The organism is Variovorax sp. NFACC27, assembly GCF_048301545.1.
Lineage (GTDB): Bacteria > Pseudomonadota > Gammaproteobacteria > Burkholderiales > Burkholderiaceae_C > Variovorax > Variovorax gossypii.
The window spans coordinates 5,224,665-5,279,454 of record NZ_CP157613.1 but is presented as its reverse complement, the minus strand read 5'-3'; the positions used below and the strand labels follow the sequence as shown (position 1 = coordinate 5,279,454).

Annotated in this window: 55 protein-coding genes (2 of these 55 only partly in view); 22 read left to right on the top strand and 33 right to left on the bottom strand. The window is 68.9% G+C overall.

The window, feature by feature from the left end; translation table 11 throughout:
- Positions 1–218: the 3' portion of an NAD-dependent formate dehydrogenase gene (locus ABL840_RS24685; protein ID WP_093306545.1), read on the top strand. Its footprint begins 985 nt before the window's first position; only the last 218 of its 1,203 coding nucleotides appear in the window; its start codon lies off the left edge, out of view; the stop codon is at positions 216–218.
- Positions 219–236: 18 nt separating this feature from the next.
- Entirely contained in the window at positions 237–725 is a 489-nt protein-coding gene (locus ABL840_RS24680; protein WP_093306544.1) for an HPP family protein, read from the top strand.
- Between the two features lie 4 nt (positions 726–729).
- Here the strand turns inward: ABL840_RS24680 and ABL840_RS24675 are convergent, their stop codons facing one another.
- A complete protein-coding gene (locus tag ABL840_RS24675) occupies positions 730–1,644 on the bottom strand; it encodes a LysR family transcriptional regulator (RefSeq protein WP_093306542.1) in 915 nt (304 codons plus the stop codon).
- Positions 1,645–1,793: 149 nt separating this feature from the next.
- On the opposite strand from ABL840_RS24675, the gene ABL840_RS24670 reads away from it, so the two are divergent.
- Complete coding sequence (locus tag ABL840_RS24670) at positions 1,794–2,300, top strand: hypothetical protein (RefSeq protein ID WP_093306540.1); 507 nt, start codon at positions 1,794–1,796, stop codon at positions 2,298–2,300.
- A 15-nt stretch (positions 2,301–2,315) separates the two neighbouring features.
- On the opposite strand, the gene ABL840_RS24665 is transcribed toward ABL840_RS24670, so the two are convergent.
- From ABL840_RS24665 to ABL840_RS24650, 4 genes are all read right to left on the bottom strand, one after another.
- Positions 2,316–3,233, bottom strand: a complete 918-nt coding sequence (locus ABL840_RS24665) for a bestrophin family protein (protein ID WP_093306539.1) — start codon at positions 3,231–3,233, stop codon at positions 2,316–2,318.
- A 36-nt stretch (positions 3,234–3,269) separates the two neighbouring features.
- Entirely contained in the window at positions 3,270–3,893 is a 624-nt protein-coding gene (trhA, locus tag ABL840_RS24660) for a PAQR family membrane homeostasis protein TrhA (protein WP_093200824.1), read from the bottom strand.
- 31 nt (positions 3,894–3,924) lie between these two features.
- Complete coding sequence (locus ABL840_RS24655) at positions 3,925–5,361, bottom strand: glycerophosphodiester phosphodiesterase family protein (protein WP_093306537.1); 1,437 nt, start codon at positions 5,359–5,361, stop codon at positions 3,925–3,927.
- Positions 5,362–5,472: 111 nt separating this feature from the next.
- Positions 5,473–6,426, bottom strand: coding sequence for an AraC family transcriptional regulator (locus ABL840_RS24650; RefSeq protein ID WP_093306535.1), 954 nt, complete (start codon positions 6,424–6,426; stop codon positions 5,473–5,475).
- A gap of 75 nt (positions 6,427–6,501) precedes the next feature.
- On the opposite strand from ABL840_RS24650, the gene ABL840_RS24645 reads away from it, so the two are divergent.
- A complete protein-coding gene (locus ABL840_RS24645) occupies positions 6,502–7,320 on the top strand; it encodes an SDR family oxidoreductase (RefSeq protein ID WP_093306534.1) in 819 nt (272 codons plus the stop codon).
- 15 nt (positions 7,321–7,335) lie between these two features.
- Here the strand turns inward: ABL840_RS24645 and ABL840_RS24640 are convergent, their stop codons facing one another.
- Genes ABL840_RS24640 through ABL840_RS24620 form a run of 5 tightly spaced genes read right to left on the bottom strand, consistent with a single transcriptional unit; the run spans position 7,336 to position 11,553 of the window.
- Entirely contained in the window at positions 7,336–8,106 is a 771-nt protein-coding gene (locus tag ABL840_RS24640; protein WP_093306532.1) for a class I SAM-dependent methyltransferase, read from the bottom strand.
- An 18-nt stretch (positions 8,107–8,124) separates the two neighbouring features.
- Positions 8,125–9,879: an IlvD/Edd family dehydratase gene (locus ABL840_RS24635; protein ID WP_093306530.1), complete on the bottom strand. Its 1,755-nt coding sequence runs from the start codon at positions 9,877–9,879 to the stop codon at positions 8,125–8,127.
- Positions 9,880–9,927: 48 nt separating this feature from the next.
- A complete protein-coding gene (locus tag ABL840_RS24630; protein WP_093306528.1) occupies positions 9,928–10,434 on the bottom strand; it encodes an O-acetyl-ADP-ribose deacetylase in 507 nt (168 codons plus the stop codon).
- Positions 10,431–11,024, bottom strand: coding sequence for a hypothetical protein (locus ABL840_RS24625; protein WP_093306526.1), 594 nt, complete (start codon positions 11,022–11,024; stop codon positions 10,431–10,433). Before ABL840_RS24625 ends, ABL840_RS24630 begins: the two co-directional genes overlap by 4 nt.
- Before the next feature lie 19 nt (positions 11,025–11,043).
- Positions 11,044–11,553 carry a DUF1772 domain-containing protein gene (locus tag ABL840_RS24620; protein WP_093306525.1) on the bottom strand — a complete coding sequence of 170 codons (510 nt, stop codon included), beginning with the start codon at positions 11,551–11,553 and terminating at the stop codon, positions 11,044–11,046.
- Between the two features lie 238 nt (positions 11,554–11,791).
- On the opposite strand from ABL840_RS24620, the gene ABL840_RS24615 reads away from it, so the two are divergent.
- The gene (locus tag ABL840_RS24615; RefSeq protein WP_418115997.1) at positions 11,792–12,733 is read left to right on the top strand and encodes a sialic acid TRAP transporter substrate-binding protein SiaP; all 942 of its coding nucleotides are present in this window, start codon (positions 11,792–11,794) and stop codon (positions 12,731–12,733) included.
- On the opposite strand, the gene ABL840_RS24610 is transcribed toward ABL840_RS24615, so the two are convergent.
- The 3 genes from ABL840_RS24610 to ABL840_RS24600 form a co-directional block, all read right to left on the bottom strand.
- Positions 12,730–14,154, bottom strand: a complete 1,425-nt coding sequence (locus tag ABL840_RS24610; protein WP_093306521.1) for a GTPase/DUF3482 domain-containing protein — start codon at positions 14,152–14,154, stop codon at positions 12,730–12,732. The genes ABL840_RS24615 and ABL840_RS24610 overlap by 4 nt on opposite strands.
- Positions 14,151–15,527 (bottom strand): DUF2868 domain-containing protein, encoded by a 1,377-nt coding sequence (locus ABL840_RS24605; RefSeq protein WP_093306519.1) that lies wholly within the window; start codon positions 15,525–15,527, stop codon positions 14,151–14,153. The genes ABL840_RS24610 and ABL840_RS24605 overlap by 4 nt, the downstream gene beginning before the upstream one ends.
- Before the next feature lie 347 nt (positions 15,528–15,874).
- Positions 15,875–16,480, bottom strand: a complete 606-nt coding sequence (locus ABL840_RS24600; RefSeq protein WP_093306517.1) for a TetR/AcrR family transcriptional regulator — start codon at positions 16,478–16,480, stop codon at positions 15,875–15,877.
- Positions 16,481–16,535: 55 nt separating this feature from the next.
- Here ABL840_RS24600 and ABL840_RS24595 point away from each other — a divergent pair, with 55 nt between their 5' ends.
- Complete coding sequence (locus ABL840_RS24595; RefSeq protein ID WP_418115996.1) at positions 16,536–16,979, top strand: VOC family protein; 444 nt, start codon at positions 16,536–16,538, stop codon at positions 16,977–16,979.
- A 13-nt stretch (positions 16,980–16,992) separates the two neighbouring features.
- Here the strand turns inward: ABL840_RS24595 and ABL840_RS24590 are convergent, their stop codons facing one another.
- Positions 16,993–18,849 (bottom strand): ABC transporter ATP-binding protein, encoded by a 1,857-nt coding sequence (locus ABL840_RS24590; protein WP_093306515.1) that lies wholly within the window; start codon positions 18,847–18,849, stop codon positions 16,993–16,995.
- Positions 18,850–18,870: 21 nt separating this feature from the next.
- Complete coding sequence (locus tag ABL840_RS24585; RefSeq protein ID WP_093306513.1) at positions 18,871–19,830, bottom strand: LysR family transcriptional regulator; 960 nt, start codon at positions 19,828–19,830, stop codon at positions 18,871–18,873.
- A 116-nt stretch (positions 19,831–19,946) separates the two neighbouring features.
- Here ABL840_RS24585 and ABL840_RS24580 point away from each other — a divergent pair, with 116 nt between their 5' ends.
- Complete coding sequence (locus tag ABL840_RS24580) at positions 19,947–20,786, top strand: DODA-type extradiol aromatic ring-opening family dioxygenase (protein ID WP_093306511.1); 840 nt, start codon at positions 19,947–19,949, stop codon at positions 20,784–20,786.
- A gap of 4 nt (positions 20,787–20,790) precedes the next feature.
- On the opposite strand, the gene ABL840_RS24575 is transcribed toward ABL840_RS24580, so the two are convergent.
- Positions 20,791–22,254: a glycosyltransferase family 2 protein gene (locus tag ABL840_RS24575; protein ID WP_093306509.1), complete on the bottom strand. Its 1,464-nt coding sequence runs from the start codon at positions 22,252–22,254 to the stop codon at positions 20,791–20,793.
- Positions 22,255–22,393: 139 nt separating this feature from the next.
- Here ABL840_RS24575 and ABL840_RS24570 point away from each other — a divergent pair, with 139 nt between their 5' ends.
- Positions 22,394–22,954 carry a cytochrome b gene (locus ABL840_RS24570; RefSeq protein ID WP_093306507.1) on the top strand — a complete coding sequence of 187 codons (561 nt, stop codon included), beginning with the start codon at positions 22,394–22,396 and terminating at the stop codon, positions 22,952–22,954.
- Entirely contained in the window at positions 22,951–23,790 is an 840-nt protein-coding gene (locus ABL840_RS24565) for an alpha/beta fold hydrolase (protein ID WP_093306505.1), read from the top strand. The genes ABL840_RS24570 and ABL840_RS24565 overlap by 4 nt, the downstream gene beginning before the upstream one ends.
- 3 nt (positions 23,791–23,793) lie before the next feature.
- Here the strand turns inward: ABL840_RS24565 and ABL840_RS24560 are convergent, their stop codons facing one another.
- Positions 23,794–24,807: a tripartite tricarboxylate transporter substrate binding protein gene (locus ABL840_RS24560; RefSeq protein ID WP_093306754.1), complete on the bottom strand. Its 1,014-nt coding sequence runs from the start codon at positions 24,805–24,807 to the stop codon at positions 23,794–23,796.
- A gap of 5 nt (positions 24,808–24,812) precedes the next feature.
- Positions 24,813–25,808, bottom strand: coding sequence for a Bug family tripartite tricarboxylate transporter substrate binding protein (locus ABL840_RS24555; protein ID WP_093306503.1), 996 nt, complete (start codon positions 25,806–25,808; stop codon positions 24,813–24,815).
- A 155-nt stretch (positions 25,809–25,963) separates the two neighbouring features.
- Here ABL840_RS24555 and ABL840_RS24550 point away from each other — a divergent pair, with 155 nt between their 5' ends.
- From ABL840_RS24550 to ABL840_RS24520, 7 genes are all read left to right on the top strand, one after another.
- The gene (locus ABL840_RS24550) at positions 25,964–27,415 is read left to right on the top strand and encodes an FAD-dependent oxidoreductase (RefSeq protein WP_093306501.1); all 1,452 of its coding nucleotides are present in this window, start codon (positions 25,964–25,966) and stop codon (positions 27,413–27,415) included.
- 75 nt (positions 27,416–27,490) lie between these two features.
- A complete protein-coding gene (locus tag ABL840_RS24545) occupies positions 27,491–28,339 on the top strand; it encodes an IclR family transcriptional regulator (protein ID WP_093306499.1) in 849 nt (282 codons plus the stop codon).
- A gap of 52 nt (positions 28,340–28,391) precedes the next feature.
- Positions 28,392–29,687 carry an aconitase X gene (locus tag ABL840_RS24540; protein WP_093306497.1) on the top strand — a complete coding sequence of 432 codons (1,296 nt, stop codon included), beginning with the start codon at positions 28,392–28,394 and terminating at the stop codon, positions 29,685–29,687.
- Positions 29,684–30,136, top strand: coding sequence for an aconitase X swivel domain-containing protein (locus tag ABL840_RS24535; RefSeq protein WP_093306496.1), 453 nt, complete (start codon positions 29,684–29,686; stop codon positions 30,134–30,136). The genes ABL840_RS24540 and ABL840_RS24535 overlap by 4 nt, the downstream gene beginning before the upstream one ends.
- A complete protein-coding gene (locus ABL840_RS24530) occupies positions 30,133–31,833 on the top strand; it encodes a dihydroxy-acid dehydratase (protein ID WP_093306494.1) in 1,701 nt (566 codons plus the stop codon). The genes ABL840_RS24535 and ABL840_RS24530 overlap by 4 nt, the downstream gene beginning before the upstream one ends.
- Before the next feature lie 119 nt (positions 31,834–31,952).
- Complete coding sequence (locus tag ABL840_RS24525) at positions 31,953–33,086, top strand: porin (protein ID WP_093306492.1); 1,134 nt, start codon at positions 31,953–31,955, stop codon at positions 33,084–33,086.
- A 14-nt stretch (positions 33,087–33,100) separates the two neighbouring features.
- Complete coding sequence (locus tag ABL840_RS24520; protein WP_093306490.1) at positions 33,101–34,063, top strand: Bug family tripartite tricarboxylate transporter substrate binding protein; 963 nt, start codon at positions 33,101–33,103, stop codon at positions 34,061–34,063.
- Here the strand turns inward: ABL840_RS24520 and ABL840_RS24515 are convergent.
- A complete protein-coding gene (locus tag ABL840_RS24515) occupies positions 34,050–34,991 on the bottom strand; it encodes an aldo/keto reductase (protein ID WP_176947599.1) in 942 nt (313 codons plus the stop codon). The genes ABL840_RS24520 and ABL840_RS24515 overlap by 14 nt on opposite strands.
- Positions 34,992–35,082: 91 nt before the next feature.
- Between ABL840_RS24515 and ABL840_RS24510 the strand changes: the two genes are divergently transcribed.
- The gene (locus tag ABL840_RS24510; RefSeq protein ID WP_093306486.1) at positions 35,083–36,000 is read left to right on the top strand and encodes a LysR substrate-binding domain-containing protein; all 918 of its coding nucleotides are present in this window, start codon (positions 35,083–35,085) and stop codon (positions 35,998–36,000) included.
- Here ABL840_RS24510 and ABL840_RS24505 read toward each other — a convergent pair.
- Both ABL840_RS24505 and ABL840_RS24500 read right to left on the bottom strand, forming a co-directional pair.
- The gene (locus tag ABL840_RS24505) at positions 35,989–36,597 is read right to left on the bottom strand and encodes a 2-hydroxychromene-2-carboxylate isomerase (RefSeq protein ID WP_093306484.1); all 609 of its coding nucleotides are present in this window, start codon (positions 36,595–36,597) and stop codon (positions 35,989–35,991) included. The genes ABL840_RS24510 and ABL840_RS24505 overlap by 12 nt on opposite strands.
- Positions 36,594–37,430, bottom strand: a complete 837-nt coding sequence (locus ABL840_RS24500) for a CmcJ/NvfI family oxidoreductase (protein ID WP_093306482.1) — start codon at positions 37,428–37,430, stop codon at positions 36,594–36,596. The genes ABL840_RS24505 and ABL840_RS24500 overlap by 4 nt, the downstream gene beginning before the upstream one ends.
- A 184-nt stretch (positions 37,431–37,614) precedes the next feature.
- Between ABL840_RS24500 and imuA the strand changes: the two genes are divergently transcribed.
- The 4 genes from imuA to ABL840_RS24480 all read left to right on the top strand — a co-directional run bounded on the left by imuA (position 37,615) and on the right by ABL840_RS24480 (position 44,113).
- Entirely contained in the window at positions 37,615–38,430 is an 816-nt protein-coding gene (imuA, locus tag ABL840_RS24495; RefSeq protein WP_093306480.1) for a translesion DNA synthesis-associated protein ImuA, read from the top strand.
- Positions 38,399–39,766, top strand: a complete 1,368-nt coding sequence (locus ABL840_RS24490; RefSeq protein ID WP_093306478.1) for a Y-family DNA polymerase — start codon at positions 38,399–38,401, stop codon at positions 39,764–39,766. Before imuA ends, ABL840_RS24490 begins: the two co-directional genes overlap by 32 nt.
- Positions 39,759–43,115 carry an error-prone DNA polymerase gene (locus ABL840_RS24485; RefSeq protein ID WP_093306476.1) on the top strand — a complete coding sequence of 1,119 codons (3,357 nt, stop codon included), beginning with the start codon at positions 39,759–39,761 and terminating at the stop codon, positions 43,113–43,115. The genes ABL840_RS24490 and ABL840_RS24485 overlap by 8 nt, the downstream gene beginning before the upstream one ends.
- 80 nt (positions 43,116–43,195) lie before the next feature.
- Positions 43,196–44,113, top strand: a complete 918-nt coding sequence (locus tag ABL840_RS24480) for a hypothetical protein (RefSeq protein WP_093306475.1) — start codon at positions 43,196–43,198, stop codon at positions 44,111–44,113.
- A 43-nt stretch (positions 44,114–44,156) separates the two neighbouring features.
- On the opposite strand, the gene ABL840_RS24475 is transcribed toward ABL840_RS24480, so the two are convergent.
- The 4 genes from ABL840_RS24475 to ABL840_RS24460 form a co-directional block, all read right to left on the bottom strand.
- The gene (locus tag ABL840_RS24475) at positions 44,157–45,170 is read right to left on the bottom strand and encodes a phosphotransferase enzyme family protein (RefSeq protein ID WP_093306473.1); all 1,014 of its coding nucleotides are present in this window, start codon (positions 45,168–45,170) and stop codon (positions 44,157–44,159) included.
- Between the two features lie 33 nt (positions 45,171–45,203).
- The gene (locus ABL840_RS24470) at positions 45,204–45,725 is read right to left on the bottom strand and encodes a 2'-5' RNA ligase family protein (protein ID WP_093200724.1); all 522 of its coding nucleotides are present in this window, start codon (positions 45,723–45,725) and stop codon (positions 45,204–45,206) included.
- 11 nt (positions 45,726–45,736) lie between these two features.
- Entirely contained in the window at positions 45,737–45,961 is a 225-nt protein-coding gene (locus tag ABL840_RS24465) for a hypothetical protein (protein WP_093200722.1), read from the bottom strand.
- Between the two features lie 103 nt (positions 45,962–46,064).
- Positions 46,065–47,342, bottom strand: coding sequence for an SGNH/GDSL hydrolase family protein (locus ABL840_RS24460; protein WP_093306471.1), 1,278 nt, complete (start codon positions 47,340–47,342; stop codon positions 46,065–46,067).
- Positions 47,343–47,451: 109 nt separating this feature from the next.
- Here ABL840_RS24460 and ABL840_RS24455 point away from each other — a divergent pair, with 109 nt between their 5' ends.
- Positions 47,452–48,381, top strand: coding sequence for a LysR family transcriptional regulator (locus ABL840_RS24455; protein WP_093306470.1), 930 nt, complete (start codon positions 47,452–47,454; stop codon positions 48,379–48,381).
- Here ABL840_RS24455 and ABL840_RS24450 read toward each other — a convergent pair.
- The 8 genes from ABL840_RS24450 to ABL840_RS24415 all read right to left on the bottom strand — a co-directional run.
- A complete protein-coding gene (locus tag ABL840_RS24450; RefSeq protein ID WP_093306468.1) occupies positions 48,367–48,990 on the bottom strand; it encodes a hypothetical protein in 624 nt (207 codons plus the stop codon). The two genes, ABL840_RS24455 and ABL840_RS24450, sit on opposite strands and share 15 nt — an antisense overlap.
- Positions 48,991–49,119: 129 nt before the next feature.
- Positions 49,120–50,052: an SMP-30/gluconolactonase/LRE family protein gene (locus tag ABL840_RS24445; protein ID WP_093200709.1), complete on the bottom strand. Its 933-nt coding sequence runs from the start codon at positions 50,050–50,052 to the stop codon at positions 49,120–49,122.
- A gap of 47 nt (positions 50,053–50,099) precedes the next feature.
- Positions 50,100–50,996: an amidohydrolase family protein gene (locus ABL840_RS24440; RefSeq protein ID WP_093306466.1), complete on the bottom strand. Its 897-nt coding sequence runs from the start codon at positions 50,994–50,996 to the stop codon at positions 50,100–50,102.
- A 13-nt stretch (positions 50,997–51,009) separates the two neighbouring features.
- Positions 51,010–51,993, bottom strand: coding sequence for a Bug family tripartite tricarboxylate transporter substrate binding protein (locus ABL840_RS24435; RefSeq protein WP_093201343.1), 984 nt, complete (start codon positions 51,991–51,993; stop codon positions 51,010–51,012).
- Between the two features lie 44 nt (positions 51,994–52,037).
- A complete protein-coding gene (locus ABL840_RS24430) occupies positions 52,038–53,030 on the bottom strand; it encodes a Bug family tripartite tricarboxylate transporter substrate binding protein (RefSeq protein WP_093306464.1) in 993 nt (330 codons plus the stop codon).
- Between the two features lie 75 nt (positions 53,031–53,105).
- Positions 53,106–54,047 carry an NAD(P)-dependent oxidoreductase gene (locus ABL840_RS24425; protein ID WP_093306463.1) on the bottom strand — a complete coding sequence of 314 codons (942 nt, stop codon included), beginning with the start codon at positions 54,045–54,047 and terminating at the stop codon, positions 53,106–53,108.
- Entirely contained in the window at positions 54,044–54,733 is a 690-nt protein-coding gene (locus ABL840_RS24420) for an RraA family protein (protein WP_093200700.1), read from the bottom strand. Before ABL840_RS24420 ends, ABL840_RS24425 begins: the two co-directional genes overlap by 4 nt.
- A gap of 41 nt (positions 54,734–54,774) precedes the next feature.
- A protein-coding gene (locus ABL840_RS24415; RefSeq protein WP_093306461.1) for a Bug family tripartite tricarboxylate transporter substrate binding protein crosses the window boundary here: on the bottom strand, positions 54,775–54,790 show its final stretch. It continues 971 nt past the right edge of the window; only the last 16 of its 987 coding nucleotides appear in the window; its start codon lies beyond the right edge, outside the window — the gene reads right to left on this strand; it ends in the stop codon at positions 54,775–54,777.

Genomic DNA, 54,790 nt, shown 5'->3' with positions numbered 1-54,790 from the left:
GCATGACGCCGCACATCTCGGGCACCAGCCTGTCGGCGCAGGCCCGCTACGCGGCGGGCACGCGCGAGATCCTGGAGTGCTATTTCGAGAACCGGCCTATCCGCAACGAATATCTGATCGTGCAGGGCGGCAAGCTGGCCGGCGTGGGGGCGCATTCGTACAGCGCGGGCAACGCGACCAAGGGCTCGGAAGAGGCCGCGCGCTTCGCGAAGAAGTAGGCAGGGAAGGACGCCCGCGTGCCTCTTTTCTCCTCTGCGAGCACGGCGAAGGCCGCGGGCGTGTCGCGGCGCGGCCGGGTCGCCGGCATCCTGCTGGCCGGCCTGGGCGCGTTCGCGGCGCTGGCCACCGTGGGCGCGCTGGCAGCGACCACGGGCCATGCGTGGGTACTCGGCTCCTTCGGCGCATCGTGCGTGCTGCTGTTCGGCTTTCCGGATGCGGCGTTCTCGAGGCCGAGGAGCGTCATCGGCGGGCACCTGCTGTCGTCGACGATCGGCCTGCTCTTCCTCCACTGGCTGGGGCCGGGTTGGATGGCGATGGCTGCGGCGGGGGCTTGCGCAGCCATGCTCATGATGGCGACCGACACGGTGCATCCGCCTGCCGGCAGCAACCCCGTCATTGTCTTCCTGTCGCAGCCGGGGTGGGACTTCCTGGTGCTGCCGACGCTGGCCGGCGCATGCCTGCTGGTCGTGATCGGCAGGCTGTACGGCAGGGCCGTGCGAAGGTGAGCGTTCAGGGCTGAGGCAGGAAGCCGTCCACCCAGCCCTGCAGGTCGAGCTCGCGGAACTGGCGCATCGCCGCATCCAGCAGCGGTGCGCGCGGCAGCTGTCCCGAGAACACCAGTCCGATGTCGCGCTGGAGCTGCGGCACCATCGGCACCGAGAAGAGCTGCTGCGCCAGCTCCGTCAGGCACAGCACGCTGTGCGGCAGGATGCTGTAGAGCCCGGCCCGGCGCACGTGCGCCCACAGCGCGGTCATGGAGTCGGTCTCGACCTGCGGCACGGCCTCCACGCCCGCGGCCGCGAAGGCCGCGTCCATGCCGCGCCGGCACTGCATGTTGGTGGTGAAGAGGCAAAGCGGAAAGCCTGCGGCTTCCGACCACGACATCGATGCGACGCCTTCGAGCATCGACTTCTCGGCCGCGACGAACACATAGCGCTCGCGGAAGACAGGCAGCGTCGCGAAGGCGTCGAGCCGTTCGTCGTCGAGGTAGCTGAGCCCCAGGTCGAGCTCGAAGCCGCCGATCTTGCGCAGGATCTCCGTGGCCGACAGCGTGTAGATCTCGTGCCGCATGCGCGAGTAGCGCTGCAGGCAGCACTGGGTGAGCATCGGCACCAGCGGCAGGGAGGCAGGAATCACGCCCATGCGCAGCGTGCCGACCGGGTCGTCCTCGCTGGCGCGGGCGTCCTGGCGCAGGTTCTCGCAATCCGCCAGCACACGGCGCGCCCATGCGAGCACGCGTTCTCCGTCCTTGGTGAAGCCCTCGAAGCGCCGGCCGCGCTGGACGATGACGACACCCAGCTCCTGCTCGATGCCGCGGATCGCGCCCGAAAGCGCGGGCTGCGACACGTTGCATGCCGCGGCGGCGCGGCCGAAGTGCTTTTCCTGCGCGAGCGCGACGACGTAACTCAGCTGTCGGATGAACATAAGTCGGGCAAGGCTGCCATCACTGTATTCTTATGAATATAACGAAACGAGAATATCCGGATGCGCGCGATATGTGAAAGTGGATCGCGCCTACCGGGTTCCTGCCGAAAGATCCCGCCCATCCGTCAACCGAACACATGGAAGCGACGATGAACACAGATGCCGTTGCAAGCCCCGCACTCCGCGAATCGCCTGTGGGTTCATCGTTCCTCACGGGGAACAGCGTGCTGGAAGTCCTGGGCTTGATTCCGCGGCCGGGCTCCTTCGCGCTCGAAGCACTCGAAGGGCTGCCGAGGCACGACCTGGGTCCCACGCAGGTGCTGTGCTATTCGGGCCGGCCCGTGGCGCAGGTGGACAGTTATGCCGGCGCGCGTCTCATCGACCTGCTCGATGCCTGCGGGCTCTCGGAGAGGCCGCGCTCGGAGCTCAAGCGCTGCGTGGTGGTCGCGCGCGGCGACGACGGCTACCAGGCCATCTTCAGCTGGAACGAGCTCTACAACAGCGCCATCGGCGAGAAGGTGCTGGTGCTCTACGAGAAGAACGGCGAGGCGCTGGATGCGCACCTTGGCACGATCTGCCTGATCTCCGCCGGCGATTCGCGCCTGGGGCCGCGCCACTTGCGGGGGCTGCGGCAGGTGGCGGTGAAGATGCTCTGAGCCGGGCAGGCCCGTTCAGGTCTGCAGGTAGTCGGCGGGTTCGGCCCCGGCCGACGGCTCCGGCTGGTGCTCGCCCAGCATCTCGCGCAGGGTCGACTCGATGGTGCGCGACATCGCATCCAGCGCCAGGTCGTTGGGCTGCGTGCCGAAGGGCTCCTCGATCTCCGCGCCCAATGCTTCCAGCGCGAAGAAGGTGTAGGCGATGAAGGCGACCACCACCGGCGTCATCGGGCCGATGGCATCCACCAGCCCGAAGGGCAGCAGCATGCAATACAGGTAGATGGTGCGGTGGATGATGACGGAGTAGGTGAACGGTATCGGCGTGCCCGCGATGCGCTCGCAGCCGCCAAGCGCTTCGGTCAGGCGCCCCAGCGGGAGCTCCATGGCCTGCACCAGTGACGGGTCGAGCCGGCCTTGCCTGCGCTGGTCGCGTATCCATTCGCCCACCATCAGCAGCAGCATCGCCGGCTTGAAGCGCGCGGTGCGCAGTCGGGCGCAGTCCTCGTCGGGCAGCAGGCGGGTCAGGTCGGCCGCCGGATCGGTGCCGCGCAACTGGTGGCGAAGCGCATGGACGAAGGCTATGAGGCGCATCGCGGCCGTACGGGCTTCGGAAGGGCCTTCCGTGAGGGTCAGTGCCTGCCGGACCAGCGCACGGGTTTCGTTCAGCAGCGTGCCCCACAGCGTGCGGGCCTCCCAGAAGCGTGAATAGCTCGTGCTGTTGCGAAAGCCCAGGAAGATGGCCAGCGTCAGGCCGATGAGCGAGAAGGGCACGAAGTTGAGCGGCACCTTCCACTGGAACAGGCGGCCGTGCAGCACCGTCACCAGCACCGCGAAGGCGGTGGTCCACAACAGCTGTGGCGCGATGTCCGACAGGACGGAGCCGCGCCATACGAAGAGCATGCGCAGCCAGTGGGGGCGGGGTCGGACGATCATCGGTCGGCGATTATCTCCGCGACCGGCAGCGGGGAGCTAAAGCACGAACCAGCCCACCGCCACGTAGTGGCTCGTCGTTCCCGCGAGCACGAACAGGTGCCACGCCCCGTGCGCATGCCTGAAGCCCGACCGGTTGCGATAGAACACCGTGCCCGTCGTGTAGAAGGCTCCGCCGATCAGGAGCCACATCAGGCCCTCCGAGTCGAGCCGCGCGGCCAGCGGCGCGGCGGCCAGCACGACGAGCCAGCCAAGGCCGATGTACAGCGGCAGCGAAGGTTTCTTCGGCATGCCGTTCCTCGCCGGCATCAGCTCGCGCCGGATGCCGAAGAGCGCCACGCCCCAGATCGCCGCCAGCAGCAGGCAGCCCCAGAGACCTTCCATCGTGACCAGCGCGAAGGGCGTGTAGGTGCCCGCGATCAGCAGGTAGATGGCGCAGTGGTCGGCGCGCTCCCAAACGCCCTTGAGGCGCCCTCGCGTGCTGTGGAAGAGGGTGGAGGCCGCGTAGAGCGCCACGGCCGAGAGCGAGAACACCAGCGCCCCCGCGATGCGCGCGGGGTCGCCGGTGGGCACGGTCTTCACGAGCAGCAATGCCATGGCCGGCAGCGCGAGCACCAGGCCCAGCAGATGGCTGTATCCGTTGAGCCGTTCGCCTGGGTACATCGCCGTGCTTTGCCTTGCCCGCCGCGGCGCCTCAGCGGCCCGTTTCCTTCAGGTAGGTCTTGCGTGCCGCGAACGCCGTGTTCGCGAAGTCCGAAAACACGCCGTCGATGCCGGCGCGGAAGTAGGCAAGGTACTCGGCCGTCGGGTCGCCCTTGTACACGCCCGCCAGGTACTTCGCCTCGTTGCGGAAGGTGTAGCTGTGCACGAAGAGGCCTGCCTTGTGCGCGTCGGCGATCAGGCTGGTGGGCTTGATGGTGTTCACGTCGGCCAGGCCCTTGCCCGCGACGAAGGGCACGATGGTGTGCGCCATTACCTGCGGCTTCCAGGGGCCGATTCCGTCGGCATAGGTCTTGACCTCGGCCAGGCCGGCGGGCGTGAGCATCTCGCCGAACCACTTCGGGTTGCCCGCCAGCGTCCAGCTGTAGGGGCGGCCGTCGACGAAGGTGTAGACGTCCTTGGTGACGTAGATCATCTCGCCGGTCTGGTAGTTGACGTCGTTGCCGTCCACCAGCTGCACCGCGCGGGCCTTCATGCCGGCCGAGCGCAGGTACTTCAGGCTCTCGGGCTCGAAGCTCTGCACGAAGATCGGCGCGTCCTTGCGGTTGAGGTCGTTGAAGTTCATGACCTTCAGCAGCGCGTCTTCCAGCGGATGGCTGCCCGCCGGGCCGCAGCCGTTGGCGATGGCCTGCGCGTTGTTCCAGATCGGGTTCTTCGTTTCCGGATACACGGTGAGCGTGCGGCCGGTGGCGGCGCTCTTGGCCTTGGCGATGTCGATCAGTTCCTGGAAGCTGATGATCGGCAGCTTGCCGTTGAGGTCGGTGGGGCGCTGGTCCTTGGCGTCGTAGGTGGTGCCACGGATCCACTGGCGCAGCTCGTCCATCGTGAAGTCGGTGATGGACCAGTCGTTGGTGTGATCCTCTCCGTCGACGATGAGCGACTTGAGCACCGACTTCGGATCGTTGGGGTCGGTCAGGTCGCTCAGGTACTGGGCCGGGCCGTTGGCCTCGATGGGCGGGTACTTCACGTTGACCAGCACGCCGGGCACGGTGCGCTTGCGGCCCGCGACCGTTGCGTTGGTCTGGGCGACGTCGGCGATGTTGGTGTTGTCGCTCAACCAGGGGTTGTGGCGCGCGACGAGCACGCAGTCCTTGGTTAGATGCAGGTCGGTCTCGAGCGAATCGGCGCCGGCATCGGCCGCGGCTTCATAAGCAACCTTGGTTTCCTCGGGGTACAGGCCCGGCAGGCCGCGGTGGCCGATGACCAGGGGCACGGAGCCGTCGAGCGTGCCCAGCGGCGCGGGAGCGGGGGGAGCCGGCGTTGGGGCGGGGGCCGGTGCGGGCGGAAGGACCGGAAGCGAGATGCCTCCTCCGTTGCCGCCACCGCAGGCGGCTATCACCAGGCTGCCGCCGATGGCTGCGATGGTGGCGAGAACGGGACGGGGCGCGGGCGCAGGAACGCTCTTTTTCATATGTGGTTTTCAGATGTTGTTGAAAGAGAAACGAAGGCGGCCGGATGCTAGGTTTGCCCCGTGACGGGACAGTGACCAGCCAGAGGGGCCGCTGCGCCGGAGCGAGCCCGCTCAGGCGCCGCTGCTGCCGCCCACGCGGCCGGTGCGCGCGAACGAGCTCGGAGACTGCCCCACCGAACGGCTGAAGGCGGTGCTGAACGCACTGGCCGATTGATAGCCGATGGCATGCGCGACCTCGCCGAGCGAGAGGCCGTCGTGCCACAGCATGTCCCTGGCAAGCGCCATGCGCCATCGCAGCACGTATTCCATCGGCGGCACGCCGAGGATCCGCGCGAAGTGCGAGGCAAACGCTGCGCGCGACATGCCCACCTTCCTCGCGAGATCCTCGATGGTCCAGCGCCGCGCCACGTCTTCGTGGATGAGCCGCAGCGCCTGCGCCATTCGCGCGTTCGCGAGGCCCGCCAGCAGGCCGGAGATGGGCGCATCGTCCTGCGCCGGACGCCAGCGCAGGGCCTCGATCAGCATGATCTCCACGAGGCGCTGCAGGATGGCGTCGCCGCCGGGCCTGGGCGTCGTGTTCTCCTCGTCGATGGCGCGTGCGATCCAGCTCAGGCGCGCCGCTCCGGCGTCGCTGGCCCTTATGTGGACAACCGCCGGCAGGAGCCCCACGAGCAGCGGAGCGCTCGTCGGATCGAACAGGAAGTAGCCGCCGAGCATCCGGACAGCCGCCTCGTCTTCCTGCGCGCCGTGGCGGATTTCTCCCACCGGGCTCGCGTCGGCGACGCGCATGGTGGGGCGCTTCATGGCCTCGAGGTCGCTGCCCATGCGGAAGCCGGGCGTCGCGGGCAGCAGGACGTAGTCGCCGACCTCCATCAGGAAGGGCTCCGCGGCATCCAGGCTCAGCCAGCAGGAGCCCTCGAGCATCAGGCAGAAGCTGGGATGCCCGTGGTTCGGGTACTGCACGGCCCAGCTGCCTGCACCGCTGATGAACTTCGACAGCACGGTCCGCGGACGGAGCAGGGCCACGATGGAAGCCAGTGGGTCCGGATTTAGACGATCACGCATGAAACTGAGATTGCACGCGATGGATCGTCTCTGTCAACAAACCTAGCATCGCCCGGTCTTGAAAGGAAACCGAACTTGAAAACCGCACTCATCACCGGCTGCTCCTCGGGCTATGGCAAGGCCACGGCAGAGCACTTCCTGAAACAGGGCTGGAACGTCGTCGCGACGATGCGCAGGCCCGATCCGTCACTGCTGGGCGGGCCGTCGCCGCGCCTTCGCGTGGTCCGCCTCGACGTGACGGATGCCGGCAGCATCGCGCAGGCCATCGGCGAAGCCACGGCAGCCTTCGGCAGCATCGACGTGCTGGTGAACAACGCCGGCATCGGCCTGTTCTCGGCCCTCGAAGTCACGCCGATGGACACCATCCGCGAAGTGTTCGAGACGAACACCTTCGGCGTCATGGCAATGACCCAGGCCGTGGTTCCGCTCATGCGCGAGCGCGGGGAAGGAACCATAGTCAACGTCACCTCCAGCGTCTGCTTCGCGGGCATGCCGCTGGTCGCGCCTTATGCGGCGAGCAAGTTCGCCATCGAAGGCTTCACCGAGGCCCTGTTCTTCGAACTCGAATCGGTCGGCGTGCGCGTCAGGCTCGTCGAGCCCGGCTACGGCCCCGGAACGGCCTTCACGGCCAACGGCATGGAGCGCATGAACGGCTTGATCTCGCCGCCGTACCAGGCTTACGCGGAGCAGCTCATGGCGCAGTTCGCGAACGCCGGCGCGGTGACGACGCCCGACCAGGTCGCGGAGGCCGTCTTCGCCGCGGCGACGGAAGAGTCGCAGCGGCTGCGCTTTCCGGCCGGGCCGGACAGCGCGCACCTGGCGGATGCGCGGTGGAACAGCACCGACGAGCAGTTCCTTGCCGGCATGCGCTCGATGCTGCGCATGAAGCGGTGAGCCGGGTCCGAAGGCTCAGCGCCGCGTGCCCACCAGCACCGGCTGGAAGAAGGTGCCGTCGATGCGCCGCACGTCCTGCAGCCCCGCTTCCTGCATCAGCTCGCACAGCCGCGTCGTCGGAACGGCGTAGTAGCGCGAGCGCATCACGCGCGTGCTCACGGCGCCGGTGGCGAGGTCTTCGGTGACGAAGAAGAAGCCCAGGTCGTAGTGATCGCCGGTGCCTCCCTTGTCGAAGTCCCAGACCTGGAACAGCACATGGCGCTTGCCGTCCTCCACGCGCGCGCCGTAGTGCTTCACGAGGTTGCTGCCGCGCTCTTCCTTCGCGTAGTCGCGCACGCTCACGACGCAGCCGCCGCCGGGGCGCAGGCAGGCCGTCATCTGGCGCAGGGCGGTGAGCAGGTCTGCGTCGGTCTGCAGGTGCGGCATGGAGTTGTCGCACGAGATCACGATGTCGAAGCCGCCGCCGTGGTGCGTGTGCGCCTCGCGCATGTCGCACACCGAGAAGGCGATGTCGAGGTCGCGCTGGCCGGCTTCCCGTTTCGCGCGCTCGATCTCTTCGGGCGACAGGTCTGAAGCCGTCACCGCATGGCCAAGCGCCGCCAGTCCCAGCGTCTGCGTGCCGATGCCGCATGACACGTCGAGCACCTTGCGATGCGCGCCAGCGCCGGGCCATTCGGAAGCGATGAGTTGCGAGAGCCTGTCGCCCTGCATGCGGATGCTCTCGTTCCAGTCCGGATAGATCAGGTGATAGAGCGGTGCGAGTTCGTCGTAGAAGTCGTTGGTCATGCGTGCATTGTGCGGGGGCTAGCGCGGCACCTTGCCCAGGGTGTCCGGCGCGCGGAGGAAGTCGAAGTCCACGCCCTTGTCGGCCTGCGTCACCGTCTGCAGGAACAGCTTGCGGTAGCCGCGCTCGGCGGTGGGCTCGATCACGGGGGCTTCCTTCGCGCGGCGCGCCAGTTCGTCGTCGGCCACCAGCAGCGAGATCTCGCGGTTCGCGACGCTGAGCCGGATGCGGTCGCCGCTGCGAACGTAGGCCAGCGGCCCGCCGATGGCCGACTCCGGCGTCACGTGCAGCACGATGGTGCCGAAGGCGGTGCCGCTCATGCGGCCGTCGGAGATGCGCACCATGTCTTTCACGCCGGCGCGCGCGAGCTTGCGCGGGATCGGGATGTAGCCCGCCTCGGGCATGCCCGGCGCGCCCTTGGGGCCGATGTTCTTGAGCACCAGCACGTCGTGCGGCGCGACGTCGAGCTCGTCGCTGTCGATGCGCCGCGCAAGGTCTTCCGCGTTCTCGAAGACCACCGCTCGGCCCTCGTGCTCCATCAGCGCAGGGTCGGCGGCCGACTGCTTGATGATCGCGCCGCCCGGCGCCAGGTTGCCCCACAGCACTGCGATGCCGCCCTGCGGGTAGATCGGCCGCGTCGCCGTCCGCACCACGTCCTGCCTGAAGCCCGGCCCGGCGCGCTCGATCTCCTCGCCCAGTGTGCGGCCGGTGACGGTGAGCGCGTCGAGGTGCAGCAGCGGCTTGAGTTCGCGCAGCAGCGTCGCCATGCCGCCGGCGGAGTGGAAGTCTTCCATGTAGTGCTGGCCCGAGGGCTTCAGGTCGAGCAGCACCGGCGTCTCGCGGCCCATGCGGTCGAGCGCGTGCAGGTCGATGTCCAGGCCCATGCGCCCGGCGATGGCCGCGAGGTGCACGATGCCGTTGGTCGAGCCGCCGATGGCCAGCAGCACGCGCATCGCGTTCTCGAAGGCGGCCGGGGTCAGCACCTTGTCGATGGTGAGGCGGTCGCGCGCGATCTGCACGGCCTGTGCGCCGGTCTGCTCGGCGATGCGGATGCGGTCGGCCGTGACCGCGGGCGGAGAGGCACCGCCCGGCACCGTCATGCCCAGCGCCTCGGCGATGCAGGCCATGGTGCTTGCCGTGCCCATGACCGAGCAGGTGCCCACGCTCGCCACCAGTTGGTTGTTGACGTCGGCGGTTTCTTCCGCGTCGATCTCGCCCGCGCGGTACCTGGCCCAGTAGCGCCGGCAGTCGGTGCACGCGCCCACGCGCTCGCCTCGATGGCTGCCGGTGAGCATCGAGCCGGTAATGAGCTGGATGGTGGGCAGGCCGGCCGAGGCGGCGCCCATGAGCTGCGCCGGCACGGTCTTGTCGCAGCCGCCGATGAGCACCACCGCGTCCATGGGCTGCGCGCGCACCATCTCCTCGGTGTCCATGGCCATCAGGTTGCGCAGGTACATGCTCGTCGGCGCGGCGAAGCTCTCGTGCACCGAGATGGTCGGAAACTCCATCGGCAGGCCGCCCGCGAGCATCACGCCGCGCTTGACGGCCTCGATGAGCTGCGGTGCGTTGCCGTGGCAGGGGTTGTAGGCGCTGCCGGTGTCGGCGATGCCGACCACCGGGCGGTCGAGCGCGGCATCGGTGTAGCCCGCGCCCTTGATGAAGGCCTTGCGCAGGAAGAGCGAGAAGCCGCGGTCGCCGTAGCTGGTCAGGCCCTTGTGCATGCCGGCATTGCTGCCGGCGGCGTTGTCGTCGGGCTCGAAGGGTGATTCGGACATGGGTGTGGGGCTCGTTGTGTGGGGGATTCTTCCTGTCGGCGGTGCCGGCTATGCCAGCGCCGCCTCGTAGACCGCGAGGTCGCCCGGCGAGAAGCAGCAGAAGACGACTTCCTCCACCGTCGTGGAGCCCGCCAATGCCTCGCGCACGGTGTCCACCGCGATCTTCGACGCCGGCTCGACGGGATAGCCGTAGATGCCGGTACTGATGCTCGGAAACGCGATGCTGCGCACGCCTTGCCCGGCGGCCAGCGCCATCGAGCGGCGGTAGCACGACGCGAGCAGTTCGGGCTCGCCCGATCCGCCGCCTCGCCAGACGGGGCCGACCGTGTGGACGATGAAGCGCGCGGGCAGGCGATAGCCCTTCGTGAGCTTCGCATCGCCCGTCTTGCAGCCGCCCAGCAGCCGGCATTCGTGCACCAGCTCGGGCCCCGCCGCGCGGTGGATCGCGCCGTCCACGCCACCGCCGCCGAGCAGCGAGGAGTTGGCCGCGTTGACGATGGCGTCGACCTGCAGTGTCGTGATGTCGGCGCGAATGGCGCGAAGCGTGTCTGTCATGGCGTGGCCTGCGATTTCTTTTCCGATACGGCGAGCGAATTGAGCACGGCGGTCACGGTTTCGCGATTGGAGTTGCCGGCGCCGAGAGTCGTCACCGAAATGTGCACGTCGATCCAGGTGCCTGCGCGGACGTAGTGGGCCCGCACGTGGGAGTTGGAGATGCCGGGCAGCTGTTGTTCATAGAAGACCACGGCCCAGTCGTTGACCTTGCCGGAAGAGACGTCGGTCGGCGGCGGCAGGCCGTTTTTCTTCGATGCGGCCAGGTCGGCCTGCCATGCCGAGTCGGCGCCCGGGAACTGGCTGGCGGGCTCGAACCAGCCCGAGATGACCAGGCCGCGTGCCTCGTCCGAGAAAAAGAAGTACCGAGGATTGTTCGTTGCGCCGCCCGCACGCGGGTTGCCCTGGACCAGCCTGTCCGAGGGAACCGCGAGGCTCAACCGGCTGGCCGGCACCGTGAGCACATAGGAGCCGGGCTGTTGCGTGACGGAGATGCGATCGGGCGACGACTGCGCCAGCGAGGCTTGCTGAAGCAGCATCAGCATGCCGATGGCGACGAGAAGCCGGTGAAGGATGTGGCGGATGGTGGGCATGGAAGGTCCGGGTTTCTCGTCACGCAGCGGTGGCGCGGCTCATCTGGACTGCGGCCAGCGTGAAGGCCAGCGCCGCCACGACGGAGGCCACCGTGCGCACATGGTTCCAGCGCAGCCACGGCTCCACATACGCCGGCCACTGCACGGCCGCGACGGCCGCGGTGGCGTCGGCCCGCGCGAGCGCGTCGTTCATCGGCACGTTGACGATGCGCGTGAGTGCGAAGGAGCCCACCACATAGGCGAGCGTCCCCACGATCAACCACACGGAGATCCAGCCGGCCGGCGTCATCACCGCGCGCAGCCCCAGCACCACGCCAAGCACGGCGGTGCCCACGAAGATGCCGAGGAACACCGGGTTGAGGATGACGACGTTGATGTGCTGCATCGCCGCCATGCCCTGCTCGGGCGGCATGCGCGAGAGCGCCTTCATGATGGTGTTCGAGAAGGTGAAGAACAGGCCCGCGATGAGCCCCGATCCGAGTGCGGCGAGCACGGTGAGCGGAAGCACGTAGGCATTCAGGAACGACATGCGGGGTCTCCTCCGGTTCTGGTCTGGTGGGCAGGCATCGTAGGCGCGCCGACAGGAGTCGGGCAAACCCGCTCCCGATGTTTGTATCAAATCCTTACGATTCCCGCGCCGGACGAATTCGCCCGGCGTCCGCCTGCAGCCATGGCGCCGATCTTGCATGTGGCCGGACTGTTTTCAACCCGAGGGAGAGTCGATGAAAAGCTTGTTGCCGCGGCGCCGCGCCGGCTTGCTCTTTTGCATGGCGTTCGCCGCAGCGGCGGTGGCCCATGCCCAGGTGCTGCAGTTCAAGTGGGGCCATGTGTACGAGCCCGCGAGCATCTTCCACCAGCAGGCCGAGCTGGCGGCGCGCAAGATCGCCGAGCAGTCCGAGGGCAAGATCAAGATCGAGGTGGTGCCATCCTCGAAGCTGGGGCAGGAGGGCGACTTTCCGCTGATGCTGGCGAACGACTCGGTGCAGATCGCCTACGTCGGGCAGGCCACGCTGGCCGAGGGCTATCCGCCGCTGAGCCTGGGGAGCTATCCCTTCGCCTTCAAGGACCTCGACCACATGCGCAAGTACCTCGCGAGCCCGTTGCTGGCGGAGCTGATGAAGGGCTACAACGAGAAGAGCGGCAACCGCATGGTCGCTTCCGTCTACTACGGTGCGCGCCAGGTCACCTCGGCGAAGCCCCTGGCCAGGCCCGAGGACTTCCGCGACCTGCGCCTGTACGTTCCCGCCGCTGCCGCCTACCAGCTCTTCGCCACCGCGCTCGACGCCAAGCCGGTGACGCTGCCCTTCATGAGTCTCTACGGCTCGCTCAAGAAGAACGAGGTGGAGGCGCAGGAAAACCCGCTGGACATCGTCAAGTCGAAGAAGCTCTACGAGGTGCAGAAGTACGTGCTGCTCACCGCGCACGTCTACGACACGTTGGGCATCGTCATCGGCAAGGCCGCGTGGGGCCGGATGACGCCGCAGCAGCAGGCGATGGTGGAGAAGGTGCTCGTGGAAACCGCGAAGTGGACCAACGTCGGCGTGATCGCCGGCGAGCTGGAAGACGAGAAGTTCCTGCGCGACAAGGGCATGACCGTGACGCAGGCCAACCGGCAGCCGTTCCTGGAGCGGGTCGTCAAGCGCTCCACGCCCGAGCAGCTCGGTGCGCGCCCGGGCGACTACGCACGGCTGCAGGCGCTGGCGAACTAGGGCGTTTCGACGAAGGCGCGCTGCAGCGCCAGCGACAGTTCGGCCACCAGCGCCTCTCGCTGCGGCGAAGGGCGCCAGAAGCTGCGCGTGGCGATGCCGCCCGACTCCCATTCGGGGTGGTTGCGTGCCGGCTGAGCACCGCGTACGGCAGCCGCGGCGGCCCGCGTGGGGGCATCGCCGTCCCTGGGCGACTCGGCGGCGATGCGCTGAGTGGCGGCGTGGCCGCGCTGCTCCAGCGCCTGCGTGAGCTTCAGCTGCCACGCGACCAGCGTGAACAGCACGCCGTCTTCCACTGTGAGCTCGTGCACGTCGCGCAGCTTGTTGGCCAGCTTGCGGCCCAGCGGCCCCCAGCCTTGCGACACCGCGCCGCCGATGGCACCGCCGAGGGCAGCGCCCGCGCCGAGCGAGATGCCGGCCACGGCCAGGTCGGCCACCACGCCCACCGCGGCGCCGATGACCGCGCCCTTGCCCAGGCGCAGGCCCGCGTCCTTCATGGCCTCGGGGCTGAAGAAGTCGAGCGTCCAGCGGCCTTCGATGATCGGCAGCGGGGCTTCGTCGGCGTCGCCCTGGCGGAAGCCGTAGAGCGCGAGCAGGTCGTCCGTGCAGCGCTGGGCCTTGTCGAACACGGCCTTCTGCAGCGCCGCGACGAGCGCCTTGCGGCGCGCATCGTCGGCGAATTCGTTGGATGAGACCGTGCGCCGCACCGCGGCGGCATCGACCAGCAGGCCGGCGATGCGCGTGCATGCCGACTGCCGGCGTTCGGCCGCTTCGGAGGCCAGCGCGTCGACCACGCCTCGCAGCAGGTCGCGGCGATCGCGCAGCAGCGTGGCGAGGTCGTCGTACAGGTCCTGCTCGGCGCCGACGAAGGGCGCCGCCGCATCGAAGCGCACCTGCACGTGCAGGCCGTAGGCGGAGAGCAGTTCTTTCCAGGCGGGCTCGCGGCTGGTGGCGTCGCGCACGAAGTTCAGCACCGGCAGCACCGGGCGCGCGCAGGAGTTGAGCAGCTCGATCTCGTCTCGGAACTTGGGCAGCACCGGCTCGCGCACGTCGATGACCAGGAAGGCCGCGTCGATGTCGAGCATGGTGCGCAGCACCTTGGCCTCCTGCTCGAACACGCCGTGAGCCTCGGGGCCCTGCAGGAAGCGGCGGATGCGCTCCGGCGGTGTCGCCTGCGCGTCGAAGCCGGCGAGGTGCTCGCGCAGCGCGACGGCGTCCTCGAGGCCGGGCGTGTCGAAGAAGCGCACGGCGGCCTCGCCGTTGACTTCGAGGTCGACCGACTCGACGTGGCGCGTGGTGCCTGGGCGCTGCGACACCTCGCCGAAGTCGACACGCCGCGTGAGCGTGCGCAGCAGCGAGGTCTTGCCTGCGTTGGTGTGGCCGACGACGGCGATGCGGACGGCTTGCTGTTGCTGCTGCGTCATGGCGCGATGTCCGGGCGGTCGCTGGCGGTGATGCGCTCGAGGCCGGTGTCGTGGAGCCAGTCGAGCCAGCGTTGCGTGGCGCCGGCATCGGGGGCGCCAGTCAGCCACAGACGGCATTCGCCGCAATGCATCAGCACCTCGCGCAGGAAGCGTTCGGTGCCCCGGTCGGGGCTCGATGCCGCATGGCAGACCACCAGCACCGTGCGCGGGCGGGCCTGCGCCAGCTGGTCGAGCAGGGCGCGTCGCGCGGGGGCGCTGCCGTCGATGCGCTGCGCGTGCGTTGCGAGTTCTGCGGGAAGCGTGGCCGGCGGCCAAGGCGTGTCCGGCGGCAATTCGAAACCGATGACGAAGAGGGCGTCATGCAGTTGCGAGTCCGGCAGGCTTGCGGGCATGGCGCCGCGCAGGCGGCCCGGGTCGGCGTCGACGATGGTTGCCGGCGCCAGCGCGGTGAAGCGGGCCGCCAGCTTGCGGTAATAGGGCTCGTGCCATTCGGGCTGCAGGGCCTTGCGCCGGCTGCGCAGGACGGCCGCGCTGAGCAGCGCCAGCACGAGGCGCGGCAGCAGTCCGTAGACGACGATGCAGCCGGTGAGCCACAGCGCCCACGTGCGCTGGCCGGCGGAGCCGGGGGCGGCGGCCATCACGGTGGCGGCATCGGGCACGGGAAAGCCGAGCTTCGCTGGCGCCCAGCCCAGCGCCTGCACCGCGCGCACGAAGAATTCCGGATCGAGGATCGTCGTTTCCCAGCTCAGCGTGTAGCTGCGGAACGCGAGCGCGAACAGCATCGCGGCCAGCACCACCGCGAACGACAGCGACCAGATGCCGTGGCTCACCAGCCCGAAGGCCCAGGGCAGCAGCTTCGCGCGCGACAGCAGCCCCGTGGCCGCGCGCACCAGCACGGGAGCCTGCCCGCGTTTGCCGCCGGCAACTCGCGCGGTGAGCGACAGCCAGATCCAGCCGAGCGACGCGGTGTTGACGGAGCCGAGCGGCAGCCACAGACCCAGGAGCCAGAGCAGCAGCGTCAGCGCATGCAGGCCCAGCAGGCTCGCGAGCGCGACGATCACGTTGATGTGGCGCTCGCCGCCGCCGACCACGTTGCCCGCCAGCCCCAGACCCGCGACCACGATCAGCGCCGCGAGTCCGAGCAGCACCCAGGGCGCCCATTGCCGGGCACGCGCGAGTTCGGGCTGGAGGCCGATGCGCTCGCCGAGCAGCAGCGCGCGCTGGGTGATTCGCCTGTGGGCATCGGCTGTATGGGAAGCAGCCAGGCGCAGGGCCTGCGCGTCGTCTAGCGGACCGCTTTGTTCGGTCCATCGGATCGCCTCGGTGATCACCGCATCCGGAAAGGCAGGTTCGCGCAGCGCGGTGTTGGTCAACAGGGTCCCTTCGCAGCCAGTCGATGTCGCTCAATGAGGCCCCGTGCGGTGCAGGGGCGCGCAAATTATGCCCGGCACGTACCGGCCGGCCACGACGAAAGACGGGGCCGCGAACGGCCCCGTCTCAGGGGGATGCGCGTGGGCCTAGCGGAGGCCGAAGAACGAGAGAACGGCGACGACGACCACGACCAGACCGACGATGTAGATGATGGAATTCACGCGATGACTCCTCTGCTGTGTTGAAGACGAATTCAGCATTGCGCTTCCTTCGAGGCCTTGCTGTCGGCAGGGGGCGGCGGGCGCTGTAGGCGCGTGCGAAGCGCGGCACCACGGCTTGTCCGGCATCGTCAGCGCTTCCTGGCAGGGCCCAGCGTGCGTTCCAGCAGCCACAGCATCGCCGTGCGGGTTTCCTCCACGCCGGCACCGGCGTCGATGGCCAGCGCGGCCCGGTCGAAGGCCGCCGCGAGCAGGGGGGTGATGACGTCGAGCGAGACCTCGTCCTTGCCCACGCCGGCGCGTGCCAGTCCCTCTCGAAGCGAGGCGGCCGAGGTCGCGTTGTCCATGGCCACGATCTCCTCCATGCCCAGCACCGCGGGGCCGTCGATCAGCAGCAGCCGCGTGCGGCCCGGCACCGTCATTGCGTTCAGGTAGGCCTTGCTGCCCTCGAGCAGCGCCTCGCGCGGCGTGAGCTGCTCGGGCGCGGCCGCCTCGATGTCGGCCGCCACGGCCTGGCCCTCGCGCAGCAGCACCTGCCGGAACAGGTCGCGCTTGTCGGTGAAGTGGTGGTACAGCGCGCCGCGCGTGATGCCCGCGGCCACCGCGATCTCGGGCGTGGAGGTGTCGCCGTAGCCCTTGTCGACGAAGAGGGCGCGCGCGGCATCCAGCAGCGCGAGGCGGGTGGTTTCGGTGCGTTCGCGGTTGGTCCTGACCGTTGCCGATGTGGTCTTGCTCATTTACATGCAGCCTGTCTGTAAGTTATATTCAATTTACATGCAGTCTGCATGTTAAATGAAAGGACTCACCGTGAAAGTGACGAGCTACTACCCCGTTCTCATGACCAACGACGTCGCCGGAACGGCGGATTTCTACAAGGCGCATTTCGGCTTCGTGCCGTTGTTCACCAGCGACTGGTATGTGCACCTGCAACTGGCGGACGAGCCCTCGGTGAACCTCGCCGTGCTCGACGGCCGGCACGAAACCATCCCGGCCGCCGCGCGCGGGCAGGTGGCGGGCGGCACGCTGCTGAACTTCGAGGTGGACGACCCCGACGCGGTGCACGACAGGCTCAAGGCCGCCGGCCTGCCGATCCTGCTGCCGCTGCGCGACGAGGCCTTCGGGCAGCGCCACTTCATCACGCGCGACCCCAATGGCGTGCTGATCGACGTCATCAAGCCGATCCCGCCGTCGGGGGAGTTCGTCGCGCAATACGAAGCCGGCGCTTTGCCGACCTGAAGAGCGGAGCCGCTCAGGCGCGCAGGGCCTCGTCTTCCTCGAGGCTGTCGCCCAGGAAGCCGCCGCTCTGGTGCGCCCACAGCCGCGCGTACAGGCCGCCTTGCGCCATCAGCGTGCGGTGGTCGCCTTCTTCCACCACGCGGCCTTCGTCGAGCACGATCAGCCGGTCCATCGCGGCGATGGTCGAGAGCCGGTGCGCGATGGCGATCACGGTCTTGCCTTCCATCAGCGCATAGAGGCTCTGCTGGATGGCGGCTTCCACCTCGGAGTCGAGCGCGCTGGTGGCCTCGTCGAGCAGCAGGATCGGCGCGTCCTTCAGCATCACGCGCGCAATCGCCACGCGCTGGCGCTGGCCGCCCGATAGCTTCACGCCGCGCTCGCCCACGTGTGCCTCGTAGCCGCGCCGGCCGCTCGCGTCGCCCAGCGTCTGGATGAAGTCGTGCGCCTCGGCGCGTTTCGCGGCAGCCTCGATCTGCTCCTTCGTGGCATCGGGCCGGCCATAGGCGACGTTGTCGGCCACCGAGCGGTGCATGAGCGAGGTGTCCTGCGTGACCATGCCGATGTGGCTGCGCAGCGAGTCCTGCGTGACGTGCGCGACGTCCTGCCCGTCGATCAGGATGCGGCCGCTTTCCAGGTCGTGGAAGCGCAGCAGCAGGTTCACCAGCGTCGACTTGCCCGCGCCCGAGCGGCCGACCAGGCCGATCTTCTCGCCGGGCTTCACCGTCAGCGTCAGGTCGTCGATCACGCGGCGGCCCGCGTCGCCGTAGCGGAAGCTCGCGTGCTCGAAGCGGACCTCGCCGCGCGGCACCTCGAGCGCCTTCGCGTCGGCGGCGTCGATCACCGTGCGCGGGCGCGACAGCGTCTTCATGCCGTCCTGCACCGTGCCGATGTTCTCGAACAGGCTGGTCATCTCCCACATGATCCAGTGCGACATGCCCTGCAGCCGCAGCGCCATCGCCGTGGCAGCCGCCACCGCGCCCACGCCGACCGAGCCGTGCGACCACAACCACAGCGCAACGCCCGCCATGCCGGCCGTGAGGCCCATGCTCAGCGTGTGGTTGACGATCTCGAAGGCGCTCACCAGCCGCATCTGGCCGTAGCCCGTCTTCATGAATTCGCGCATCGCGTCGCGCGCGAAGCCGGCCTCGCGCTGCGTGTGCGAGAACAGCTTGACGGTCGCGATGTTGGTGTAGGCATCGGTCACGCGGCCGGTCATCAGCGCGCGGGCGTCGGCCTGCTCCTTGCCGACCTTGCCCAGGCGCGGCACGAAGTACACGAGCGAGCCGATGTACAGCGCCAGCCAGATCAGGAAGGGCCAGACCAGCTGCGCGTCGAGCACGCCCACCAGGATGATCATGGTGGCCACGTACACGCCCATGGCCACCAGCACGTCGGCCAGCACGAACACGGTGTCGCGCACCGCCAGCGCGGTCTGCATCACCTTGGCCGTGATGCGGCCGGCGAACTCGTCCTGGTAGAAGGCCATGCTCTGGCCCAGCATCAGCCGGTGGAAGTTCCAGCGCAGGCGCATCGGCAGGTTCACCGCGAGCGTCTGGTGCTTGACGATGGTCTGCAGCGCCACCACCAGGATGCTGATCACCAGGAACGCGGCCAGCCACATGAGCGTGTCGCCGCGGTCCTGCCACAAGCGCGAGGGCTCCTGGCCTGCAAGCCAGTCGACGATGCGGCCGAGGATCGCGAACAGCGCCGCCTCGAAGATCGACATCACGGCGGTGAGCAGCGCCATCACCCCGATCTTGCCCCGCACGCCGTGCGTGCAGGCCCAGAGGAAGGCGAGGAAGCCCTGCGGCGGCAGCGCGGGTTCGGCGGCGGGGTAGGGGTGAAGGAGTTTTTCGAAGAAGCGGAACAAGGGCGGAGTCTCCCGGAGAGCTCAGGACTTTAGCCGCGCATGCATGACCTTGCCCCGAAAAGGTGCGTTCTTCAGGAAGCGTTCAGCAGGCTCCATGCTGCCGAGCCTTTCGCCCAGGAAGTCGATGAAAGTACGCAGTTTGGGCGACATGTACTGCCGGCTGGTGTACACCGCGAAGAGCGTCACGGGCGTGGCCTCGAACTCGGGCAGCAGCCGCACCAGACGGCCCTGCGCGATGTCGTCGTCGATCAGCCACGTCGGCATGTAGGCGATGCCCATGTCCGCGCGCACCGCATGCAGCGTGAGCGTGGTGTCGTCGGAGCGCATGGCCGGCACCAGCCGCAGCGGAAACATCCGCCCGCCCGGCCCCTTGAGCGCGAGGTTGTCCAGGTTCACGTAGCTGGGCACGATCGCGCCCAGCTTCGCGAGGTCGGCCGGCACCGAGGGCAGGCCGCCCATGCGTTCCAGGTAGGCCGGCGTGCCCGCGAGGAAGAAGGGCACACGGCACAGCGGCCGGGCGATCAGCGCGGGCGAGGGCTCCTGCGTGGCGCGCAGCGCGAGGTCGTAGCCGTCGGCCGCGAGATCGACCTTGCGGTTCTCCAGGTGCATGTCGACCAGCACTTCCGGGTACTTCTCGCGATAGTCGGCCAGCACCCGGGCGAAGCGCGGCGTGGCGCACCACACGGGCGCGCTCACCTTGAGCTGGCCGCGCGGCGTGTCGTGCGCCTGACCGATGGCAGCCTCGGCCGCGTCGAGCAGGTCCAGCGCGCGGCGGCTCTGCTCGTACCACGCGGTGCCGGCCTCGGTCAGGCTCAGGTGGCGGCTGGAGCGGTGCAGCAGGCGCGCGCCGAGCGACTTCTCCAGCTGCGCGACATGCTTGCTCGCCATCGGCGGCGACATGCCCATGCGCTCGGCCGCCGCCACGAAGCTGCCCGCCTCCACGACTTCGCGGAATACCCGCAGGCTGGTCATCCGGTCCATGAGAGAGCGTCCTTCTCGAAGATTTCCTGGGAGGAACTGATTCGATGCATCGTAGCCTGTCGATTTCTTCCGGGGAAATGTCTAGAGTCGATGCAACGCTTTCAAGGAGCATCGACTTGACCCACGACAACGCTACCGCCACGAACACTTCGTCTTCGCGCCTGCCGACCTACTTCATCTCCCACGGCGGAGGCCCCTGGCCCTGGATGAAGAAGGAAATGGGCCCCACCTACGACCAGCTCGAAGCCTCGCTGGCCGACATGCCGCGCCAGATCGGCCGCACGCCCAGCGCCATCCTCATGGTTTCGGCGCACTGGGAAGCGCCCGCCTTCACGGTGCAGGGCAACCCGAAGCCGCCCATGATCTACGACTACGGCGGCTTCCCCGCCCACACCTACGAGGTGCACTACGACTCGCCGGGCTCGCCCGAACTGGCGCAGCGCGTGCAGTCGTTGATCGCCGCCGCCGGCCTGCCGGCGCAGATCGACCCGCAGCGCGGCTACGACCACGGCATGTTCTCGCCGATGGCCGCGATCTACCCCAAGGCCGACGTGCCCGTGGTGCAGCTCTCGCTGCGGCGCGGACTCGATCCGGCCGAGCACCTGGCGCTGGGTCGAGCTATTGCGCCCTTGCGCGACGAGAACGTGCTGATCGTCGGCAGCGGCCTGAGCTACCACAACTTGCGCAACTTCGGCCCGCAGGCGCACGGCGTGTCGAAGGCCTTCGACGACTGGCTCGAAGCGGCGGTGGCGAAGAACTCCGCCGGCGAGCGCAGCGCGCAGCTGCTCGACTGGGAGTCAGCCCCCGCGGCGCGCATGGCGCATCCGCGTGAGGAGCACCTGATTCCGCTGATGGTGGCCGTCGGCGCTGCCGAGGGAGAAGCCGGCGAGCGCGTGTATCACGAGGATGCCTTCATGGGTGGGCTCGTGGTGTCGAGCTTCCGGTTCGGCGGCTGAAGGTTCATCGATCGCGCCGCACCCCATCGGCATCCACCAGCCCCACGCGCGTCTGCCTTCCCCATGTGCCGCGCCCCGTCAGGAACATCCACCACCCCCACGCCGCCCCCGTGTGCCGCAGGATCTGGAAGGTGAACGGCTCGACCAGCGCGGCCGCGAAGGCCTGCGCGAAGCCGGCCTTGCCGCTGCCGGAGCCGATCCAGCGCCGATACAGGTGCACCGACCACAGGTGGAAGGCGAGGTCGAGCACGATCTTCGCGCCGATCACGCCGGCCACTGGCGCCAGCACGCCGAGGTTGCCGCGCACCAGGTACACCAGCAGCAGCCCGAAGGCGGCCAGGCCGTAGAGCGGCTGCAGGGTGTCGACGGCCTTCACCGGCAGCATCGCGACGCCGAGCCAGCCGTAGCGCCGGTCGCCGACCATTGCGCGGTACCAGAACTGCGTCTGCAGGAAGCCGCCGAACCAGCGGCGGCGCTGGCGCAGGAAGGCGCCGGTGCTGCTCGGCGCGTCGGTGTGGGCTTGTGCATCGCCGAGCACGCGCACCGTCCATGGCAGGCCGTGTGCCTGGGCGTGGCGATGCAGGCGGTGGATGAGTTCGTAGTCTTCCACCAGGCAGTCGGTGTCGAAGCCGCCGACCGCGCGCACCGCCTCGGTGCGAAAGCCGGCGAAGGCGCCCGAGATCAGCAACAGGCCGTTGACGCGCATCCATGCATAGCGCGAGAGGAAATTGCGGATGTACTCATAAGTCTGGAACCACTGGAAGCAGCGGCCGGCCAGCGTGCGGCTGCACACGGGCGTGATGACGCCGGTGGCGGCGACGAGTTCCGGCTCTTCCGAGAAGGCGCGGCGCACGGCGCCGATGGCACGGCTGTCGAGCAGCGTGTCGCCGTCGACGGTGAGCACGATGTCGGTGTCGGTGCACAGGACGGCCGCGTTCAGTGCCACTGCCTTGCCGCCGTGGGGCAGGCGCAGCCAGTACAGCGAAGGATGCGTGGCGTTGGGGGCGGTCAGTTCGCCGAGGCCCGGCGCTACGAGTCCGTATTGCGTGGCGAGCAGCTCGGCCGTGCCGTCGGTCGAGCCGTCGTCGGCGATCACGATGCGGTCGGGCGCGTCGGTCTGGCCGAGCAGGGCGGCCAGCGTCACCGGCAGCACGGCCGCCTCGTTGTGCGAGGCGACGATCACGCCCAGCGTGTTGCGTCGCGCCGTGGCCGCGGGGGAGGGCGCGGGCCGGGGCCGCAGGATCGGCAGCGTCATCCACGCGACGAACAGCAGCAGCACGGTGTCGTACAGCACGTAGGCCACGCCCACCGACCAGGCGCCTACGTTCACGGCCTTGAAGGCCATGGCGAAGAGCAGGGCCCACAGCACGAGCACGCTGCCGTGGATGAGCCAGCTTCTCAGCGGCGTGCCGGGTGGAGACAGGCGCGGCGAGGCGGCCTGGAAGGCGCGTTGGAGAGAGTCGTTCAAGGGAAGTTGTCCGGGCGGCTGTCGGTCGGTGGTTCGCTGGTACGTAAAGACTCGGCCTGCGGTTTCGAAAAGCCCGGGGAATGCCGGGACAATCGCACGCGCTCCCGACTGAGTCGGCCCACGCCCGAAAATTCCCCGCATGCTCGCACAAACCCGCTACACCCGAACCGCCATCGCGCTGCACTGGCTGATCGCGGTGCTCATGATCTTCAACATCGCCCTGATCCTGCTGGTAGACCGCTATCCCGACGACTGGGTGCGCCCGGCCATCGACACCCACAAGTCCATAGGCATCACCGTGCTGGGCCTGGTCATCATGCGCATCCTCTGGCGTGCCACGCACAAGCCGCCGGCCATGCCGGGCTCCTATGGGGCCTTCGAACGCTTCGCGGCCCATGCGGCCCATGGCGTGCTCTATCTGCTGATGATCCTGCTGCCGTTGTCGGGCTGGATGCACGACTCGGCCTGGAAGGATGCCGCCACGCATCCGATGCAGCTCTTCGGCCTGTTCGAATGGCCTCGCATCGGCTGGATCATGGCCATCGAGCCGACGGTGAAGGAAACATGGCACACCGTGCTGGGCGGCGTGCACGCATGGGCCGGCTATGTGCTGTACGTTCTCTTCGGCCTGCACGTGCTGGCCGCGCTCAAGCACCAGTTTCTCGACGGCGAACGTGAACTGCAAAGGATGTGGCCATGAACGCCGACCTCATCGCGCGCATCGACGCGCTCTCGACCCATCATGATCCGGTGCACGAGGGCGTGCGCGTGCGCTGGCGCCGCTTCGGCACGGACACCTCCCGCCCGCCGCTGGTGCTGCTGCACGGCGGCCACGGCAGCTGGATGCACTGGCTGCGAAACGCCGAGGCGCTGTCGGCCGGCCGCACGCTGTGGCTGCCCGACATGCCGGGTTTCAACGAATCCGATGCACCGCCGCGCGTGGCGCCCGGCGAAGACTCGCTGAAGCCGTTGCTCGCGGCGCTCGGCGGCACGCTCGACCAGCTCATCGGCGCGGGCACCGTCATCGACCTCGGCGGCTTCTCGTTCGGCGGACTGACGGCCGCGCGCTTCGGGGCCGGTCGCGGCGCGGTCCGTCGTCTCGCGCTCATCGGCAGCGGCGGCCACGGCACGCTGAGGCGCATGACGGCGCAGATGATCAACTGGCGCGCCGCCCCCGACCGCGAGGCTGAACGGGCCGCGCTGCTGAACAACCTCGCGGCGCTGATGCTGCACGACCCGGCCGCCATCGACGCGCTGGCCTTCGAGATCCACGATATCTCCTGCCATGGCACGCGCTTTCGCAGCAAGGAGGTGTCTCAGTCGGGCGGGCTGCAGCAGGCGCTCGGCACATTGAATGTGCCGACGCTGCTGTTGTGGGGCGAATTCGACGTCACCGCCGACCCGCGCCCGCTGGTCGCGCAGCTGGCAACCGAAGGGCCTGCGCGCGAGGGCGTGGTGGTCGACGGTGCCGGCCACTGGGCGCAGTACGAGCGCGCCGACGAGGTCAACGCGCGGCTGGTGGACTTTTTCCGCTGATCCTTACTGCGACTGCTTCACCAGCCCCAGCTTGCGGATGATGTCGCCCCACTGGTCGTAGGTCGCGCGCGTCAGGTCGGCCAACTGCTGCGGGCTCGACGACTCGGCTTCGTACGCACCCTGGCGGAAGAACTCGCGAGTAGCCGGCATCGCCAGCACCTGCGCCAGCGCGGCGTTGAGCTTTTCGACCACCGGCGCCGGCATGCGCGCCGGTCCGTAGAAGCCCAGCCAGCTCGGCATGTCGACGCCGCTCACGCCCTGTTCGCCCATGGTGGGCACGTCGGGCAGCATCGGGCTGCGCTTGGGCGCTGCCACCGCCAGCATGCGCACCTTGCCGGTGGCGGTGTTCTGGATGGCGTTGGGTGCGGCGTCGAAGTAGTACTGCACGCGGCCTGCGAGAAAGTCCTTGGCCGCGTCGGCGCCGCCCTTGTAGGGCACGTGCACCACGTCCAGGCCGGCCTGCCGTGCGAAGGCCTCGCCGTAGATGTGCGACGAGGTTCCGGTGCCGAAGGAGGCGTAGCTCATCTTCCCCGGGTTGGCCTTGATGTACGCCACCAGCTCCTGCACCGTTCGCGCCGGCACGCTCGCGTGCACCGTCAGCACCAGCGGGCCGCGCGCGCCGAGGGAGATCGGCGTGAGGTCCTTGAACGGGTCGTAGCGAACCTGCGCCAGCGTCTGCGGGTTCTGCGCCACCACGGAGGAGGGCGCGTACATGAGGGTGTAGCCGTCGGGCGCGGAACGGATCACTTCCTCGGTCGCGAGGATGAAGCTCGCGCCCGGCCGGTTCTCCACGATCACCGGCGTCTGCAGCACCTCGCCGAGCTTGTTGGCGACGAAGCGCGCCTGCGCGTCCGAGGCGCCGCCGGCCGCCAGGCCCAGCACGATGCGGATGGTGCGGCCCTTGTCCGGGAAGGGCGCGGCGGCATGCGCCGGCAGCAAGGGGCTCGCGGCGCAGAGCGCGAGCCAGGCGGCGAACCGGCGCCGGTGTAGCAAGGAGGAGAAAGAAGAAGCCCGCATGTCGCTCATTGTTTGACCAACCCGACCTGCTGCACCATCGCGCCCCAGCTGTCGTAGGTCGAGCGCGTGATGCCGGCGAATTCCTCCGGCGTGGTGGCACCCGCCTCGTAGCCGCCGCTGCGATAGAACTCCTGCACCTGCGGCATCGCCAGCACCTTCGCGAGCGCCGCGTTGAGCTTCGCGACCACCGGCGCGGGCATGCGCGCCGGCCCGTAGAAGCCCAGCCAGCTCGGCAGGTCGAGCCCCGCGTAGCCCTGCTCGGCGAAGGTGGGCACGTCGGGCAGCGCCGCGATGCGCGCGCCGGCGGCCACCGCGAGGATCTTCACCTTGCCGGAGGAGGCGGTGATGATGGCCGAGGAGGCCGAGTCGAACATGTACTGCACGCGCCCGCCGATCAGGTCCTTCGCCGCGTCGGAGCCGCCCTTGTACGGGATGTGCACCGCATCGATGCCGGTCTTCTTCACGAAGGCCTCGCCGTAGATGTGCGAGGAAGTGCCTGCGCCGAACGAGGCGTAGCTCACCTTGCCGGGGTGCGACTTCACATACGCCACGAGCTCCTTCACGTTGTTGACCGGCACGCTGGTGCTCAGCGACAGCACCAGCGGCCCGCGCCCGCCCATCGAGATGGCGGTGAAGTCCTTGAACGGGTCGTAGGGCACCTGCGCGAAGGTATGCGGGTTCTGCGCCATGGTGGACGAGGGCGCGTACAGCAGCGTGTAGCCGTCGGGCAGGGCGCGCGACACCTCGTTGGCCGCCAGCATGGTGCTGGCGCCGGGCTTGTTGTCGACGATCACGCTGGTGGCCAGCACCTCGCCGAGCTTCTGCGCAACGATGCGCGCTTGCGCGTCGGTGCCGCCGCCGGCGGTGAAGCCCACGACGATGCGGATGGGCTTGCCGCGCGCCGGAAAGTCCTGCGCCACGGCCAGGGGCGCGAGGCCCAGCAGGGCTGCGGCACTGAGGGCCGAGCCGAAGGCACGGCGGGTGCCGTGAAGTTTCTTCATCGATGTCTCCGTTGGAATGCTTCTTTAATATTGATCTTGAAATCCATAAAAATCCATATTTACTAGGGAATACCCCAGATATTTGCCTTTTGAGTTTGACAAAATGGAAAGTGAAATCAAAATACGACGAAACAAGCCAAGCCGAGAACGCATTCATGAAAACTGTCGTCCGTACCGACGAGCGCATCCTGTCCTCCGACATCTTCGACCGCGACAGCCGCGTCAAGCGGCCTGATCACGGCAGCTGGGCCGAGCCCGGCAAGAACATTCCGGTCTATCACCGCTGCGGCGTGCTGGTGGTGGGCGGCGGCCCCTCGGGCACCGCTGCCGCCGCCGCCGCCGCCCGTGCGGGCGCCGACGTGGCGCTGCTCGAGCGCTACAACCACCTGGGAGGCCTGTCGACCGGCGGCCTCGTCATCTGGATCGACCGCATGACCGACTGGGAGGGCAAGCTGGTCATCCGCGGCTTTGCCGAAGAGCTGTTCGACCGCCTGCCGGCCGAGGCCATCGCCGGCCCGGTGCGCGAGGACTGGGGCTCGCAGGACACGGCCAAGGCCGCGCACTGGTCGCAGCGCACCGCCGCCTATCACGGCATCGTCACCTGGTCGCCCACCATCGACCCCGAGCGGCTGAAGCTGCTCTCGCAGGAGATCGTGCTGGAGCGCAAGGTCAAGCTCATCTATCACTCGTGGGCCGCCATTCCCATCGTGCAGGACGGCGCCGTCAAAGGGGTGGTGTTCGAGAGCAAGGAAGGTCGCATGGCCATCATGGCCGACGTGGTGGTCGACGCCACCGGCGACGGCGACCTGTTCGCCCGTGCCGGCGCCGAGTACGTGAACGACATCGAGGAAGCCGACGTGCATCACTGCATGAACACCTCCTGGCTCTTCGGCGGCGTGGACATGAACCGCTGGATCGAGTTCAAGGCCGGCCAGCCCGAAGCCTTCACCGCCTTCATGGCGGGCGGGCGCGAGCAGTGCGGCCTGTTCGAGCGGCCCTTCGTCTCGTGGCGCAACGACGTGGCGCTCTTCATGGGGCCGCGCCAGTCGGGCTACTCGGCGCTCGACGTGGACGACCTCACCGCCGTGGAGGTGCGCTCGCACCGCGCCATGGCCGCGCATCTCGATTACTTCCGCGCCCACGCGCCGGGCTTCGAGAACGCCTACCTGATGCTGAGCGCGCCGCAGATCGGCGTGCGCCATGCGCGGCGCCTCGTCGGCGTGGGCTCGGTGCTGCGCAGCCAGTGGCCCGACGGCGTGCCGCTGGCGGACGAGATCGGCGTGTCGCCCGCGGTCTCGCCCAAGTTCCCGAACATCTCCATTCCCTACGGCGCGCTGGTGCCGAAGCAGCTCGACGGCCTGCTGGCCTGCGGGCGCCACATCTCCTGCGACCGCAACTCGCACGGCTTCATGCGCGAGATTCCTCAGTGCTGGATCACCGGCCAGGCTGCGGGCGTGGCGGCGGCGCTGGCATCGCGCGGCGGCATCGAGCCACGCTTCATCGACGTGGGCGCGCTGCAGGCCGCGCTGCTGGAGCAGGGCGTGTACCTGCGCGCCGGCGCGGAGCAGGGTTCGACGTTGCAGACCACGGCAGAGGCCGGAGTCTGAACGGCAACAGCCATGAACCCGGACGCCCTCTCTTCGCGAGCCTCTACATTGGAGCGTCTTGCAAAGGGTTCCTCCATGTCCACTGACAAAAACGACACCTCCTTTTCCGCGGCCGAGCAGGCCGACGCGCGCGGCGAGCGCTCCGACACCGTGAGCGCGCTGGAGCGCGGCATCTCGGTGCTGCGCTGCTTCAGCGAAGAGCGCCCGGTGCTGGGCCATGCCGACCTGGCGCGCATGACCGGCATTCCGCGCGCCACCATCAACCGGCTGGTCGCCACGCTGCTCTCGCTGGGCATGCTCAAGCCGGCGCAGGCGCCCGACCGCTTCATGCTCGGGCCGGGCGTGGTGTCGCTGTCGCGCGTGTTCCTCGGCAGCCTCGACGTGCGCGCCGCCGCGCGGCCCAGCATGCAGGCGATGGCGGAAGAAGTCGGCGCCTCGGTCTACCTGGCCGTGCGCGACGGCATGGAGATGGTGCTGATCGAAGCCTGCCGCCCGCGTTCGTCGATGCTCTCGGCGCGGCTCGACGTCGGCTCGCGCGCGCCGCTGGCCAACTCGGCGCTCGGTCGCGCGTATCTCTCTGCACTGCCCGAGGCGCAGCGCAACCAGCTCGTCGATTCGATGCGCCTGCTGCGCGGCCCCGAGTGGGACAGCATCGCGCCCAGCATGAACCGCGCCATCGGCGAATCGAAGCGGCTGGGCTACTGCCTGTCGCTCGGCGAGTTCCACCGCGAGATCAACTCGGTGTCGGTGCCCCTCATCGGCCCCGACGGCGAGGTGATGGCGCTCAACGGCGGCGGCGCCGCCTTCGTCTTCACGGAAGAACGCCTGCGCAACGAACTCGCACCGCGCCTGCACGACATCGCGCTGAGCATCGCGCGCGACATCGGCGGGCACGTACCTACCCCCACACCCTCGCCGGGCTAGCGGCCCGGCCGGGGCTCGATCCCCACGACACAGAAGAACGGAGACACAGGTCATGCACCTGAGCGATGAAGAAAAAGCCATGTACGACGGCCGCGACGGCCCGGCCGTGCAGAAGGCGATGGACCTGCTGGTGCGCTACGGCGAAGCACTGGGCGCCGAGCGACTGGTCGAGACGCGCAACGTCTGCGCCACCATCACATCGACCACGCCCTTCCAGCGCGACTTCGCGCTCGCCAAGGGCGGCGGCATGGACGCGGTGTTCTCCGAATTCAGCCTCGACAGCCAGGAGACCGTCGAGATCCCCAAGTTCAAGGTCTTCACCAGCCACCTGCAGCTGGGCTTCGACCCCGGCCAGCCCGAGCGCATGGGCGTGAGCGAGGAGATCGTGCGTTTCTACGAGAAGAGCGAGCGCCACGCCGCCGGGCTCGGCGCGCAGATCATGAACACCTGCACGCCCTACCAGGTCGGCAACATCCCGACGCGCGGCGAGCACTGCGCGTGGATGGAGTCGTCGGCGGTCGTGTACTGCAATTCGGTGCTGGGCGCGCGCACGAACACCGAAGGCCGCGAGAGCACCGGTGCCGCCATGCTCACCGGCCGTATTCCGTACTGGGGCTACCACCTCGACCAGAACCGCCGCGCCACGCACGTGGTCGAGCTCGACATCGAGGTCGAGTCGGTGCAGGACTGGGGCCTGCTCGGCTATTTCATCGGCGAGCACGTGCAGGAGCGCGTGCCGGTGGTGCACAGCCGGCGCGGCATCTCGCGGGTGCCGAACCTGCCGCGGCTCAAGCATTTCGGCGCCGCGGCGTCGTCCTCGGGCGGCGTGGAGATGTATCACATCGCCGGCGTCACGCCCGAGGCGCTGACGCTGGAGCAGGCGCTCGGCGGAAGGGCGCCCGTGGAGGTGCTGCGCTACGGAGAGGCAGAGCGCCGCGCCACCTACGAGAAGATCAACATCACGGCCAAGGATGCCGAGGTGCAGTACGTGATGCTGGGCTGCCCGCACTACACCATCGAGCAGATCTGGGAGGCCGCGCAACTCATCGAAGGGCGCAAGGTGCACCGCGACTGCGAGCTGTGGATCTTCACGCCGCGCGCCATCAAGGCGCTGGCCGACCGCAACGGCTACACGAAGATCATCGAGGACGCGGGCGGCATCATCATGGGCGACAGCTGCTCCGCCATGAGCCGCGCCGTGCCCAAGGGCACGAAGACCGTCGCGCTCGACTCGGCCAAGCAGGCCCACTACCTGCCCGCCATCCTCGGCGTGCAGGCCTGGTTCGGCAGTACGGCCGAATGCATCGATGCAGCCTGCACCGGCCGCTGGAACGGAGCCTACGCATGAGCGACGCAGTCATCACCGAACGAACCATCGTCATCCGCGGCCGCAAGGTGGTGGGCGGCGTGGCCGAGGGCGAAGCGCTGGTCACGCGCGACCGCATCTCCGGCTGGGGCGGCATCGACCCGCGCACCGGCACCGTCATCGAGACGCGGCACGAGCTGCGCGGGCAGAGCTTCGCGGGCAAGGTGCTGGTGTTTCCGGGGGCCAAGGGCTCCTCGGGCTGGTCGGCCATGTTCCACATGACGCGGCTCATGAACTCGGCGCCGGCCGCGTTCCTGTTCAACGAGATGACGACCAAGATGGCGCTGGGCGCCGTGGTCACGCATTCGCCCGCGATGACCGACTTCGAGCGCGACCCGCTCGAATGCATCGAAACCGGCGACTGGGTGCGTGTGGATGCCGACCGAGGCGTGGTCGAGATCACGAAGAAGAGACTGGAAGGTGCCGCATGACCCGCCCCCTGCGCAGCAACTTCCCGCGCGGCTCCTACCTCTGGTCGGTACGCAACGCGCACTGGCGCGCGCTCGGCATTCCGGAAGAGGACTGCGAGAAGCCCAAGATCGCCATCGTCAACAGCTCCTCGGAGCTGGCTGCCTGCTTCAGCCACCTCGACCGCGTGGCGGTGGAGGTGAAGGCGGCGATCCGCGCGGCCGGTGGCGTGCCCTTCGAGATCCGTACCGCCGCGCCCAGCGACTTCATTACCGGCGCGGGCGCGCGCGGCGCCTACATGCTGGCGGCGCGCGATCTGGTCACCAACGACATCGAGGTGGCCGTCGAAGGCGCGCAGCTCGACGGCATGGTCTGCCTCACCTCGTGCGACAAGACGGTGCCGGGCCAGCTCATGGCGGCCGCGCGGCTCAACATCCCGACGCTGCTGGTGCCCTGCGGCTACCAGCCCAGCGGCGAGTACAAGGGCCACCACATGGACATCGAGGAGGTGTTCATCGGCGCGATGCATGCCGTCACGGGCAACCTGCCGGTGGAGGAACTCGTGGGCATGAGCCGCGAGGCCATTCGCGGCCCCGGCGTGTGCTCGGGCCTGGGCACGGCCAACTCGATGCACATCGTCTGCGAGGCGCTGGGCCTGGCGCTGCCGGGCAGCGCGCCGGTGGCGGCGCTGAGTCCGAAGATGATGGCCGACGTGCGCGCGGCCGGCACGCGCATCGTGCAGATGGTGCTCGACGACCTGAAGCCGCGCGACATCCTCACGCACGGCGCCTTCGTCAACGCGGTGCGGGCGGTGCTGTCGATCGGCGGCTCGCTCAACACGGCCAAGCATCTGCAGGCGGTGGCGACCGAAGGGGAGTGCGGCGTCGACGTGTACGGCCTGTTCGAGCGCCTCGGCCCCGAGACGCCGGTGCTGGCCGGCGTGCGGCCGATCGGCGGGCATTCCATCGAAGCCTTCGAGGCGGCGGGCGGTTGCCGCGCGCTGATGAAACAGCTCGAGCCGCTGCTCGACACCGGCGTGCTCACCGTCACCGGCGGCACTGTCGCCGACAACCTGCGCAACGTCGAAGTGGCCGACGCCGAAGTGATCCGTCCCGTCTACCGCCCGGTGGCGCCACTGCCGGCCATCGTGCTGCTGCGCGGCAACCTCGCGCCCGAGTCGGGCCTCATCAAGACCGGCATCGCCGAGCGCAAGGTGCGGCGCTTCACCGGCCCGGCCGTGTGCTTCTGGACCTCGGACGCAGCCATCGCTGCGCTGAAGAAGGGCGAGATCGTGCCCGGCCAGGTGATCGTGATGCGCGGTGCCGGTGCCTGCGGCGGTCCGGCGATGGGCGGCGGCGCATCGCGCGTGGTCTTCGCCGTCGACGGCGCGGGGCTCGGCGACCAGGTCGCGCTGCTCACCGACGGCCATCTCTCGGGCCTCGTCTGCAAGGGGCTCGTGGTAGCCGAGGTATCGCCCGAAGCCGCGCTCGGCGGCCCGCTCGGGCTGGTGCGCGACGGCGACGTCATCACCATCGACCTCGACGCGCGCCGCCTCGACATCGACCTGACAGACGCCGAACTGCAGGCGCGCCGCGACGACTGGCAGCCGCCGCCGCCGGTGCATGACACCGGCTGGCTGCAGCAGTACCGGCGCAACGTGAGTCCGCTTTCCAAGGGCGCGGTGCTCGTGCGCACCGAACGCGCCGAGCCTCCGGGCTAGACCTTTTTCACCCCGGCCTTCGCCGACCGGTGCGGACCCCCGTCCGCACCCGGTGGCGCAGCCCTGCGCGTTCGTTCCGAGTTTTTCAACCCAAGAGAAGAAGCAGGAGACAGAAAACCATGAAGAGAATCTTGATGTGGTCGGCGCTGGGGCTTGCCAGCAGCGGCGTGGCACAGGCGCAATCCAGCGTCACCGTGTTCGGCGTGATGGACCTCGGCATCCAGTACACGAACGGCGCCGGTCCCGGCGGCGGCTCGGTGAAGGCGCTGTCGAACGGCGGGCTCTCCACGAGCCGGCTGGGCTTTCGCGGCACCGAGGACCTGGGCGGCGGCCTGCGCGCGGGCTTCTGGCTCGAAGGCAGCCTGAACCCCGACACCGGCACCGGCCGCCCGAGCAACAGCAACAACCAGACGAGCGGCGCGGGCACTGCGGGGCCGATCACCTTCGACCGCATGTCCTTCGTGAGCCTCTCGTCCGACACGCTCGGCGAGGTGCGGCTGGGCCACGACTTCATTCCCACGCACTACAACAGCATCTACTTCGACCCCTTCAACGCCAACGGCGTGGCGCGCGCGGGCAATCTCACCTTCGCTGGCGCGGGCACCGGGCCGCTGCCCACGGCCATCACCGGCAGCAATACCGTGAGCTACTGGCTGCCGCCCAACCTCGGCGGCTTCTACGGCATGGCGATGATCGGCACCGGCGAGAACGACTCCACCGTGGCGAACCGCGACGACGGCAACTTCGCCGGCGCGCGCTTCGGCTTCGCATCGGGCGCGTTCGACGTCGCGGCGGCCGTCACGCGCTCGAACTTCAAGTCCACCGCCACCATCGGCAACTACACGCACGCCAACATCGGCGGCTCGTGGGACGCGGGCTTTGCCAAGTTCTTCGCGCTCTACAACGCGGTGACGGTGAAGCTCGCCGGCGGCACGGTGCGCAAGAACACGACGGAGATCGGCGCGCACATCCCGGCCTTCGAGGTCGGGCGCATCCGCATCAGCTACGCCTACCTCGACGACCGCAGCGACGAGAGCCTGCGCAACGCCAACGGCATGCCGCGCAACCGCGACGACGCGCGGCAGTTCGGCATCGGGTACGTGCACAACCTGTCGAAGCGCACCGCGCTGTACGGCACCTACGCGCGGCTCATGAGCAGCGGCCAGGCGCGCTACGTGGTCAGCGGCGGCGTGGCGCCGGCGGCCGGACATCGGTCGACCGGCTGGGAATTCGGCGTGCGCCATCTCTTCTGACGCGGAGGCACCTCATGCGACGCAGAACCCTGACCCTGGCGGCGCTGGCCGCCGCGGCATTGCCCGGCGCGGCGGCATGGAGCGCCGACGCGTATCCCAACAAGCCGCTGAAGCTGATCGTCGGCTTCGCCGCGGGCGGCGGCGCCGACGTGCTCACGCGCATCATCGCGGAAGGGCTGGCCAAGCAGCTCGGCCAGCAGGTGATCGTGGAGAACCGCCCCGGCGCCGACGGCGTGCTCGCCGCGCAGGCCACCTCGTCGGCGAAGCCCGACGGCTACACGCTGCTGATGGGCACCAACACCGCGATGGTGGCCGCGCCCACGCTGCGGCCCACGCCGCCCTACGACCCCTTCAAGGCCTTCACGCCGATCAGCTCGGCCGGGCAGTTCTCGATGTTCCTGGTGGTGCCGACCAGCCTGCCGGTGAAGAGCGTGAACGAGCTGCTGGCGCTGGTGGCGTCGAAGCCCGGGGCGCTCAACTCGGCCTCGAGCAACAGCGCCTCGGAGCTCGCGATGCTGCAGCTGCTGGGCGATCGCAAGGTGGTCAACGCGCGCTACAAGGGCGACATGCAGGCCATGACCGACCTGCTGGGCGGGCAGATCCAGATGATGTTCACCACCGGCACGCTGGCGCCGGGCTTCGTGAAGGAAGGGCGAATCCGCGCGCTGGTGACGCTGCTGCCGCAGCGCAGCGGCCTCTTGCCCGACGTGCCCACGGGCGGCGAGCTGGGGCTGGGCAAGCTCACCATCACGCCGTGGGCCGGCTTCTTCGGGCCGCCGGGGCTGCCGCAGGCGATCACCGACAGGCTCTCGCAGGAACTGCAGAACACGCTGAAGCGCCCCGAGGTGCATGCGCAGCTGGTGCAGCAGGGCTTCGAGGGCTACGGCATGAGCCCTGCGAAGTTCGCCGAGTTCTTCCGCGCGCAGTACGACGCCTTCGGCGCCACCGTGCGCGAGCACAACGTCAAGTTCGAATAGAAGCGGCCTCGCGGCGCCAGAAGGCCGCGTCGGGAAAGCTGCCCGCGCCGGCCGCCGCGTTGTCCGCCATGTGCTCGCGGCGGCTGGTGCCCGGAATCGCGCAGGTCACGGCCGGATGGCTCAGCACGAACTTCAGCAGCACCTGCGCCCAGCTGGTGCAGCCGATTTCGGCGGCCCATGGCGGCAGCGGCTTGTCGCGCAGCCGGCGCAGCAGTCCGCCGCCGCCGAAGGGCATGTTGACGATCACCGCCACGCCGCGCTCGGCCGCCAGCGGCAGCAGGCGCTGCTCGGCCTCGCGCGCGTCCAGCGAGTAGTTGATCTGCAGGAAGTCGAGCTTCTCGGACTTCAGCACCGCCTCCACCTCGCCGTAGGCCGAGGCTGTGTAGTGCGTGATGCCGACGTAGCGCACGCGGCCCTGTTCCTTCCAGCCGCGCAGCGTCGCGAGGTGGGTGCGCCAGTCGACGAGGTTGTGCACCTGCATCAGGTCCATGTGCTGCGTGCGCAGCCGGGCGAAAGACTGCTCCATCTGCGCGATGCCGGCCTCGCGGCCCGAGGTCCAGACCTTGGTGGCGAGGAAGGCCTTGCCCTGCTGCTGCTTCGACGCGGCCAGCAACTCGCCGGTGGTTTCCTCGGAGCGGCCGTACATCGGCGAGCTGTCGATCACCGTGCCGCCGGCCGCGAACAGCGCCTCGAGCACGCCGGGCAGGCGCGCGTATTCCTCGCTGCCGGGGCGCCGGTCGAAGCCGATCCAGGTGCCGCAGCCGATCACGGGCAGTGCTTCCCTGGTGGAGGGGATGGGGCGGGTGTTCATGGCGGGCAGGGGCTTTTGTTGCGCGAAGGCGGGGAACGCGGCGCCGGCGCACAGCGCGACTCCCAGGCGCAGCAGCTCGGTGCGGGTGAGGGCGGGGAAATCCTTCGGAGGCGGCATCGGCAACCAGTATCCGGCGGGAGGCGGCCGGGAGCGATGCCCGGGCCTGTGCTCCAATCCGCCTTTTCGCTGCCTCATATTCATCATGGGAATGCCACTCTCCCTGCTTCGCATGCCCTCGCTGGACCTGGTGCGGGGCTTCGTCGCGGTGGGCCGGCGCATGAGCATCTCGCTCGCGGCGCAGGACCTGTGCCTCACGCAGTCAGCGGTCAGCAAGCAGATCCATGCGCTGGAGGCGCAGCTCGGCGTGGCGCTGCTGGTGCGCGGCCATCGCTCAATCTCGTTCACGCCCGAGGGCGAGCGGCTGTTCCGCAGCGCTGATGGCGCGGTGCAGCAGCTGCAGGACGTGATGGGCGGCATCCGCCAGTCCGGCGAGCAGCGCCCCGTGACCCTGAGCGCCAGCATCGGCATGACGGGGCTGTGGCTGCTGCCGCGGCTGGGCAATGTGCAGAAGCTGCATCCGGGCGTGGACGTGCGCGTGTCCTCCAACAACCGGCTGGCCGACCTGCGCAACGACGGCATCGACCTGGCCATCCGCTACACCACGCCCGCGCTGGCGCCGGCCGGCGCGGTGCGGCTCTTCGGCGAAACGGTGGCGCCGGTGGCGCATCCTTCGCTCGGATTGCGCGCGCTCGATGCGCCCGGGGCGCTGTCCACCCAGTGCCTGCTGGCTTTCGACGATCCGCAGCACCCGTGGCTGCAGTGGAAGGACTGGCTCGCGGCGGTGGGCTGGGCCGACGCGAAGCCGCAGGCGGTGCTGCACTTCAACCAGTACGACCAGCTGATCCAGGCCGCGCTGGCCGGGCAGGGCGTGGCGCTGGGGCGGCTGGAGCTGATCCAGCCGCTGCTCGACGACGGCCGGCTGGTGCGCATCGCGGCGCCGGTGCCGGAGCAGCCCTCGGCCCACGCCTACTGGCTGATCCAGGCCGAGGAGTCGCCGCGCGAGGACGTGCGCCACGTCGCCGGCTGGCTGGTGGACGAGGCGCGGGGCTCGTCGTCAGTCCGCTGAAGCTTCCGCCTTGCAGAACGCGATAGCCTCGTCGAGCCGGTCGTTGCCCCAGAACATCTCGTCGCCCACGAAGAAGGTGGGCGCGCCGAAGATGCCTTTCTCGACCGCCGTCTCGGTCTGCCGGCGCAGTCGCAGCTTGTTGGCGTCCGACAGTGCCTCCTCGATGACGCGATGCGCCGGCAGGCCGAGCGAAGTCAGCAGCTCGTGCATGGCCTGCGGCGAATCGATGTCGCGGTCCTCGGCGAAGTTCATCGACATCGTGCGGCGGCAGAACTCGCCCATCCAGGGCTGTGTGGCGCCCACCAGCGCGATGCGCAGCGGCAGCACGGCCGGGCGCGGAAAGTTCGTCGGCCGCTGCCACGGCAGGCCGTACTTGCGGCACTGGCGGGCCATGTCCTTCCACGTGTAGTCGCCCTTTTCCTTCTGCAGCACGAAGGGCGACGACTCCCAGCCGAAGGAACGGAAGATCGGCCCCAGCAGGAACGGCCGCCAGCGGATGCCGATGCCGTGCGCGGCGGCTTCGGCCTCGATGCGCATGGTGCTCAGGTAGCTGTAGTTGCTGCCGAAGTCGAACCAGAACTCGATTGCGGCGCTCATTCGAACACCACCAGGCAGCGGGCTTCGATGCTCTCGCGCAGCGGCGCGTCGGCGGGCGTGTCGGGGTGGTCGAAGGCCGCGTGCGGCGTGTAGCGCGAGACGCCGCCGAGCTGCGAGTCGTACTGCTTGAACACCAGCGCCTCGTGCCGGCCCATCGCGGAAAAGTACGACCAGCGGTGCGAGGGCGAATGCGTCGCGAGGTAGATCTCGCCGGTGCGGCGCGGATAGCGCACCTCGGCGCTGACCAGGTCCTTCGCCATCACCGAGCGCGCGTCGCACACGGCCAGCGGCGTGTCGAGCACCGGCCCCTTGATCGAGCGCCAGACGTTGACGATGCAGTAGCGCCGTACGGCCGCGGCCTCGTCGGGGTCCGTCAGCACCATGGACAGCCTGCGGCGGCCGGATTCCTCGGTGTAGTCGTTGTGGATGCGGCCGTTGGCGGCGGCCCGGCCGTCGGTCGCGCGGCGGCCGAAGCTCAGGGCGACGCGGTCGGCCTCGCGCCGGCGCACCAGGTGGTCGAACACGTAGGCGCGTGCGCCGCCGGTGACGGCCAGCGCCAGTTCGGCTACCTCGCGATGGTAGGCGGCCGTGACCTCCGCGTCGTCGAGGAAGTCGCGCACGGCCGTGGGCGCGTCGCGCAGCACGAAGCCTTCGCGCTCGATGTCGGGCGGTGTGGCGGCGGCGCGCGCGTCGGCGATCGGCATGGGGCGCAGCTCGTAGCTGCCGCTTTCCCATGGCGTGTCGGGCGGCGGCTGGAAGGTGTAGCTGTAGGGGCGCAGGGCGGAGGGCTGGAGGTAGTTCAGGCCTGCGGTGACGGTGCTCTGGGTGGTCATGCGATGGCTCCTTTGGACGGGTCCATTGGAGCGAAGCGGCGCCTCGGGCTCAAACGACTTATTGGCGCCTTCACATGAGCACGAGGAATGTGAAAGACGGCGGTAAAGAAGAAAAACAGGGAAACCGGCTTTCCTGTTGTAGGCTGCGAAGTACTGTATGAAAATACAGTTAACAGTCATCACCATGGGCCTTCCTTTCCTCGATTCCTTTTCCGCTGCCGCAGGCCGCGGCGTCTGGCATGCCGACGAACTCGGCCTGGCCGACGCGCAGGTGCTCGCCACCGGCCACGCCGCGCTCGACGCCGAGCTGCCGGGCGGCGGCTGGCCGGTCGGCGCGATGACGGAACTGCTGTTGCCTGCGCCCGAGGCCCATGTCTGGCGGCTGCTGCTGCCGGCGCTGGCGCAGGCGGTGGCCACGCGGGGCGGGCCGGTGGTGCTGATCGGCGCGCCCTACGAGCCCTGCGGCGCGTCGCTGGCCGCGCAGGGGCTGCCGGTGGAGGCGCTGATGTGCGTCAGGAGCGAGGCCCCGGCCGCGCGGCTGTGGGCCTGCGAACAGGCGCTGCGCTGCGCGGACATTGCCGCCGTCGTGGCCTGGCTGCCGCAGGCGCGGGTGGGCGAGTTGCGGCGGCTGCAGTTGGCGGCCGCGCAGCACGAGGTGCTGCTCTTCGTGTGCAGGCCCGAGTCGGTGGCGTTGTCTGCATCGCCCGCGCGGCTGCGCATTCGCGCCGGTCGCAGCGGGGCCGACGCGTCGCAGATCGAGCTGGACATCCTCAAGCGCCGCGGCCCGCCGCTGGCCGCGCCGGTGGTGCTGCCGGCGCGCAACGAGCGCATGACCGCGCTGCTGGCCGCTGCCCGGCTGCGGCGAAAGCTGCGCCTGCAGCAGCAGGGTTCGGTGCCAGCCGGTGTGACAGCGACATCGGCAACGTCGGCCTCGGTGGTGCGCATCGACGCATGGAAAGGAGGCCCGGATGCACTGGATCGCCTTGCGGTGGTTGCCTGAAGCCGGCACGCCCGACACCCCTCACGCTCCCGATGCCCCGGCGATGCCCACGCCCGAAGCCCTGGGCTGGTGGGCGCTGAAGTACACGCCCCACGTCGCCTGGCTCGATGAAGCGCTGATGCTCGAAGTCTCCGCCTGCGAGCGCCTGTGGGGCGGGCGCATGCAGCTCATGCGCCTGCTGCTGGCCGACAACCCCGTGCCCGACGCGCGCATGCTGGGCACGCAGGGCGCCACCAGCCTGATCGCGCTGGCGCGGCTGCGCCTGTTCGCGCGCGAAGAGAAGCGGCCGAAGGACGTGCCCGCCGGCCTGCCGCTCGACACGCTGAGCGCCGCGCATGAGCATCTCGACCTGCTCGCGCGCCTGGGTTGCCGTACCTGGGGCGAGGTTGCGGCGCTGCCGCGCGGCGGCCTCACGCGGCGCTTCGGCACCGGCCTGCGCGAGGCGCTCGACATTGCATGGGGCCTGCGCCCCGAAAGCCATTCATGGCTCACGCTGCCCGACGTGTTCGAGCAGAAGCTGGAGCTGCCCGCACTGGCCGAGACCGCGCCCGAGCTCATGTGGTCGGCCAACCGGCTGCTGACGGCACTGCAGTTCTGGCTGCGCGCCCGCCAGCGCGGCGCGCGCGCGCTGGAGCTGCAATGGACGCTCGACCTCAGGCGCCTCAACGGCGTGAATCTGCCACCGCATGAACAGCTCACCGTGCGCACGGCCGAGCCCACGCAGGACATGGCGCACCTGCGCCGTCTGCTCTCCGAGAAACTGGCCCTCGCCACGCTGGCCGCGCCGGCGAGCTGGCTCAGCCTGCGCACGCTCGAAACCGATCCGTGGGCCGGCGCCAGCACCAGCTTCCTGCCGGAAGACAACCGCAAGGGCGACAGGCTGCACGAGATGATCGAGCGGCTCAGCGTGCGCCTCGGGCCGCAGCAGGTGGTGGTGCCTTCGGCGCAGGCCGATCACCGGCCCGAGCGCAAGCAGGCATGGCGGCCCGCGTTGCAGAAGGAGAAGCCGGTCGCCGACAAGAGCCGGAAGGATGCTGCTGCAGCGGCTTCGCAGCCCGACGCCGTCTATCCGCCATGGCTGCTGCCCGAGCCGCTGCTGCTGGAGATGGACGGCGAACGCCCCTGCTACCGCGGCCCGCTGAGCAGGCTGATCGGCCCGCAGCGCGTGGAAACCGGCTGGTGGGGCGACAAGGAAGAGGGCGGCCAGCCCGCGATGCGCGACTACTACGTCGCGGAAAGCCCCGAGGCCGGGCTGGTGTGGATCTTCCGCGAGCGGCCCGCCGCGCGCTTTTCTTCCGGTGAGGTGCGCTGGTACCTGCAGGGCTTCTATGCCTGAGCTGAGCGGCAAGCAGGAAAGCAGGCGACAGCCCGCCAAGGTGCATGCGCTGCCGGTGCCGCTGCGGGCGCGGCCGGCTTCGGTGCTGCCGGACTACGCCGAGCTGCACTGCCTGACCAACTTCAGCTTCCAGCGTGGTGCCTCGACGCCCGAGGACATCGTGGACCGGGCCTACCAGCTCGGCTACAAGGCGCTGGCCATCACCGATGAGTGCTCGGTGGCCGGCATCGTGCGGGCACATGTGTGCCTGCGCGGCATGGAACACAAGCTCGACGAGTACGAGCGAGAACACCCCGACGAACCGAAGATCCCGCGCAACCCCGCCTTCCGCCTGCTGTTCGGCAGCGAGTTCCAGTTCGAGCGCTTCAGGCTCGTGGTGATCGCGAACGACACCGAAGGCTGGGGCAACCTCTGCGAGTTCATCACCGCCGCGCGCAACACCGAGCTGCCCAAGGGCGAATATCGCGTGAGCTGGGAAGAGAGCGACGTGGCCTCGCTGCAGCGTTGCCAGATTCTCTTCGTGCCGAACCGCAACCCCGGCGGCGCGATGGACACGGCAACGCTGCACGAAGACCTGATGGCAGCCAAGGCGCTGTACGGCGAGAACCTCTGGCTGGCGGTGGAGCTGTTCAACGAACTCGACGACGATCTCTGGCTCGTCACGCTGATGCAGGCGGGCGAGGATGCGGGCGTGCCGCTGGTGGCGGCCGGCGACGTGCACATGCATGCGCGTTCGTGCAAGCCGCTGCACGACGTGCTGACGGCCGTGCGCGAGGGCCGGACCGTGGCCGAGTGCGGCTTTGCATTGCAGTCGAACGCCGAACGGCACCTGCGCCCGCGCATGCGGCTGGCCGAGCTCTATCTGCCGCGGATGCTGAAGAACACGCTGGTGGTGATGGGGCGGTGCCGCTTCGATCCGGAGGTGATCCGGGAGAACTACAAGTACCCGCTGGAAAACCTGGGCAATCATGAAACGCCGGCGCAGACGCTGGTGCGCAAGACTTGGGAAGGGGCCCGGAACCGCTATCCCGACGGCATTCCCGAGAAGGTGCGGGCGCAGGTCGAGAAAGAGCTCGACATCATCATCGGCCTTGAGTACGAGATGTTCTTCCTCACGGTGGAAGACATCGTGCGCTTCGCTCGTTCGAAGGAAATCCTTTGCCAGGGACGCGGGTCTTCGGCCAATTCGGCGGTCTGCTTTTGCCTGGGCATCACCGCCATCAATCCAGACAAAGGCACGCTGCTGTTCGAGCGCTTCCTGAGTCGCGAACGCCGCGAGCCACCCGACATCGACGTCGACTTCGAGCACCAGCGGCGCGAAGAAGTCATCCAGTACATCTACAAAAAATACGGCCGCGAGCGCGCCGCCATCGCCGCCGTCGTCATCTGCTATCGCGCGCGCAGCGCATTGCGCGACGTTGGCAAGGCCATCGGCATCGACGAGCGGCTGATCGACGAGTTCGCGAAAGACCACTACTGGTTCGACGACACCGTGCTCGGCGAGCAATTGCGACAGGCTGCCGCGCGTGTCGGTGTCGAGGAAGACGAGCTCAAGCTGACGCACTGGATAGAGATGACGCAGAGGCTCAAGGGCTTTCCGCGCCACCTGAGCCAGCATGTGGGCGGCTTCGTGCTCACGCACACCAAGCTCACGCGGCTGGTGCCGGTGGAGAAGGCTTCGATGAAGGACCGTTCCGTCATCCAGTGGGAGAAGGATGACCTCGAAGCGATGGGCATGCTCAAGGTCGACGTGCTGGCGCTCGGCATGCTCAGCGCGATCCGCCGCGGGCTGGAGCACATGAACCGCTGGCGCGGTTCGACGCTGGCGATGCACCAGATACCGAGCGACGACCAGAAGGTGTTCGACATGATCTGCGACGCCGACACCATCGGCGTGTTCCAGATCGAGAGCCGGGCGCAGATGTCGATGCTGCCGCGCCTGAAGCCGCGCACCTACGAAGACCTGGTGATCGAGGTCGCCATCGTGCGGCCGGGGCCCATTCAGGGCGGCATGGTGCATCCGTACCTCAAGCAGCGGGAGCGGGTGCGCAGGAACCTGCCCATCCGCTACGAGAAAGACGAGCTGCGCGTGGCGCTGGAGCGCACGCTGGGCATCCCTATCTTCCAGGAGCAGGTGATGCAGATCGCGATGATCGCGGCCAAATTCACCGCCGACGAAGCCGACCAGCTGCGCCGCGCCATGGCCGCATGGAAGCGCAAGGGCGGCCTCGGCAAGTTCCACGACAAGCTCGTCAACGGCATGGTCGACAACGGCTACAAGGCCAGCTTCGCCGAAGCCATCTTCAAGCAGGTCATGGGCTTCGGCGACTACGGCTTTCCCGAAAGCCACGCCGCCAGCTTCGCGTTGCTGGTGACGGTGAGCAGCTGGCTCAAGAACTACGAGCCGGCATGTTTTCTCGCCGCGCTGCTCGATTCACAGCCGATGGGCTTCTACAGTCCCTCGCAGCTGGTGCAGGACGCCCGCCGCCATGGCGTGGAGGTGCGCCCGGTCGACGTCACGCGCAGCGAGATCGACACCACGCTCGAAGCCCGTGCCCCAGATGCACCGCGCATGCCGACCGGCACCGACGAGCGCTATGCCGATCGCCTCGGCAACGAGAACCAGCCCGCGGTGCGGCTGGGCCTGAACCGCATCGCGAGCCTCAGTAAGGACGGCGCAGAGCGCTTGCTCGAGGCGCGTGCGCAGGCGCCGTTCACAAGCACCGAGGACCTCGCCCTGCGCGCCGAACTCGACGGCAAGGACATGGCAGCGCTGGCCGCGGCCGATGCGCTGATGTCGTTGTCGGGCCATCGGCGCCAGCAGGTGTGGGATGCCACCGCGCAGCGACGGGCACCGGCCCTGCTGCGGGGCGTGCCGATCAACGAGCAGGCGCTGCTGCTGCCGGCCGCGTCCGAGGGCGAGGAGATCGTGGGCGACTATGCGGCGCTGCGACTCACGCTGCGGCGCCATCCGCTCGCGCTGCTGCGCCCGCGCCTGGCGCGCATGAAGCTCATGAGCGCAGCCGAGCTGCGTTCGCTGCCCAGCGGGCAGACCGCGCGCGCCTGCGGCATCGTCAAGGGGCGGCAGCGGCCGCAGACGGCCAACGGCACCATCTTCGTCACGCTGGAGGACGAGACCGGCAACGTCAACGTGATCGTCTGGAACCACGTCATCGAGGCCTGGCGCGAGCCGCTGCTCAAGTCGCACCTGCTCGCGGTGCAGGGCACCTGGCAGCGTGACGACGACAGCGGCGGCAAGGTGCAGCACCTGATCGCCACCGGCTTCAGGGACCTGACGCCGCTCATGGGCCGGCTCGCGCAGAGCAACACGAGCCGGGACTTTCACTGAAACGGGACGGGAGAGACCGGATGCAACCGAACGTTCCATGCCTCGCGCCTTCCGCCGCTTTTCGCTAACCTGCTTTCGCCATGTCCGAACCAGCCGTTCTCGACCCCGTCGTCGCCGGGCCCATCGGCCCGCCGCCACCCGCGCCCGACGTGCCGGTGCCCCTGCCTCCGCCACTGCAGCCGCCCATGCCGCCGGAGGGCGATCCGCCACCGGTCGAGCCGCCGGTGACCGACCCCGGATTTCCGCCGCCCGTGCTGGATCCTCCGCCGCCGATGCAGACGGCCGTGCCCTTCGGCAAGCTGCATGCGCGGCGCCTGCGCGAGATATACCGCTCGGCCGGCTGGCCGTGCTGCGACACCATCGAGGTCGAACTGCTCGCCGGCGGTTATCTGGAGCGCGTGCGCACGGTGCACGGTCACGAGACGCTGCGCGTGACCGACGCCGGCATCGCGCGCATCGCCACCACGCTCACCGTCAACCGCGCCGCGCTGTCGCCGCACGAAGCCCTGGTGGAACGCGTGGCACGCGAGATGACGCGCGGCGGTCGCATCGCATGGCGCGGCCTGGGCCTGCGGGCCCGCCTGCCGCCGCTGGAAGAGGGCGGAAAGCCGCGCTGGTGCGTGGCGCGGCCCGACGTGTTCTCGATCCGCAATACCAGCGTGGAGGCCTACGCGCACCCCATCGTGCACGAGGTGAAGGTGAGCCGCGCCGACCTGCTGGGCGACCTGCGCAAGCCCGACAAGCGCGCGGCGTATCTGGACCTGGGCGGCGAGTGCTGGTACGTGCTGGGCAACGACGCCAAGGGGCGCTGCATCGCCAAGCCCGAGGAGGTGCCGGCCGAATGCGGCGTGATGGTGCTCGAGGGCGAGCGTCTCGTGGTGGCGCGAGCGGCAGTGCATCGCGCCTTCGAGCGCATTCCGTTCGCCGTGTGGCTCGCGCTGGCCAAGGCGCGGCCGGTCGAGGGCTTCGAGGACGAGGCGCAGGACATGCTGATCTGACGAGGCCCTGCCTCGTCGACTGCGCTGTTTCGCGCTGCTTCGATCAGGTGATGTCGTCGTAGCTCCGGTGCGCGATGGCGACGACGTCGCCGGGCAGGAACTGGCTCTGCATCTGCCGCAGGCCTTCCTCGCGGTCTTCCGTGCTGGCCGCGGCGTCGAACATCTGGTCGCAATACTCGAGCAGGTCCTTCACGATGCGCTCGTAGCGGTAGTAGGCGAGGGCGACCAGATCGAGATCTCCTGGGCCGTAGCCCTCGTAGAACAGCGTTTCCTCCCGGGGCTGGTTCCAGACGTGGCCTACGCCGCCGCCGATGAACATCAGGTCGCGTTCCTTCGGAGCAAGGATGAGCGTGTCCCAGTCGACGATCGAGAGGCGATCGTCGTCGCCCACGAGCACGTTGCCCGCGTGCAGGTCGGAGTGGCACGGCACCAGCCGCGGCGGTCGTTCGAGCAGGATGGAAGCCAGTTGCTCGCTGCGGTAGACGATGGTGTCGATCTCTTCCGCGTGCTCTTCCCAGAAGGCGAGAAAGCGTTCGACGATGCCGTCGCCCTTCACGCCGTTGATGAAGCGCCGCTGGTAGCGGCGCACGCCTTCGCGCCAGTGATGGTCGTAGCGCTCCTTCGGAAGGCTTGCCGACAGCGCCTCGGGCAGTTCGGCCTCGTGGATCGCGCTCAGGGCCGTGCCGAGCGCGGTCCATTGCGGGTCCGTCAAGGTGCGTTCGAAGCCGTTGCTGCCGTCGAAGAAGGGATAGAGCGCCCAGTCGAAGCCGTGGGCCTGCGCGCTCAGCTGCAGGTTCGTCGTGGGCAGCGGTGCCATCACGGCCTCGATGCCTTTGTCGTGATGAAGGAAAGCGGGGACAGTGACGACCGGTTTGTCGAAGTCGCCGCGGCGCAGCTTGAGAAAGTACGCGGTGCCGTCGCTCGCGTCGACGCGGAAGACGGCGGAGTTCACGTCCGCGCCGAGCGGCAGGAATTCGATGCGGATGTCGCGCAGGCCATAGGCATCGGCGAGGCGTTGCGCGATGGCTTCGCGCGGCAGGTCGGGGGGCGTCAGCATCCGGGGACTGTAGCGCCGGACGGATGGCCCGCTTCAGTGCAGCGGATAGGAGCCCAGCAGTTCGTGGCGAAACGGCGACGTGAAGTGCGAGCGGACGAGGCGGAATTCGGTTGCGGTCCAGCGGATGGGATTCAGGCGCGTAGGTCTTGCGGCGTGCTCGGCGTTTCGCGCGATGGTGATGTGCGGCGTCCACCCGCGAATGGGTACACGGAGCGAGAGGCCGGCCCTCAGCAACGCGCGGCTGATGTCGCGCTGGAGGTGTCGCAACTTTTCATGCTCCGAAGGCTGAACGACCGAGACGTCGTTGGTCCACGTGCAGGAGCTGTCGAGCGTGAGCTCCAGGGCTCGCACCGACACTTCGGCCAGCGCGTGGCGCAGACGTTGCTCGGCATCGCCGTGCTGATCGTCGAGGTACTGAAGGGTCAGGTGCAGGCGCTCTTCGGGTGGAAAGGAGCAGCCTCTTGGCCACCACCAGTTCTTGCGGTGCGCTGCGATTTCGGCCTGCACTTCGCTGGCCGGGAAAAGTCCGATGAGAAGCTTCCTGCGGGCAGCCATGAAGCACTCCTTCAGGGCCCGTCCGGCCACCAGCTTTCGGCAGTGGTCCGGATGACGCGCGCCGCCTGGGCGCGGATATCGTCCCTGTGCTGCCCGTCGTCGTGGTCCTTGTCGCGGGCCACCTTGAAGGGCCAGGTCGAGATGCGGCCTGTGCGGGTGCGGGGTGGCTGCAACCTGTGCAGCCTGGAGAAGAAAAGAACCTGCGCGGTGGGCGCAGGCGGACTGGCGGTGGTCATTGGCGTCGCCTCGATGTTGTTCTTGGAGACGACGAATTTTAGAGAAATACTGTATGCATGTACAGTATTTCTGGAGATCTCGAACCCTTGAGAAAAAGGTTCGTCAGGGCTGCGCGGGCGTGCCGAGCAGGGCGTCCAGATCGATGGACGAGGCCATCGCCCTGTAACCGGCATCGCCCGGGTGCAGGTGGTCGCCGGAGTCCATCGAAGCCTTCAGCCGCGAGGGTTGCGCCGGGTCGCGCAGCAGGGCGTCGAAGTCGGCCACCGCGTCGAAGGCGCCGCCTTCGCGGATCCAGCGGTTCACTGCCTGGCGCACCTTGTCCTTGGCGGGCGAGTGGTGGCCCTCGAGTGGCGTGCCTTCCAGTGCGCGCTCGTTCGGCGGGATGGTGCCGGCCACGATGCGCACGTTGTGGGCATGGGCCATCTCCGCGAGCTGCCGCAGGCCCTGGATGACAGTCTCGGCACGCATGGCGGGCTCATCGGGCGCGAAGGGGCCGCCGGGCCAGCCGATGTCGTTGGTGCCCAGCAGCACGATCATGGCGCGCACGCCCGGCTGGGTGAACACGTCGCGGCCCGCGCGCTCCAGGCCCGCGCGGCCCATGCCGTCCTTCAGCAGGCGGCCGCCGGAGATGCCGGCGTTCAGCACGGCCACGGTGCGCCCCGCGAGCCGCTCGGCCAGCGCATCGGGCCAGCGGGTGTTGGCGCCGGGCGTGGAGCCGTTGCCGTCGGTGATCGAATCGCCGAGGGCGACGACGGTGGTTGGCGGCTTCGGTGTTTCGACGATCAGGCCGCTGAAGAAGACGCGGGTGCTCCATTGCGAGGCAGTCGCGGGCAGGCGGGCAGCGCCGGTCAGGTCGCCGTCGGCGACGTAGGTGAGCTGGCGCGCATCGAAGTGGAAGCCCGCGGGCTGGCTGGGCCGCGGCAGGTAGATCGACACCGCAATCTCGCCGAGCGCAGGTACGGCAAGGTCGACCGGATCGCTGACCAGCCGCGCGCCCGGCGGGATGGTGGCATCGGCCTGCCCGCCGAAACGCAGCGCCCGGTCGCTGCCCTCGACGACAGCCGAGCCCTCGCCATGCCGGCCGACGCGCGCTGCGCCGATGTACAGCGGCGCAGTGCCGCCTTCATTGCTGATCACCACGCGCAGCCGCGAGCCGCCGATGCTCAGGCGCGCGACCTGCCGCACGGTCTGGCGGTTGAACTGGAAGGGCAGGCCCGCGGGCAACACGAAATCGCCGCCCCAGACGGGCTGCGTGCTGGCCATCCAGCTGGGGCTCCAGTAGGTGGCGGCAGGGCCGGCCGTCGAGCCTGCGGCCGTGGCGGCCAGGGTGAGTGCGAGGGCGCCGTGGCGCAGGATCGAGGCGAATGTGGATGCAGTCATTGGGATGAGTCCTGATGAGAGTTGAAGCAACGGCTCAACTTTCATTCATGCCACAGAAGATTGGTAGAAGGCAAAATGGCATCCAGAACATTCCATATTCGAATACTCCATGGACACCCTGCGCGCCCTCGAAGCCTTCGTGAACAGCGTGGAACTGGGCAGCCTCTCGGGCGCGGCCCGCGCGCTCGGCACCACGCAGCCGACCGTCAGCAAGCTGGTCGCCGGACTGGAGCGATCGCTCGGCGTGCGCCTGCTGCGCCGCACCGCCGCCGGCCTGAGCCTGACCGAGGAAGGCCAGCGCTTCCACGAGCGTGCCCGCCGCGTGCTGGAGGAGTACGGCGATGCGGTATCCGACGCGCGCGAAGGCGTACAGCAGCCACGCGGCCTTCTGCGCCTGAGCGCGCCGGTGACGCTGGGCCAGCGGCACCTCAACGCGATGGCGCTGGAGTTCCTGGGCCTCTACCCCGACATCGAGCTCGAGCTCGTGCTGGACGACCGCTTCATCGACCCGCTGGAAGGCCGCATCGACGTGTCTCTGCGCGTGGGCGGAACCCTGCCGCCCGACCTGGTCGCCCGTCACCTGGGCTCATGGCCGCGCGTGCTGATCGCCTCGCCGGACTACGTCGCGGTACGCGGCAAGCCGCGCAAGCCGCAGGACCTGCTCGGGCACGACTACCTGCGCTATGCGGCCGGTGACGACGGCGTGCTGCTGCAGGGCCCCGAAGGCCCCGTCGCGGTGCCTGTGCGCAGCCGCTACAGGGTGAACAACGCGGTGGCGATGCTCGATGCCGTGCTCGGCGGCGCCGGCATCTCGCTGCAGCCGACCTGGATGGTGGCCGACCTGCTCGCGCAGGGCAGGCTGGTGCGCGTGCTCGGCCGCCACACCGGTCCTGCGCAGGAGATGCACCTGCTGTATGCGCCGCGCCGCCACCAGCCGCAGCGCGTGCGCGTGCTGGTGGACTTCCTGGCCGGGCGGGTGGCGAAGCTGCCGGGCGGCGAAGGGGAGCGGGCGCGCCGCCCGGCGTCAGGCGCTGCGTAGCTGGCGAGTGCCGACCGGTGTCTCGGGGCCGGTGCGCACGTTGCGCTCGATGAACTCGCGCGCGATCGCATCCATGTTCGCCGGCGAGGGCGTGTTGAAGGAAATGCGGTACTTCAGCAGCTTGCCGTTGCGCACCGCAAGGTAGGTGAACGAGTCGTAGGGCGTGCCGTCGCGCGGGCGCACGAGGCGGAACGAGACCGAGCGGAAAGCCAGCCCTTCGATGCGCACGTCCCGCGTGGGACCGACCTTGCCGCTTGCGTACATGCCCTGCGCGATGGCGAGCTGCACCTCCGCAATGGTGCTCCTGAAGTGCTCGTCGAACTGCGGATCGCCGACGCCCGGCTGCCAGTTGCGCTTCATGTCGTAGATGTAGACGTCGACCCAGCCGACGTTGCTTTCGAAGCGATGGCTGATGCCCAGGCCAGGGTTTGTCGCCTCGTAAGACTTGGAATTGATGTAGCGCCACTGGACGCCGGTTGGCGGGGCAGGTGCCGGCTCGGTCGCGGATTCGACGCCTGACGGTGCTCCAGTGGAGCCCGGCGCAGTGCCGGGTGCACTTGCGCAGGCGCAGAGCAGCGCGGAGAGAAACAGGGCGAACAGCAGCTTCATGGACCGGCTCCGGGGAAAGGACGAGAGGTCAGGCGACCCATCTCGCGATGCAACCTGGGCCGGATGCTACGTGATGACGAAGGCCGGATGAACTACAGCCTGCACCGCAATGAGCCGTTGGGTCGCCAGCTATCCGGCGCTGGCGGGAGGCGATCCGTGCAGCACGACGCCTGGCGTGTCGAGCGTGTACGTCAGCACGTTGCCGTGCGTGGAGTCTGTGACGAACAACGTGCGCCGCTCCGGGCCACCGAAAGCGATGTTGGTGGTCGAGGCACCGGCCGGACCGCGCAGCACCATGACAGGTTCCGCGCGCGGGTTGAGCACCCACACGTAGCCGAGGCCCGGATTGGCGACCAGCACCCGTCCCTGGACGTCGACCGCGAGCCCGTCGGGGCCGCTGGGTCCGTAGGACGTGAAGAACTGGCTCACCTTCGCGACGCTCCCATCGGCCAGCAGCGGCACGCGCCAGACGCAATTGCCCCGCGTCACTGCAAGGTAGAGCACCTTGCCATCCGGAGAGAGGGCCACGCCGTTCGGGCTGGGCACGTTGGACAGCAGCAGATCGAGCTGGCCGCTCGGCCGCAGGCGATATAGCCGGCCCGATGGATCGTGAAGGCCGCTCTGCCCCTGGTCGGTGAAGTAGATGTTGCCCTGTGCGTCGAGCACGAGGTCGTTCACGCCCTTGAAGCTCTCGGTGTTGCGCCGCTGCAGGTGCGGCGTGACCTGGCCGGTCTGCACGTCCACCCGCATCAGGCCGTTCCGGTAGTCGGTGACTAGCAGGGTCCGTGAGTCGGTGAACTTCATGCCGTTCGGTTCGCCGTCGTACTCGGCCACCTGCGTCCATGCGCCCGCCGGATCGATGCGGAATATGCGGCCGAAGGGTATGTCGCAGACGTAGAGGTTGCCGGTGTCGTCGAACACGGGCCCTTCGAGGAACGAGTCGGTCGGCTGTCCGCCGCGATTGGCGTCCGCCCAGGTGCTGCGCCGCGGCCGCCGGAACGACTCGGGCATCGTCGTGAAGGTCTGCAGTTCCAGCACCTGGGGCGCTTGCAGAAGGTACATGTCAGTCTCCTGGGCGGACGATGCCGCCGCGGTGGATGTTCACGGCCTCAAGTGGGCGACGAGCTCGCGAACCCGTAGAGCTTCGCGGGGTTGTCGACCAGGATGCGGTCGCGCACGGCGGTGCTGTCGCACCAGGTGGCGAGGACGTCGGCCAGATCGGCATCGTTGACGGTTCCGGGCGCCTCGGTGGTGTGGGGCCAGTCGCTGCCCCATACCAGACGCTGCGGCGCCGCGTTCACCAATGCACGCCCGAGGTCGAAGGCATCGGCGTAGGCGGGCGCTCCGTCGCGCGATCGCATGTAGACGCCCGAGAGTTTCATCCACGCGTTGCCGCTATCGATCAACCGGCGCGCGACCGCATAGGCCTCGCCCCTGACCCCCTCGGCGGGGTCGATGCGGGCCATGTGGTCGATGACCAGCGGTACCGGGAGTCGCGCGAGGATGGGTTCGAGCTCCACCAGCTGCTCCGGATGCACGAAGACCTGGATGTGCCAGCCCAGCCTGGCCACCTTGCGTGCCAGGGTCGTCAGCATCTCGGGCGTGGTGGCGCCCCATGACTGTGGCGTCACGAAGTTCACGCGCAGGCCGCAGACGCGCTGTGCCGCCAGGCGGTCGAGTTCGCCGTCGGCCACGTCGTGGCCGACCACCGCGACGCCGCGCGCGCTTTCGCCAAGCTGCGCGAGCGCGTCGAGCGTGCAGGCGTTGTCCGTGCCGTAGGTCGAAGGATTGACGACCACCGTGCGCGACGTGCCGAGCCGCCGCTGCAAGAGGCGGTACGCCGCCACCTCGGCCCGCGGCGGCTGGCGCTTCCAGTGCGGCGACGCGGCGAAGCGCGGGTCGAAGATGTGCATGTGGCTGTCGCAGGCATCGCGCGGCAGGCCGGTCGCGGGCCGGTTCGTTCCCACCGAATGGGGAACCTGCTGCGTGTCCGAAGGGTGGTTCATGTGCGCGGTGCCTTCAGTCGAGCTTGATGTTGCCCTTGCGGATCACTTCCGCCCACTTCGCATCTTCCTTCTTCAGGAAGTCGGCGAATTCGGATGGCGTCGAGCCGACCGGCTGCACGCCCACGTCCACGAAGCGCCGTTTCACTTCCTCGTTCTTCAGCACCTCGACCACCGCCTTGTGGAGCTTCTCGGCGATGGGGGCCGGCGTGCCGGCCGGCAGGAACAGGCCGTTCCACTCGTAGGCCTCGTAGCCGGGCGCCACGGCTTCGCCGATGGTCGGCACATCGGGCAGGCGCGCCGAGCGCTGCGGCGAAGACACCGCCAGCGCGCGCAGCTTGCCCGAGGACACGAGCGGATACGACGCGGCAATGGTGCTGAACATGAAGTCGACCTGCCCGCCCATGACGTCGGAGATGGCGGGGCCGCCGCTCTTGTAGCCCACATGCACCATGTCGAGTCCGAGCCGCTGGCGCAGCAGCTCCGCCGCGAGCCGCTGCACGGTGCCGCCTCCGCCCGAGGCGAAGTTGAGCTTTCCGGGCTCGGCCTTCGCCCTGTCCACGAGATCCCTGATGCTCTTCACGGGCGACTCGGCGCGGACGATCACGATGTTGGGTGCCAGCGCGACGAGCGCCAGCGGCTGCAGGGCATTGCCGGCGTACGGCATGCGCGCAAAGAGATGCGGATTGATCGAGTAGGGCGTTGCGTCGTAGAGCACGGTGTAGCCATCGGGCGCCGCCTTGGCGGCAAAGCTGGCGCCGATGGTTCCGCTGGCGCCCGGCCTGTTGTCGACGATCACGCTGGTGCCCAGCTTCTCGCCCACGCGCACCGCGAGCACGCGTGCCAGGGCGTCGGCTGATCCACCCGGCGCGTAAGGCACGACGAGGGTGATGGGGCGCTCGGGATAAGCGGAAGGCGCGGCCTGTGCGGCGCGGGTGCCGTATGCGAACACGGTGGCGCACGCGCAAACGGCGAGCATGCCTCGGACGAATTTGTTCATGATGTCTCGATGTGTGGTGACTGCTGCGGGAATGCGCAGCGTGTTCATTCAGTCTTGAGGTCGAGCGAGCGGGCCAGTTCGCCGTACAGCTTGACCTCGCGCGCCAGTTGCGCGCCGAAGGCATCGCCGCATGTGTTCTGCGTCTCCATGCCGAGCGAGCGCAACTTCTCTCGCGTGGCCGGTGCCCGTGCGAACTCGGTGGCGACACGGCGCAGGGCGGTCAACACCTCCGGTGGCGTCTTCGCGGGCGCCAGCAGGCCGTACCACGCGTCGGCCGCGTAGCCCTTGACGCCAACCTCCTCGAAGGTCGGCACGCTCGGCAGCAGGGCGGAGCGCGTGGGTGCCGCCACGGCCAGGGCTGTCAGCTTGCCGGACTGCACCTGGCTGAGCACCGAGCCCAGGGTGGCGAAGGAGCTGTCGACCTGCCCGCCCATGAGGTCGGTCGTCGCCTGTGCCGCTCCCTTGTAGGGAATGTGGTTCATCGAGGTGCCGGTCAGCTGCGTGAAGTGCGCGCTAGCGAAATGCCCGGAACTGCCGGAGCCCGGCGTTGCATACGTGCGCTTGCCGGGTTCGGCCTTGACTGCCTGCATGAACGCGCCGAAGGACTTGACCGGCATGGACGGGCCGACCACCAGCACCGTGGGGCTCACGGCGAGCGAACACACCGGTGCGAACGAGCGCACGGCGTCGAACTTGACCCGCTGGCTGTAGAGCGCGGGAATCATCGTGTGGTTGGTCGCGCCCAGCAGAAGGGTGTAGCCGTCCGCCGGGGCGGCGGCCACGGCCTCGGCCGCGAGGATCGTGTTCGCGCCGGGCTTGTTGTCCACGATGAACGGCTGACCCAGCGCGCGCGATGCGTGGTCGGCAAAGGCGCGCGCCACCACGTCGGTCGGGCCGCCCGCGGAAAAGCCCACGAGCACGCGCACCGGCTTGGAGGGCCATGCCTGCGCCTGTACCTGTGCGTGCGCCTGCACCGCCAGGACCGTCATCAGTCCGAACGCGATCGCCGCAAGGCGGGCGCTTTCGCTTCTCTTCATTCCTGTCTCCTTTTCTTGCGGGCTCCGGCCTGCCCGGGTTCGCAGTCGCCTGCGATGCGAGCCAGCGGCCGTGCCTCAGGTGGTCGCAGTCTGGCGCGAGAGCACTTCCAGCAGGTTCCTTGCTGCGCCGACGCCCATGTTCACGTAAGCATCGCTGGTCACGCCGCCGACGTGGGGACTCAGCACGATGTTCTTTTCGCCCTGGAACGGATGGCCAGGTGCCATCGGCTCGACCGCGAAGCTGTCCAGCCCGGCCATGGCGACCTGGCCCGAGCGCACGGCAGCCAGCAGCGCCTCTTCCTCGATCAGGCCGCCTCGTGCTGTGTTGACGACGATCACGCCGCGCCTGCATTGCGCCAGCGTACGTGCGTTGAGCAACCCGCGGTTGTCGTCGGTCAGCGGACAGTGCAGCGATACGGCGTCGGACTCGGCCCAGAGGGTTGCCAGGTCGACCGGCTGCACATGGGCCGGAAGGTTCTTCGCGAAGGGATCGTGGCCCAGCACGCGCATGCCCAGCGCGTCGGCCATGCGCGCGAAGCGCAGTCCGATGGCGCCCAGGCCGACAAGGCCGATGGTGCGCCCGCCGAGCTCCAGGCTCTTGTGCGTGGCCTTGTCCCAGTGGCCGGCGTGCATTCGCGTGTCGAGGGACGTCACCGACTTGGCGCAGGCCAGCAGCAGGGCGAGCGCATGTTCGGCCACCGCCGCCGCATTGGCGCCCACGGCCGCCACGACCTCGATGCCGCGCGCCTGCGCCGCCGCCTTGTCGATCGTGTCGGTTCCGCTGCCGTGCTTGGAGATCACCTTCAGCGAAGGCGCCGCGTCCATCACGGCGGCGCCCACCTTGCCGTAGCGCACGATGATGGCCACGGGGTCGTGCGCGCGGCAAAGGGCGACCAGGTCGTCCTCGGTCGGCGTCTTGCCGGCGTAGACGATCTCATGGCCCTCGAGCAGGGCGAGCGCCTGCGGTGCCAGGTCGGCACCGGTCACGAGGATGGAGTTGCCGGGCGTCGCGGTCACAGCGTCTCGCCTTCCTTCAGCACGCCGGCCGCGCGCAGGGCCGCGTCCAGCCACTTGGCCACGGTGTCGCCTTCCTTGATGGCGGCGATGCGCGCGGCTTCGTCGCGGACCTTCTTTGCCGCCAGCGGCAGCAGCGATTCGATCTTCTCGCGCTCGACCACGACCACGCCGTCGCCGTCGCCGATCACGAAGTCGCCGGGATGCACCGTCACGCCGCCGATGGAAACCGGGTGCCCGATGCGACCGCCGATGTTCTTCGTCGGCCCGTTCGGGTTGGTGCCCACGCTGAAGACGGGGAAGTCCATCTCGTCGATCTCGAGGCTGTCGCGGCAGGCCCCGTCCATCACCACGCCGGCGATGCCGAGCTTCTTGCAGGCCGTCATCATGATGGTGCCCATGAGGGCTGCGCCCTGGTCGCCCTTGCCGTCGATCACGAGCACGTCACCGGGCTTTGCCATGGCGATGGCGGCATGGATCATGAGGTTGTCGCCGGGGCGCACTTCCACCGTGATGGCGGTGCCGGCCAGCTTCATGCGGGGGCGCAGGGCCTTGATGCGCCCGTCCAGCGCGCCGCGCCGGCCGGCCACGTCGGCGAGGATGGCCGGCTGGAACCCGGCGGCCTGCGCCACGATGTTCGCGGGCACGCGCTCGAAGTCGCGAATGATGTCGGGAAGGTTCGAAGACATGGAGGTACTTTCAGGAAGAGGATGAATGAAGGGGATGGAATTCAGTCGGGCTTGACG

Bases quoted from the DNA above. Each gene is read 5' to 3' on its own strand.
- ABL840_RS24675 (WP_093306542.1), bottom strand. From the start codon at position 1,644: ATGTTCATCCGACAGCTGAGTTACGTCGTCGCGCTCGCGCAGGAAAAG.
- ABL840_RS24670 (WP_093306540.1), top strand. From the start codon at position 1,794: ATGAACACAGATGCCGTTGCAAGCCCCGCACTCCGCGAATCGCCTGTG.
- ABL840_RS24665 (WP_093306539.1), bottom strand. From the start codon at position 3,233: ATGATCGTCCGACCCCGCCCCCACTGGCTGCGCATGCTCTTCGTATGG.
- trhA (WP_093200824.1), bottom strand. From the start codon at position 3,893: ATGTACCCAGGCGAACGGCTCAACGGATACAGCCATCTGCTGGGCCTG.
- ABL840_RS24655 (WP_093306537.1), bottom strand. From the start codon at position 5,361: ATGAAAAAGAGCGTTCCTGCGCCCGCGCCCCGTCCCGTTCTCGCCACC.
- ABL840_RS24650 (WP_093306535.1), bottom strand. From the start codon at position 6,426: ATGCGTGATCGTCTAAATCCGGACCCACTGGCTTCCATCGTGGCCCTG.
- ABL840_RS24640 (WP_093306532.1), bottom strand. From the start codon at position 8,106: ATGACCAACGACTTCTACGACGAACTCGCACCGCTCTATCACCTGATC.
- ABL840_RS24635 (WP_093306530.1), bottom strand. From the start codon at position 9,879: ATGTCCGAATCACCCTTCGAGCCCGACGACAACGCCGCCGGCAGCAAT.
- ABL840_RS24630 (WP_093306528.1), bottom strand. From the start codon at position 10,434: ATGACAGACACGCTTCGCGCCATTCGCGCCGACATCACGACACTGCAG.
- ABL840_RS24625 (WP_093306526.1), bottom strand. From the start codon at position 11,024: ATGCCCACCATCCGCCACATCCTTCACCGGCTTCTCGTCGCCATCGGC.
- ABL840_RS24620 (WP_093306525.1), bottom strand. From the start codon at position 11,553: ATGTCGTTCCTGAATGCCTACGTGCTTCCGCTCACCGTGCTCGCCGCA.
- ABL840_RS24615 (WP_418115997.1), top strand. From the start codon at position 11,792: ATGGCGTTCGCCGCAGCGGCGGTGGCCCATGCCCAGGTGCTGCAGTTC.
- ABL840_RS24610 (WP_093306521.1), bottom strand. From the start codon at position 14,154: ATGACGCAGCAGCAACAGCAAGCCGTCCGCATCGCCGTCGTCGGCCAC.
- ABL840_RS24600 (WP_093306517.1), bottom strand. From the start codon at position 16,480: ATGAGCAAGACCACATCGGCAACGGTCAGGACCAACCGCGAACGCACC.
- ABL840_RS24595 (WP_418115996.1), top strand. From the start codon at position 16,536: ATGAAAGGACTCACCGTGAAAGTGACGAGCTACTACCCCGTTCTCATG.
- ABL840_RS24585 (WP_093306513.1), bottom strand. From the start codon at position 19,830: ATGGACCGGATGACCAGCCTGCGGGTATTCCGCGAAGTCGTGGAGGCG.
- ABL840_RS24570 (WP_093306507.1), top strand. From the start codon at position 22,394: ATGCTCGCACAAACCCGCTACACCCGAACCGCCATCGCGCTGCACTGG.
- ABL840_RS24565 (WP_093306505.1), top strand. From the start codon at position 22,951: ATGAACGCCGACCTCATCGCGCGCATCGACGCGCTCTCGACCCATCAT.
- ABL840_RS24560 (WP_093306754.1), bottom strand. From the start codon at position 24,807: ATGCGGGCTTCTTCTTTCTCCTCCTTGCTACACCGGCGCCGGTTCGCC.
- ABL840_RS24555 (WP_093306503.1), bottom strand. From the start codon at position 25,808: ATGAAGAAACTTCACGGCACCCGCCGTGCCTTCGGCTCGGCCCTCAGT.
- ABL840_RS24550 (WP_093306501.1), top strand. From the start codon at position 25,964: ATGAAAACTGTCGTCCGTACCGACGAGCGCATCCTGTCCTCCGACATC.
- ABL840_RS24545 (WP_093306499.1), top strand. From the start codon at position 27,491: ATGTCCACTGACAAAAACGACACCTCCTTTTCCGCGGCCGAGCAGGCC.
- ABL840_RS24540 (WP_093306497.1), top strand. From the start codon at position 28,392: ATGCACCTGAGCGATGAAGAAAAAGCCATGTACGACGGCCGCGACGGC.
- ABL840_RS24535 (WP_093306496.1), top strand. From the start codon at position 29,684: ATGAGCGACGCAGTCATCACCGAACGAACCATCGTCATCCGCGGCCGC.
- ABL840_RS24530 (WP_093306494.1), top strand. From the start codon at position 30,133: ATGACCCGCCCCCTGCGCAGCAACTTCCCGCGCGGCTCCTACCTCTGG.
- ABL840_RS24525 (WP_093306492.1), top strand. From the start codon at position 31,953: ATGAAGAGAATCTTGATGTGGTCGGCGCTGGGGCTTGCCAGCAGCGGC.
- ABL840_RS24520 (WP_093306490.1), top strand. From the start codon at position 33,101: ATGCGACGCAGAACCCTGACCCTGGCGGCGCTGGCCGCCGCGGCATTG.
- ABL840_RS24515 (WP_176947599.1), bottom strand. From the start codon at position 34,991: ATGCCGCCTCCGAAGGATTTCCCCGCCCTCACCCGCACCGAGCTGCTG.
- ABL840_RS24510 (WP_093306486.1), top strand. From the start codon at position 35,083: ATGCCACTCTCCCTGCTTCGCATGCCCTCGCTGGACCTGGTGCGGGGC.
- ABL840_RS24505 (WP_093306484.1), bottom strand. From the start codon at position 36,597: ATGAGCGCCGCAATCGAGTTCTGGTTCGACTTCGGCAGCAACTACAGC.
- ABL840_RS24500 (WP_093306482.1), bottom strand. From the start codon at position 37,430: ATGACCACCCAGAGCACCGTCACCGCAGGCCTGAACTACCTCCAGCCC.
- imuA (WP_093306480.1), top strand. From the start codon at position 37,615: ATGGGCCTTCCTTTCCTCGATTCCTTTTCCGCTGCCGCAGGCCGCGGC.
- ABL840_RS24490 (WP_093306478.1), top strand. From the start codon at position 38,399: ATGCACTGGATCGCCTTGCGGTGGTTGCCTGAAGCCGGCACGCCCGAC.
- ABL840_RS24485 (WP_093306476.1), top strand. From the start codon at position 39,759: ATGCCTGAGCTGAGCGGCAAGCAGGAAAGCAGGCGACAGCCCGCCAAG.
- ABL840_RS24480 (WP_093306475.1), top strand. From the start codon at position 43,196: ATGTCCGAACCAGCCGTTCTCGACCCCGTCGTCGCCGGGCCCATCGGC.
- ABL840_RS24475 (WP_093306473.1), bottom strand. From the start codon at position 45,170: ATGCTGACGCCCCCCGACCTGCCGCGCGAAGCCATCGCGCAACGCCTC.
- ABL840_RS24470 (WP_093200724.1), bottom strand. From the start codon at position 45,725: ATGGCTGCCCGCAGGAAGCTTCTCATCGGACTTTTCCCGGCCAGCGAA.
- ABL840_RS24465 (WP_093200722.1), bottom strand. From the start codon at position 45,961: ATGACCACCGCCAGTCCGCCTGCGCCCACCGCGCAGGTTCTTTTCTTC.
- ABL840_RS24460 (WP_093306471.1), bottom strand. From the start codon at position 47,342: ATGACTGCATCCACATTCGCCTCGATCCTGCGCCACGGCGCCCTCGCA.
- ABL840_RS24455 (WP_093306470.1), top strand. From the start codon at position 47,452: ATGGACACCCTGCGCGCCCTCGAAGCCTTCGTGAACAGCGTGGAACTG.
- ABL840_RS24450 (WP_093306468.1), bottom strand. From the start codon at position 48,990: ATGAAGCTGCTGTTCGCCCTGTTTCTCTCCGCGCTGCTCTGCGCCTGC.
- ABL840_RS24445 (WP_093200709.1), bottom strand. From the start codon at position 50,052: ATGTACCTTCTGCAAGCGCCCCAGGTGCTGGAACTGCAGACCTTCACG.
- ABL840_RS24440 (WP_093306466.1), bottom strand. From the start codon at position 50,996: ATGAACCACCCTTCGGACACGCAGCAGGTTCCCCATTCGGTGGGAACG.
- ABL840_RS24435 (WP_093201343.1), bottom strand. From the start codon at position 51,993: ATGAACAAATTCGTCCGAGGCATGCTCGCCGTTTGCGCGTGCGCCACC.
- ABL840_RS24430 (WP_093306464.1), bottom strand. From the start codon at position 53,030: ATGAAGAGAAGCGAAAGCGCCCGCCTTGCGGCGATCGCGTTCGGACTG.
- ABL840_RS24420 (WP_093200700.1), bottom strand. From the start codon at position 54,733: ATGTCTTCGAACCTTCCCGACATCATTCGCGACTTCGAGCGCGTGCCC.